A 57,671-nucleotide genomic window follows, 5' to 3' on the forward strand; every position below is an offset into this window, starting at 1 on the left:
GCCCGTGGAGGGAGCCGGGCCGGGGGCGCCGGTGGGGTCGAGCAGGAGCGCGCCCTCGGCGGTGAGCGAGCCGGCGTCGGCGCCCGCGGGGAGCACGGCGGGCAGCAGCTCGCGCAGGGGCTTCACGGCGCCGGCCGCGCGCTCGTCGTAGAGGTCGACGACGCGCTGGTCGTAGTCGCGGGTCGCCGGGTCGGTCGGGACCATGCCGGAGGCGTCGCCGACTCCGAGGACCTTCTCGCCGGTGAGGCGCCAGTGCACGTAGCCGGCGAGGGTGGTGAGGAAATCGATCCGCTCGACGTGCGGCTCGGAGTCGAGGACCGCCTGGTGCAGATGCGCGAGCGACCAGCGCAGCGGGATGTTCGCGCCGAACAGCTCGGTGAGCTCGGCCGACGCGGGCCCGGTGCTGGTGTTGCGCCAGGTGCGGAAGGGGACGAGCAGCCCGCCGGCCGCATCGAAGGGGAGGTAGCCGTGCATCATCGCCGAGACGCCGAGCGCCCCGACGGAGGAGAGCTGCACGCCGTGGCGCGACGAGGCGTCGGCGACGAGGTCCGCGTAGGCGGCCTGGAGGCCCGCGTGGACGGCGTCGAGGGAGTAGGTCCAGCGGCGGTCGACGAACTGGTTCTCCCACTCGTGGCTGCCGACGGCCAGGACCACGGACGGGTCGGCCGCGTCGACCAGGCACGCCTTGATCCGGGTGGAGCCGAGCTCGATGCCGAGGGCGGTGGCGCCGCTCGTGATCACGTCGGCGGGGGTGGGCCTGCGCTGGTCCATCATGCTCCTCGCTCGGGCGATGTGACCGTTCACAAAGCCCCGGGTCAGCGTAGGCGAAACGGCTCGGGGTCGGCAAGCGAGGGGCCGCCCGACGGGGTCCGACTGCTCCTCCTCCGCCGCAAGCCCCTTCCGCCGGGGCCGCCCGCTTGGTCGCATGAGGCATGCGTGAGATCAGACTCGTCAGACTCGTCACCCGCCTCGAGAACGCCGCCGCCCTCGATCCGCTCGTCGGCCGGGTGAAGCGGGCCGTGAACGCGGTGGTCCGGCCGCAGCCGGTGCGGGACGTGCTGCACGGCGTCCCGGTCGGCCACCCCGTCCATCCGCTGCTCGTCCTCGTGCCCACCGGCGCCTGGGTGTCGGCGGCGGTGCTCGACCTGCTGCCGGGGAACCAGCGCGCGGCGAGGACCCTCGTCGGCGTCGGCGTGATCAGCGTCCTGCCGACCGCCGCCTCCGGCTTCACCGACTGGTCGGAGCTGCACGAGCAGCAGACCCGCGTCGGGCTGGTGCACTCGGCGGCCAACGTGGTCGCGACGGGCCTCTACGCCGCGTCGTGGGTGCAGCGCCGCCGCGGGCGCACCACGAGCGGGAAGGTGCTCGGGATGCTCGGGCTCGCCGTCGTCTCGGGAGGCGGCTACCTGGGCGGCCACCTCAGCTACCGGCAGGCGGCGGGGGCGAACCACGCGGAGGACGTGCCGCACCGCTTCCCCTCGGGCTGGCAGGAGCTCGGCGCCCTGGCGGACCTGCCCGAGCGCACGCCGGTGAGGAGGGAGGTCGCGGGCCTCCCCCTGCTCGCCTTCCGGCGGGGCGAGCGGATCGACGTGCTCTCGAACGTCTGCAGCCACCTCTCCGGCCCGCTCGACGAGGGCGAGGTCTCGGCGGACGGCTCGGGGGAGGCGTGCGTCGCGTGCCCGTGGCACGGCAGCGCCTTCTCGCTCGAGACCGGCGAGGTGCTGCGGGGGCCGGCCACCTCGCCGCAGCCGCGGTTCCAGACGCGGGTGCGCGAGGGGCGCGTGGAGGTGCTGCTGCCGCACGCGGGGTGAGGCGGGGGCCGGTGCTGCTCAGGCCTGAGCCGTCGACGCCCGCTCGACCAGCACCGGCGGCACCGGGCGGTCGACGGCGGGCTCCTCGCCGCGCAGCTCCGCGAGCACGACGCCGATCGTGCGGCGGCCGACCTCCGCGAAGTCCTGGCGGATGGTGGTCAGCGGCGGCTGGTAGTGCGCCGCCTCGGGGACGTCGTCGAAGCCGACGACGCTGAGGTCCTCGGGCACGCGCAGTCCCCGCTCGGTGCAGGCGTGCAGGAGTCCGAGGGCCATCTGGTCGTTGCCGGCGAACACCGCGGTCGGCCGGGGCGAGGAGTCGAGGAGGCGGAGGCCGGCGCGGTAGCCGGACTCGGCGCTCCAGTCGCCCTCCACGACGGCGACGGGGTCGAGGCCGGCCGCGCTCATCCCGGCGCCGAAGCCCTCGAGCCGCGCCTGCGCCTCCACCCAGTGCTGCGGACCGGCGAGGTGCGCGATGCGGGTGTGGCCGAGGCCGACGAGGTGCTCGGTCGCCAGTCGCGCTCCGGCCGCCTGGTCGACGAGGAGCAGGGAGTCGGCGCCGCGGTCCGTCGCGCCGAGCGTCACCGAGGGGACGCCGATCGCGAGGCTCTCGATCGCCTCCAGCGCGCGCTCCTGCGGGGCGAGGACCACGATCGCCTCCACCGACTCCCGCTGCAGGTGGGCGAGACCGTCGGCCAGCGACTCCGCGTCCGGCGCCGCGTTCACGACCGGGACCCGGTAGCCCGCGTCGCGCGCCGCCTGCTCGATCGCGGCCATCGCGGTGGCGGTGCCGTAGAAGCTGTGGCTCTCGGCGGCGAGGATCCCGATCAGGCCGGAGCGGCTCGTCGCCAGGGCGCGGGCGGCGGCGCTGGGGCGGAAGCCGAGGTCCTCGATCGCGGCGAGCACGCGCTCCCGGGTGCGCGGCCGCAGCTGGGGGCTGTCGTTGAGCACCCGCGAGACCGTCTGGTACGACACTCCGGCCCGCACCGCGACGTCGCGGATGGTCGGCGCGCGGTCGAGGGGCATGGCCACACCGTAGCGGTGCGTGCGCCCCCGCCCCCTCCTGCGAGACGCCTCCCGGGTGCGCGTTCGTCGGCGGGTCGCGTACCGGAGCGGCGTCCCGCGGGCGCGGGTCAGGGGCCGCCGAGCCAGTGGTCGATGCGGTGGTGGTCGGGGGTGAAGCCGTGGTCGACGCCCCAGAGGACGGCCTGCGTGCGGCTGGTCGCGCCGATCTTGCCGTAGACGCTGCGGATGTAGGACTTCACCGTGTTGGGGCTGAGGTAGGTGAGCGCGGCGACGTCGGCGTTGCTCTTGCCCTGCGTGATGAGCGCGAGGATCTCCGACTCCCGGTCGGTGATGCCCTCGTGGCGGCCCGGCCAGTCGAGGCCCGGTGCGCTGCCCGCCCGCCGCGGAGGATCGCTGACGACGACCTCGCCCGCGGCCACCCGCTCGAGCGCGGCCACCAGCTCCCGCGCCGGCAGGGTCTTGGAGAGGTAGCCGTGGACGCCCTGCTCGAGGGCGTCCGCGATGAGCGTCGGCGCGAAGTTCCAGGTGTAGACGACCACGTGCTCGGCCCGCTCGTTGCGCACCAGCTCCGCGATCTCGTGGTGGTCCGACTCCGGCTGGGCGAACGAGTCGTAGAGGACGACGTCGATCCGATCGGAGAGGGAGGCGTTCGCGTCGATCTCGGCGACGACCACCCGATCGCGGTAGTGGTCGAACATGTGCGCGAGGCCCGTGAGGACGACGTCGTAGTCGTCGACGAGCGCGACGGTGAGGGGCGCGCGGCGGGTCATGGTCGGACGCTACCGCACGACTCGTCGGGGCGAGCACACCCCCAGGGGTGTACCGCCGCCTCCTCCGGGGTGGTTGCGTAGCCACCGGTCCCGCAACCGCGGAACCGATCAGCGGGCCCCCGCCCGCACAACGGAAGGACGACCGCCATGCTCGGTCTCATCATCAGCCTCATCGTCGTCGGACTCATCGCAGGAGCGCTGGCCCGCCTCATCGTCCCCGGGAAGCAGAGCATCAGCATCGGCATGACCATCGTGCTCGGCATCGTCGGCTCGTTCGTCGGCGGCTTCCTCGGCTTCCTGATCTTCCAGCACGACCCGATGGACGGCTTCTTCCAGCCCGCCGGCATCATCGGCTCGATCATCGGAGCGATCATCGTCCTGCTCGTCTACACCCGCTTCGCCGGCCGCTCCGCCGCGCGCCGCTGACCCGCAGCGCACGGCGACAGCGAGGTGGCTGCCGACCCGCGCTCCGCGGGCATGCAGGCACCACGCTGACCGGCGGCCCCGGCCCGGCTCCCTCCACGGGCCGGGCCGTCGTGCTGTCCGCGGGGTGCCCGGGCGACGACCGCGGTCTCCGACGCTGCGTCCGCGGGTTCCGACGCTCCGTCCGCGGAGCCCGCGCCGCGTCCTCCGACCTCCGTGGATCGGCGGCCGAGTCCGTCGACGCCGCGTCGGTGGCGGCCGAGTCCGTCGCCCCAGAGTCGGCAGCCGCGCAGCCCGTCGCCGCCCAGCCGCCGCGCACCGGGGTGCGCGATGCTCGGGCGATGCCGCTCGTCGTCCCCGATGCCCTCGTCCCGCTCGCGCTCCGGCTCGCCCGTGCGAACCGCACCTTCGTCAGCGCGGAGGGAGCCCGTCGCCGCATCCGGGAGCGCGCGCTCCGTCCCGCCTCCTACGGCCCGCCGCCCCGCCTCCGGCCCGGCGTGCGCGTCGACGTGGAGCAGGTCGGCTCCTGGCCGGTCTACACGATCCGCCCGCGGGTGATCCGCGGCGGCGTCGTCTACGTCCACGGCGGCGGCTGGGTGAACGAGATCGCGCCCCAGCACTGGTGGCTCGCCGCCCGCATCGCCGACGAGGCCTCCGTCGCGGTGACCCTCCCGATCTACCCGCTCGTGCCCTTCGGCACGGCGCTCGAGGCGCGCGACGGCGTCCGAGGCCTGGTGCTGCGAAGTCTGGAGCGGCACGGCGCGACCTGCCTCGCCGGCGACTCGGCGGGCGGCCAGATCGCCCTCTCGACGGCTCTCGCCCTGCGCGACGACGGGGTGGTCCTGCCGCGCACCACCCTCGTCTCGCCCGCGCTCGACCTCTCCTGGAGCAATCCGCGCATCCAAGAGGTGCAGCCGACCGATCCCTGGCTCGGCACCCCGGGCGGTCGCGTCCTCGCCGAGAGCTGGCGCGGCGCCCTCGACCTGCTCGATCCCGCGGTCAGCCCGCTGTTCGGCGACCTGGCGGGTCTCGGTCCGCTCACCGTCTTCAGCGGCACGCGTGACGTCCTCAATCCGGACGCCCACGTGCTGGCCGAGCGGGCGGCGGCCGCCGGGGTCCCGTTCGAGCTCCACGAGGCCGTCGGGCAGGTCCACGTGTACCCGCTCGTGCCCACGCGGGCCGGCCGCGAGGCGCAGCACGACCTGGTCGAGGGGCTCCGCGCGGCGGTCTGACCACCGGCCGGCCCAGGCGTCCGGCAGGCTCCTCTCAGTCCGTCTTCCGTATGGCGGACGGCGCCTCCGCCCGCTCGTCCACGACGTCGAGGCGAGCCAGCGCGTTCGCCGTCCCCCGGCGGCCCCGTGTCGCGACCAGGCCGATCATCGCGGCCGCCGCGAGGACGAAGGCGAGCAGCGACCAGAAGCCGCCCTCGACGGCGAGCAGGGTCGACCAGCCGCCCGATCCCGCCGCCCAGCGCACGAGCCGCTGCCAGAGGAGCGGTCGCGGCTCGGGACGCAGGCGCACCACCGTCTCGCCGAGGGTCCGTCCGGACCGCAGCACGATCACGAGCTGGAGCAGCGGAGCGACGAACGGCAGGGCTCCGAGAACCACGTCCCCGGGGCTCGAGCGCGTGTCCACCCCCGCGAGCACGAGGCCGACCCCGGTGATCGAGACGAGCGCGCCCGTGATGAGGCTCAGCGCGAGAACGTCGCAGAACATGCCGAACGCGCGGCGGCGGATCGTGACCGGGCGCGCCAGCTCCGGCACCGCGCCCTCGGTCCGGCGGGTGAAGAGGAGGAGGACGGGGGAGAGGAGGGTGCCGAGCAGGGCGCCGGCCGTGTTGGCCAGCAGGTCGTCGACGTCGAAGAGCCGGTAGGCGCACGGGTAGAGGAACCAGTCGCCCGTGAGCTGCGTGACCTCGATGAGGAGCGAGACGGCGAAGCCGACGACGGTGCCGCCGATCAGCCCGGCGACGAGGCGCCCGCGCAGAGCGAGGTGTCGGACGAGCATCCCGAGGGGGACGAAGAAGACCACGTTCAGGAGCACCTGCGCGGACGCGGGGTTCGTCAGCAGCGCGCGGGGCCCGTCGATCCCGCCCTCCTTCGCGATGTCGCCGACGAAGGCGAACAGGCGCAGCTGCGGACCCGATCCGGTGCGGCAGGCGGCGGCGACCGTCGCCTCGTCGGGCAGGGGGAGGAGCGTGTAGGTGACGAGGGCGAGCGCGTAGACCACGGCGGCGAAGGCCAGCACCGCGTTGCCGATCCCGAGGACGCCGCGCCGCCGGTACTGCAGGGCGGCCCAGGGCACGAGGCCCACGAGGGCGACGGCGGAGCCGAACAGGAGGGCGAGCACGGCGGAGGTCATGCGTCGACAGTAGGAGAGCGGAGGCCCTTCTCGACCGCCTGGCGCATCAGGGGCCTCTGACAGCGCGGTTCGTCCCTCCCCAGCGCGGGATCCGGGCGCTCCTCCACGGATCCGAGCGATCCCCGTCCGCCGCCTCCACGCCCTGCTAGCGTTTCCTGGGTCGCGTCCAAGAAATGCGTGCACCCCCAACCCCTCCACGAAAGACGTCATGCCGCTGCGCTCCCGCCTCCTCGCCCTCCCCGCCGCCGTCGCGGCCGCCGCGCTCCTGCTCAGCGGCTGCACCGCCGAGACGCCCGACGCCTCCAGCGCCCCCGTCGACGGCGGGACCCTCACCTACGCGTCCGGCGACGCCGAGCCCACCTGCCTCGACCCGCACGTCGGCGGCAACTACCCGCAGGCGCTCCTCGCGACACAGGTGCTCGAGTCGCTCGTCTCGCGCGACGCCGACGGCACCATCACGCCGTGGCTGGCCGAGTCGTGGACCGTCTCGGACGACGCGCTCAGCTACGACTTCACCCTGCGCGAGGGCGCGACCTTCACCGACGGCAGCGCCCTCGACGCGGAGGCGGTCGCCGCGAACATCGCGCACCTGCAGGACCCGGCGACCAAGTCCTCCACCGGCTACCTCGCCGTGGCGAAGGTCGCCTCCGTCACCGCGGTCTCGCCGACCGTCGCCCGCTTCACCCTGACCGCGCCGGACAGTGCGCTGCTCGAGTCGCTCGCGCAGCCGTGGACCGCGATCGAGTCGCCCGCCGGCATCGCCCGCGGCGAGGAGGCGAACTGCGAGGCGCCCGTCGGCACCGGCCCCTTCACCGTCTCGGAGTGGGTCAGGCAGGACCACGTGACCCTCACCCGCAACGAGGCCTACGACGCGTCGACCGGCCCGACCGGGGACGGCCACGAGGGCCCCGCGCACCTGGCGAGCATCACCTGGCGCTTCATCCCCGACTCCGCCACCCGCTACGCGGCGCTGCAGTCGGGCGAGGTCGACGTGCTCGACAACGCCCAGCCCGACACTCTGAAGGCCGCGACCGGAGCCACGGACCTCGTCGAGCTCGACGCGCCCCGGCCCGGCGCGGTCAACCGCCTCGAGCTCAACTCCGGCCAGGCGCCGTTCGACGACGAGTCCGTCCGCGAGGCGTTCGTCCGCGGCGTCGGCGTGAACGACGCGATCGACTCGCTCTTCTTCGGCACCGCCGAGCGCTCCTACTCCCCGCTGTCCAGCCGCGAGGCGACCGCGTACTCCGACCCGTCGCTCTTCGAGGACGCCGGGTCCGACTCCGAGACGGCCGCCGCCGAGGACCTGCTCGAGAAGGCCGGCTGGGTGGACTCGGACGGCGACGGCATCCGCGAGAAGGACGGCACGCCGCTGACGCTGCGCTTCCCCGTCAGCACCAACCAGTCGATCCCGGCCGAGCAGTCGCTGTTCGAGCAGATCCAGGCCTCGGCGAAGACCCTCGGCTTCGACGTGCGGATCAGCCTGCTCGACCTGTCGAGCTGGTACACCGCGCTCGCGTCGAACGAGTACGAGCTGGTGAGCGCCCCGTACACGAAGGTCGGACCCGACGTTCTGCGGATCCTCTACTCCTCCTCGGGCATCACCCCCGCGCCGAGCGGCTACTTCGCCAACCACGCGCAGATCGCCGACCCCGCGCTCGACTCGCTGCTCGAGCAGGCGAGCGCCACGACCGACGAGGACGCCCGCGCCGACCTGTACGAGCAGGCGCAGCGGATCGTCCTCGAGGGCTACTGGATCCTGCCGCTCTACGACCAGCAGAACCACTACCTGCACCGGTCGGCCGTCCAGGGTCTCGTCGCCCTCGACACCGTGTCGACCCCCTGGTTCGCCGACGCCTGGGTCTGACCCGGCCCCGGAGAGCCGCCTGCACCGATCGATGAGCGGACGCATGCCGGTCGAGTAGTCGCCGCGGCGGCGCATCGAGACCCCGGGATCGGGACGGGCGGAGCTCGAGACGCCCGCTCCGCGGGCTGCTCGATCAGCAGGGGTCCGTCCTCCATGCTGGTCGAGTAGCCGCCGACGGTCGCGCATCGCGTGCTCCGGAGGGAGCGGACCTCGACGACGCCCCCCTCCACCGCCCCGACCAGAGAGGACGCCCGCCCGCATGATCCGTCGCGTGCTCCTCCGCCTCGGTGGCGCCCTCGTGGTGCTGTGGGCCGTCGCGACCGCCGTCTTCGTCCTCATCCGCCTCGTCCCCGGCGATCCGGCGCAGGCGATCCTCGGCGGTCCGGGCTCGCAGGCGTCGCCCGAGGCGCTCGCCGCGGTGCGGGAGCAGTACGGCCTCGACCAGCCGCTCCTCGTGCAGTACCTGGTGCAGCTCGGCAGGCTCGCGCGCGGCGACCTCGGCACCTCCTACTCCCTGCGCACTCCCGTCGCGCAGATCCTCGGCGAGCAGCTGCCCGGCACCCTCCTGCTCGCCGTGCTCGCGCTCACCGCCGCATGGATCCTGGCGCTCGCGACCGCCCTCTGGTCGACCCGGGGCGGCCGCCTCGCCGCCGCGGTCGGGTCCGGCCTCGAGCTCACGGCAGCCGCACTCCCGCACTTCTGGCTGGCGACCGTGCTGATCGCCGTCTTCGCGACCGCGCTGCGCTGGCTGCCCCCGGTCAGCACAGGGTCGCCCGCCGGGCTGGTGCTGCCGACGCTCACCCTCGCGATCCCGCTGGCGGGCTTCCTCGGCCAGGTGATGCGCCGCTCCCTCCTCGACGCGCTGGAGTCGCCGTTCGTGCTCGCCGCTCGGGCGCGCGGCGAGGGCGAGCTCGGCGTCCGCGCCCGCCATGCGCTGCGCCACGCGGTGCTGCCAGGGGTCTCGCTCTCGGGCTGGGCGTTCGGCTACCTGATCGGCGGGGCCGTGGTGGTCGAGACGATCTTCGCGAGGCCGGGGCTCGGCCGGACTCTGCTCGCGGCGGTGACCGTCCGTGACGTGCCGGTGGTGACGGGTGTCGTGCTGGTCACGGCGCTGGCGTACATCGTCGTGACCGTCGCCACCGATCTGCTGACGCGCGTGATCGACCCGCGGCTGGCCCGGCGGGAGGCGGTCGCGTGAGCGAGCTCGAGCTGCGCGCCGCCCGCCCGCTCCGCCGGGGTCCCTCCCGCCTCCGCGCCGGCGAGGTGCTGGCCGCGGTCTTCGTGGTGCTGCTCCTGCTCGCCGCCGTCGCGCCCGGGCTGCTCGCCCCCTCCGATCCGCTCGCCGTCGCCCCGCGCGACGCCTTCACCCCACCGGGTGCCGCGCACCTGCTCGGCACCGACGAGTCCGGTCGCGACGTCCTCAGCCGCCTCATCGCGGGGGCCGGCGCATCCCTCCTGATCGGCGCCAGCGCCACCGCGATCGGCCTCGTCCTCGGCGCGGTGCTCGGGGTGGTCGCGGCGTTCGGCGGCCGCGTCGTCGACGGCGTGATCGGCCGCGTACTCGAGGTGCTCTTCGCCTTCCCCGCGCTCCTGCTCGCGCTGCTCGTGATCGTGGTCACGGGTCCCGGAGTCGTCCCCGCCACCATCGCGGTCGGCCTCTCGACCGCGCCGGGGTACGCCCGCATCCTGCGCACGCAGCTGCTCGGCATCCGCGACTCCGGCTACGTCGAGGCGGCGCGCGTGCTGGGCCACGGACCCGTCCGCATCCTCGTCCGGCACGTCCTCCCCAACACCTTCGGGCCGCTCGCCGTGCTGGCGACCCTCGGCGTCGGCCAGGCGATCGTCTGGGCCTCGGCCCTCAGCTACCTGGGCCTGGGCGCCGAGCCGCCCGCGCCGGAGTGGGGCGCGATGCTCTCGGCGGGCCGCACCTACCTCGCGAGCGCGTGGTGGCTGACCGTGTTCCCGGGGCTGGCGATCGTGCTGACCACGATCGCGACGACGGTCCTCGGCGGGCGTCTGCGGGGTGCGCGGTGAGCGCGGTCGTCGTCGAGGGGCTCCGGGTCGCCTTCGACGGAGTCGAGGTGGTGCACGGGGTCTCGTTCCGCGTGGAGCCGGGGGAGTGCGTCGCGATCGTCGGCGAGTCCGGGTCGGGCAAGAGCGTCACCGCGCGAGCGCTGCTGGGGCTGAGCGGAGGCGCCGTGACCGGGAGCGTCCGCGTCGGCGGGACCGAGGTGGTCGGAGCGGGCGAGCGGGAGCTGCGGCGGCTGCGCGGCGGATCCGTCGGCTTCGTCCCGCAGGACGCGCTGCTCTCGCTCGACCCGCTGCGCCCGATCGGCCGCGAGATCGGCGACGTGCTCCGCCTCCACGGCCGCCTCCCCGCGGCCGAGCGCGCGCAGCGGACGGTCGAGGCCCTGGCGAGCGTCGGCATGCCGGAGCCGGCCGAGCGGATGCGGGAGCGCTCCGGCGACCTCTCCGGCGGGCTCCGCCAGCGCGCCCTCCTCGCGGCGGCCGTGGCGCTCGATCCGCCGCTGCTCGTCGCCGACGAGCCGACCACCGCGCTCGACGTCACCGTCCAGGCCCGCGTGCTCGAGCTCTTCGCCGAGCAGAAGGCGCGCGGCCGGGCGCTCGTCCTGGTCTCGCACGACCTCGCGGTGGTGGCGGGCCTCGCGGACCGCATCCTCGTGCTCGCCGACGGCCGCGTGGTGGAGGAGGGGACCGCGGCCGAGGTGCTGCGCGCGCCCTGCAGCCCCGAGGCCCGCGCGCTCGTGGCCGCTGTCCCCGCCGGGCGCCCGCGCGGCTCCCGGCTCACCGACCCGACCGCACCGGCGACGCCGCCCGAGACCCCCGGCGAGGTCGTGGTCGCGGCCCGCGGACTCGCCGCCCGCTTCCCGCTGCCCGGCGGAGGAGTGCGGGTCGCGGTCGACGACGTCGACCTCCGGCTGCGGCGCGGCGAGACCGTGGGGCTCGTCGGCGAGTCCGGGTCGGGCAAGAGCACGGTGGCCCGGCTCGTGCTGGCGCTGCGGCGTCCGGACGCGGGCGCCGTCGAGCTGTTCGGCGAGCCGTGGTCGGCAGCGACCGAGCGCTCCCGCCGTCCCCGCCGCCCGCGGATCGGCGCCGTCTACCAGGACAGTCTCTCCTCGTTCGACCCGCGCTGGAGCGTCGGCCGCCTCCTCCGCGACGCCGGCGCAGCCTCCGTGCCCGCGCTGCTCGAGAGCGTGGGGCTCGACCCCGCCCTGGAGCGGCGCTCGCCGCGGACCCTCTCCGGCGGTCAGCGCCAGCGCGTCTCGATCGCCCGGGCGCTGGCGACGCGCCCCGACGTGCTGATCTGCGACGAGCCCGTCTCGGCCCTCGACGTGTCGGTGCAGGCGCAGATCCTCGACCTGCTCGACGACCTGCAGCGCCGTCACGGCCTCGCCCTCCTTCTCATCTCGCACGACCTCGGCGTGATCGCCCACATGAGCGATCGCATCGCCGTGATGCGCGAGGGTCGGATCGTCGAGGCGGGGCCGGCCGCGTCGCTCCTCGCCGCGCCGCAGGAGGAGTACACGCGCCGCCTGCTCGCCGCCGCCCCTCGCCTCGAGCGCTGAGCCGTCCGCGGCGCGGCGCCCGCGCAAGCCCGCGCCGCGAATCCGCCGCACCTCCACCACGTGTCGGACCTGCGGCGTAGCGTTGCCGAGGTGATGCGCCCGACGACCCAGACCCTCGGCCAGCTCCGTGCCTCCGGGCACGTGCAGAAGAGCCTCCGCACCGAGATCCGCGACAACCTGCTCGACGCCCTGCGCGAGGGCCGCGATCCCTGGCCGGGCCTGCACGGCTTCGCCGAGACGGTCATCCCGCAGGTCGAGCGCGCCGTCATCGCCGGCCACGACATCGTCCTGCTGGGCGAGCGCGGCCAGGGCAAGACCCGCCTCCTGCGCACCCTCGTCGGCCTGCTCGACGAGTGGACGCCCGTCATCGAGGGGTCCGAGCTCGGTGAGCACCCCTACGAGCCGATCACCACGGAGAGCCGCCGCCGCGCGGAGGAGCTGGGCGAGGACCTGCCCGTCGGGTGGAAGCCCCGCGAGGAGCGCTACGTCGAGAAGCTGGCCACCCCCGACACCAGCGTCGCCGACCTCATCGGCGACGTCGACCCGATGAAGGTGGCCGAGGGCCGCAGCCTGGGCGACCCGGAGACCATCCACTTCGGCCTCATCCCGCGCAGCCACCGCGGCATCGTCGCGATCAACGAGCTGCCGGACCTGGCCGAGCGGATCCAGGTCGCCATGCTCAACGTGATGGAGGAGCGCGACATCCAGATCCGCGGCTACGTCCTCCGCCTCCCCCTCGACGTCCTCGTCGTCGCGAGCGCGAACCCGGAGGACTACACGAACCGCGGCCGGATCATCACGCCGCTGAAGGACCGCTTCGGCGCCGAGATCCGCACCCACTACCCGACGGCTCTCGTCGACGAGGTCGCCGTCATCCGGCAGGAGGCGGACCTCGTCGCGACCGTGCCCGATGCGCTCATCGAGATCCTCGCCCGCTTCACGCGGGCCCTGCGCGAGTCGAGCTCCGTCGACCAGCGCAGCGGCGTCAGCGCCCGCTTCGCCATCGCCGGCGCCGAGACGATCGCCGCCGCCGCCCTGCACCGCGCCACCCGCCGCGGCGAGGAGGAGGCGGTCGCCCGCCCCATCGACCTCGAGACCGCCGTCGACGTGCTCGGCGGCAAGATCGAGTTCGAGGCGGGGGAGGAGGGCCGCGAGGACGAGATCCTCGACCACCTGCTCCGTCAGGCCACCGCCGAGACCGTCCGCGCCCACCTGCGCGGCGTCGACCTCGGGCCGCTCGTCGAGGCCGTCGAGAACGGCGCGATGATCACGACGGGCGAGCAGGTGACCGCCCGCGAGTTCCTGGCCGGCCTGCCGCTGCTGGGCGAGGCCCGCGTGTACGACGAGGTCGCCGAGCGCCTCGACGCCGTGGGGGAGGGGCGCCGCGCCGGAGCGGTCGAGCTCGCCCTCGAGGGCCTCTACCTCTCGCGCAAGCTGAGCAAGGAGACGGGCGGGGGCGAGGCCGTCTATGGCTGATGCTCCGCGCGGCAACCGGCGGCTGAAGCGCGACGCGCGCTACGCGAAGTACGACGGGGGACCCGATCCGCTCGCTCCTCCGGTCGACCTGAAGGAGGCCCTCGACGCGATCGGCGAGGACGTGATGGGCGGCACCTCGCCCGAGCGCGCCCTGCGCGAGTTCCTCCGCCGGGGCACCCGCGACCGCGAGGGCCTGGACGACCTGGCAGCCCGCGTCGCCGAGCGGCGTCGCGAGCTCACGCAGAGGAACAACCTCGACGGTACGCTCCGCGAGATCCGCGAGCTCCTCGACAAGGCCGTCCTCGCCGAGCGCAAGCAGCTCGCCCGCGACACGCAGATGGACGACGGCGACCGCGCGCTCGCCGAGATCCAGCTCGACAGCCTCCCGCCCTCGCCGGCCGCGGCCGTCTCGGAGCTCCGCGACTACCGCTGGCAGAGCCCCGAGGCGCGCGCCGACTTCGAGCGGATCCGCGAGCTCCTGGGCCGCGAGATGCTCGATCAGCGCTTCGAGGGGATGAAGCAGGCCCTCGAGAACGCGAGCGACGAGGACCGGGCCGCGATCGACGCGATGCTCCGCGACCTGAACGAGCTGCTCGAGGCGCACGCGCGCGGGGAGGACACCCCCGAGCAGTTCGACGCCTTCATGGGGCAGCACGGCGAGTACTTCCCCGAGGGCCCGGAGTCGGTGGACGAGCTGATCGACGCGCTCGCCGCCCGCGCGGCGGCGGCCCAGCGGATGCGCAACTCGATGACCGCCGAGCAGCGCGCCGAGCTCGACGCCCTCGCCCAGGAGGCCTTCGGCACGCCGGAGCTCATGCAGTCCCTCGGCCGCCTCGACGAGACCCTGCGGGGGCTCCGTCCCGGCGAGGACTGGGGCGGCTCCGAGCGGATGGACGGCGAGCAGGGGCTCGGCCTCGGCGACGGGACGGGCGTGTTCCAGGAGCTGGCCGACCTCGACGCCCTCGCCGACCAGCTCGCGCAGACGGACCGCTCCTCCCTCGACGACCTCGACCTCGACCTGCTGGCGAAGCGCCTCGGCGAGGACGCCTCCGTCGACGCGCAGACGCTGAAGCGCCTGGAGCGGGCCCTGCGCGACTCCGGGACTTTGCGCCGCGGCTCCGACGGCCGCCTCGCCCTCAGCCCGAAGGCCATGCGCCAGCTCGGGAAGGCGCTCCTGCGCGACATCGCCGAGACCGTCTCCGGCCGTCAGGGCGCCCGCGACGTCCGGCGTGCGGGCGCGGCGGGCGAGCGCTCCGGAGCGACGCGCTCGTGGGAGTTCGGCGACACCGAGGCCTGGGACATCCCCCGCACGGTGACCAACGCCCTCACCCGCACCGCCGGCGAGGGCCGACCTGTCGGCTCGGGGGTGCGCATCCTGATCGACGACGTCGAGGTGCAGGAGACGGAGGCGCGCACGCAGGCCTGTGTCGCGCTCCTCGTCGACACCTCGTTCTCGATGGCGATGGACGGCCGCTGGGTGCCGATGAAGCGCACCGCGCTCGCCCTGCACACCCTGATCAGCAGCCGATTCCGCGGAGACGCGCTGCAGCTCGTCGCCTTCGGCCGACGCGCCGAGGTGATGGACGTCGAGCAGCTGGTGGGCCTGGACGCGGAGTGGGACAAGGGCACGAACCTGCACCACGCGCTGCTGCTGGCCAACCGGCACTTCCGCAAGCACCCGAACGCGCAGCCGGTGCTGCTCATCGTCACCGACGGCGAGCCGACCGCGCACCTCGAGCCCGACGGCGGCGTCTTCTTCGACTACCCGCCGGACCCGCTGACGGTCGCCGTCTCGGTCCGCGAGCTCGACGCGTCGCTCCGCCTCGGCGCGCACACCACGTTCTTCCGCCTGGGCGACGACCCGGGCCTCGCCCGCTTCATCGACTCGCTCGCCCGTCGGGTCGGCGGCTCGGTGGTGAACCCGGAGGCGGAGGACCTGGGAGCGGCCGTCGTCTCCTCCTACCTCGGCGCTCGCGGCGCGGGTCCGGGAGGCGGCGGAGCGCCGGGCGAGGAGCTGTTCGGCCGCGGCTGGAGCTTCTGAGCCGTTCAGGATGCAGGAGGGATCCGCTCCCGCGCCTGAGGATCAGCGCGTCTCCGCCGCTCCGGAGGCGTTCGTCCTGAGTTCTGACCGCGCCCGGCTCAGAACAGCGGCCAGGGCACCGCGGGCATTCCGCCCCGCGGGCCCGGGAAGCGGCCGAAGGAGCCGAGCCGCTCGCAGCGCTTCGCGAACGCGGCGACCTCGTCCTCGGTGAGCAGCTCCGAGAGCGCCTCGCCGAGCGGTCCGTCGATCTGCGCGCGCAGGAGCGCCAGCGCCGTCAGCTCCTCCTCGAGCAGCGGTTCGCCGATCCAGCCCCAGAGGACCGTGCGCAGCTTGTGCTCGGAGTGGAAGGTGAGGCCGTGGTCGACCCCGTAGCGGTGGCCGTCGGGCAGCGCGAGCACGTGCCCGCCCTTCCTGTCCGCGTTGTTGGCGACCACGTCGAACACGGCCATCCGGCGCAGCGCCGTCGAGTCCTCGTGCACGAGGGAGATGTCGCGGTCCTCCTCGTCGCTGCCGTCGAGGACGTGCCGCCATCCGTCGGGCACGGCGTCGGCGGGCACCAGGTCGACCGCGTCCTGGTCCGGATCGATGTCCTGCCAGAGCTGGACCATGCCCGGCCCGAGCGGACCGTCGCGGAGCCACGTGCGCGGCACCACGTTCCAGCCGAGCGCCTCCGAGACGAGGTAGGCGGCGACCTCGCGGCCCGCGAGCACGCCGTCCGGGAAGTCCCACAGCGGCTTCTCGCCCGAGATCGGCTTGTAGACGACGGACGTCTCGCCGAGCTGCGCGAGGAACGTCGCGTTCGAGGCGATCGTGATCCGGCCGGCCAGCTCCAGCTCGCCGTCGAGCCCGCCCGGGTCGCTCATGCGAGCGGGCAGTCGTGCCCGTCGGGATCCATCGGCTCGCCGCAGCGGGGGCAGAGCGGACGTCCGGCGCCGACGACCTCGAGGGTGCGCTTCGCGAAGGCGCGCGCCGTCCCGACCGGGATCTTCACCTGCAGCATCTCGGTGGGCTCGGGCTCCTCCTCGGAGTCGTCCTCCGCCTCGGTCAGCGGGTAGGCCTCGATCACGATCTGCGCGGTGGACGGGTCCCAGCCGAGGCTGAGCCCGCCGACGCGGAACTCGGGGTCCACGGGCTGGTCGAGCGGGTCGTTGTCGACGAGCTCCGGGGGAGTGCCGGCGGGGACGCTGACCGGGTTGCCCTGGGCGGTCATCAGCTGGTCGAGGATCTCGTCGATCTTCTCGGCGAGGAGGGCCGACTGCTGCTTCTCGAGGCCGACGCTGACCACGCGGGGCCCGGTCTTGGCCTGGAGGTAGAAGGAGCGCGAGCCGGGTGAGCCGACGGTCCCCACGACGACGCGATCGGGCCAGTCGAATCCGTGCACGATCGGAGGCATGCCCCCAGTCTACGAGCGCCCGCCTCCGCAGTGGCTGCGCGCGTCGGCCTCGGGCGGTCTGCCGATCGAGCGGCCCGCCCCTCCTGCTGACCGAGCCCCCCGCGGAGCGGGCGCATCGAGATCCACCGCCGCCGAGCACCCGCATCCCTGCCGCTCGATCGAGCCCTGAAGCGGCCCTCCCGAACCCGCGCCTACTCGTGCCCCGCCCCGCCACCCACGGCGGCGTCCGCCACGGGGGCCGCCTTCCGCAGCCAGCCCAGGTCCCCGGCGTCCGTGTTCATCGCGACGACCTCGGGCCGCCCCGCGCCGTAGCGGATGATCGACACCGACGCCGGTCCGACGCTGAGCCTCTGGAACAGGTCGAGGTGCATGCCGAGCGCGTCCGCGAGGATCGCCTTGATCGTGTCTCCGTGGCTGACCGCCGCCCACACCGCGCCGGCCCCGTGCTCCTCCGTGACCGCCGCGTCGTGCCGGCGGATCGCGGACACGGCCCGGGCCTGCATCGCGAGCATCCCCTCGCCGCCGGGGAACACCACCGCGGAGGGCTGGTTCTGCACCGTCGCCCAGAGCGGCTCCGTCGCGAGATCCCGCAGCGAGCGCCCCGACCAGTCGCCGTAGTCGCACTCGGTGATGCCCTTGTCGATCACCGTCGCCGGCGATCCCGTCTGCCGCTCGAGGACGAAGCGCGTGGTCTGCCGGCACCGCTCGAGCGGGCTCGACACCACGGTCGCGAGCTCGACCGCCGCCAGCCGCTTCCCGGTGCGCGCCGCCTGCGTGCGTCCGACGTCGTCGAGCCGCACTCCGGCGGTGCGTCCGGCGAGGATCCCCGCGGTGTTCGCGGTGGTGCGTCCGTGCCGGACGAGGAGGAGCGTGGGCATGGGGCCAGCGTAGGCGGCCGTGCTCCCGCCCCGCCCCGTCGAGCCGCCGGGGCCGCGCCGGCGCGTTCAGCTTGACTCCATCGCGGGACGGATGCCCCGACCGCAGCGCCTGCCTAGGGTGGAGGAGCGGCCGCCCACCGCGGCCCGGAAGGGACACACATGGACGGGACGACGCCCCCCGGCATTCCCCAGGACGGCACGGATACCGAGACCGCCGCCGCGCGCACCGCCGCCGACGGCACCGCTGCCGAGCACACCGACTCCGCGCGCACCGACCCCGCGCTCACCGACTCCGCGACCCCCGCGTGGGCCGCCCCCGAGGCCTCCGGCCGCCACGGCGAGGTCGCTCTGCGGATCCGCGGCCTCCGCAAGCGCTTCGGCGACAAGGAGGCCGTGAAGGACATCGACCTCGACGTCCCCGCCGGCTCCTTCTTCGGGCTCGTCGGCCCCAACGGCGCGGGCAAGACGACGACCCTCTCGATGGCCACGGCCCTGCTCCGCCCCGACAGTGGCGTCGTCACGATCCACGAGGTCGACGTCTGGAAGGACACCCTCGAGGCGAAGCGGCTGATCGGCGTCCTCGCCGACGGCGTCAAGCTGTTCGACCGCCTCACCGGTCTGCAGCTCGTCACCTACTACGGTCTGCTCTGCGGGCTCGAGCGATCCGTCGTCGTCGAGCGGACCGACGACCTCCTCGCCCTGCTCGGCCTCGATCCGGCCGACCGCACGCTCGTCGTGGACTACTCCGCGGGCATGACCAAGAAGATCGCGCTCGCCTGCGCGCTCGTGCGCGCCCCGCGCCTCCTGGTGCTCGACGAGCCGTTCGAGTCGGTCGATCCGGTCTCGGCGGCGAACATCCGCGACATCCTCACCGGCTTCGTCGCGTCGGGCGGCACGGTCATCGTCTCGTCCCACTCCATGGACCTCGTCGAGCGGATGTGCGACCGGGTCGCCGTCATCGCCGACGGCCGCGTGCTCGCCTCCGGCACCCTCGAGGAGGTCCGCGCCGGCTCCAGCCTCGAGGAGCGCTTCGTCGAGCTGGTCGGCGGCCGCACCCACCAGGAGGGACCGGCATGGTTGCGCATCTCCTGAGGCTGCGGCTGCTCCTGCTCCGCAACTCGCTGACGCGGAACGTGTGGCAGCTGATCGGCGTGATCCTCGGCGGTCTCTACGCGATCGCGGTGCTCGGCCTGGTCGCGGCCGGCCTGGTCGCGCTCGGAGGCACGGACCCGGCGTTCGCGAACGTCGCGATCGTCCTCGGCGGCTCCGCTCTGATCCTCGGCTGGGTGCTCGGGCCGATCTTCCTGTCCGGCTCCGACCAGAGCCTCGACCTGCCCACCCTCGCGACCTTCCCGATCCCGCTGCGGACCCTCCTCCTCGGGCTCGCCGCCGCGGGCCTCGCGGGCATCCCCGGCGTGGTGACCACGCTCGGGGCGCTCGCCTCCGCCGCCGCCTGGTGGAGCCGTCCGATCGGCATCCTGCCCGGCCTCGTCGCCGCGGTGATCGGCGTCGCGACCTGCGTGGTCGCGTCCCGCCTGATCGGCGCGCTCACCACGGGCCTGGGCTCGAGCCGCCGCTACCGCGAGGTGATCGGCGGCGTCGTGCTCGTCGTCGTCATCCTGCTCGGACCGCTCTTCTTCGGCCTGACCAACGTGATCCGCGACGGCCTGGACGTCCTGCCCGTGATCGCGGGCGCCCTCGGCTGGTCGCCGCTCGGCGCGATCTGGGCCGTCCCCGGATCCGTCGTCGCGGGCGACTGGGTCGCGGCGATCGCGCGCCTGCTGATCGGGCTCGCGACGCTGGCCGTCCTCGTCTGGGCGTGGGCCCGGGCGCTGCGGCACGCGCTCGCGGAGCCCGCCGCGTCCGGCGCGCACTCCGCCTCCGGATCCGCGGGCCTCGGCCTGTTCGGGCGCTTCCCCGGCACCCCGACCGGCGCCGTCGCCGCGCGTGCCCTCGGCTACTGGTGGCGCGACCCGCGCTACAGCCGCGGGCTCCTCGTCATCCCCGCCGTCGTCGTCCTCGCGGTCTTCTACTCCGCGATCGGCAGCGGGGGCGACACCTTCGTGCTGCTCTCGGCCGTGCTCGTCGGCCTGATCTTCGGCGTGACCCTCTGCGCCGACGTGTCGTACGACGGCACCGCCTGGGCGGCGCACGTCAGCTCCGGAGTGACGGGGTCGGCCGACCGCGCCGGTCGCGTCGTCGCCGCCGCGATCATCGGCGTCCCTGCGGTGGTCGCCGTGGCGGTGGGCACCGCGCTGTACGCGGGACGCGCCGACGCGATCCCGGCCGTGCTGGGCATGGCGCTGGCCCTCGTTCTCAGCGGGTTCGGAGTGTCGAGCGTCGCCTCGTCGCTCGTCGTCTACCCCGTGCCCGGGCCGGGGGACAGCCCGCTGAAGACGCCGCCGGGCTCCGGGATGATCTCGAGCGTCGTGATGCTGGGGAGCATGGCCGCGACCGGCCTGCTGGCGCTCCCGTCGATCGTCCTCGGCGCGATCTCGCTCATCGGCGGCGACCCGGCCTTCGGCCTGATCGGACTGGCGGCCGCCCTCGTGCTGGGCACCGTCTTCGCGCTGGTGGGCATCCGCGTCGGCGGTCGGATCGTCGACCGCCGAGCGCCGGAGCTGTTCGCCGCCCTCGTGACGATCGGCTGACGCGGGTGGCGGGGCGCGGGTGGGCGGTGCCCGCCCGCTCCCCGTCTCCGCCCCGCTCCCCGCCCCCGCGAGTGCGCGAAAGTCGTCGCACTCGAGCTCGAGTGCGACAACTCCTGCGTGCTTGCGAGTGCGACGACTCCTGCACACTCGCGGGAGCCGACGAGGACCGCGCGCACCCGCGAGTGGCCGCGCGCCCGCGAAGGCCCGCACACGGGAGCCGCGGCAGAATGTGGACATGCGCAGCCTCGAAGTCCTCCTCGATCCGGAGTCGGAGGCTCGCGTCCGCGGCCAGTGGGAGGCGCTCGAGGCGGCCGGCATCCCGAGCCTCGCGCTGCACACGTCCGCCAGCAACCGCCCGCACCTCACCCTGGTCGCCGGGCCCGAGCTGACCGCCCCGGAGCCGGGCGCGCTCGGTCCGCTGCCGGCGACGGTCGCCCTGGGCGCCGTCCTCCTCTTCCCGCACGCCGGGCGCTTCGTCCTCGCCTGGGGAGTGGTCCGCTCGCCCGCCCTCGACGCGCTGCACGGCCGTGCCACGCGCCTCGTGCCGGGCGGCGTCGACACCTCGCTGCCGGACGCCTGGATGCCGCACATCAGCGTCTCGCGCCGCCTCCGCGCCGAGCAGCTCGGCGACGCCGTCCCCCTCCTCGGCGAGCCGTTCACCGTCGCCCTCGCGGGCGTCCGCTTCTGGGACGGCGACACCCGCACCCTCACCGACCTCTGATCCGGGCGCCGCAGAAGCCCCCCCGACGCTCCTTGCAGCCGCCTCCCCAGGTCCCTCTCTGCGGCCCTTCTCCACAGTTCCCCGGACCCCCGGGGCGGCGTCGGAGGCGGCGGGTAGAGTTCCCCGGGTGACAGAGCCCACCGCGACAGCCCTCCCCGCCCCGCCGCTCGCCGACCCCTCGGCGGAGTCCCGCGGCGGCGTCCGGAGCGACGCGGCGAGCGGCGCCCCGGGATCCGGATCCTCCGAGGCGCAGGCGATCCTCGAGAAGGTCTTCGGCTACGGCTCCTTCCGCGGCGAGCAGCAGGCCATCGTCGAGCAGGTCATCGGAGGCGGCGACGCCGTCGTCCTGATGCCCACCGGCGGCGGCAAGTCGCTCTGCTACCAGATCCCCGCCATCGTGCGCCTCGGCACCGGCGTGGTCGTGTCCCCGCTCATCGCGCTGATGCAGGACCAGGTCGACGCCCTCCGCGCGAACGGCGTCCGCGCCGAGTTCCTCAACTCCACCCAGGACGCGGGCGAGCGCAGCCGCGTCGAGCGCGCCTACCTCGACGGCGAGCTCGACCTGCTCTACGTCGCCCCGGAGCGCCTGGGCAACGAGGGCATGAAGCAGTTCCTCGCCCGCGGCCGGATCGCCCTCTTCGCGATCGACGAGGCCCACTGCGTCAGCCAGTGGGGCCACGACTTCCGCCCCGACTACCTCGCACTGGGCGAGCTCGCCGAGCGCTGGCCCGACGTCCCGCGCATCGCCCTCACCGCGACCGCCACCGAGGCGACGCATCGCGAGATCACCTCGCGCCTGCACCTCGGCGCCGCCCGCCACTTCGTCTCGAGCTTCGACCGCCCGAACATCCAGTACCGGATCGTCAACAAGGTCGAGCCGCGCAAGCAGCTGATCGACTTCCTGCGGCGCGAGCACGCGCACGACGCGGGCATCGTCTACGCCCTCTCCCGCAAGAGCGTCGAGGCGACGGCCGAGGCGCTGCGCTCGGCGGGCTTCGACGCCGTCGCGTACCACGCGGGCCTCGACTCGCGGGTGCGCGCCGCCGCCCAGTCGCGGTTCCTCCGCGAGGAGGGCGTCATCGTCTGCGCGACCATCGCCTTCGGCATGGGGATCGACAAGCCGGACGTGCGGTTCGTCGCGCACATCGACCTGCCCAAGTCGGTCGAGGGCTACTACCAGGAGACGGGTCGCGCCGGCCGCGACGGACTGCCGTCCACCGCCTGGCTCGCCTACGGCCTGCAGGACGTGGTGCAGCAGCGCCGGATGATCGACGAGTCGCCGGGAGACCTGGCGCACCGTCGGCGGATGTCCGCGCACCTGGACGCGATGCTCGCGCTCTCCGAGACGGTCCAGTGCCGCCGCGTGAACCTGCTCGCCTACTTCGGCCAGGAGAGCACCGCCTGCGGCAACTGCGACACCTGCCTCGAGCCGCCCGCCTCCTGGGACGGCACGGTCGCGGCGCAGAAGTTCCTGTCGACGGTCGTCCGCCTCAAGCGGGAGCGCAACCAGCAGTTCGGCGCCGGTCACATCATCGACGTCCTCCGCGGCAAGACCACGCCGCGCACCACCCAGCACCAGCACGACGGCCTCGCCACCTGGGGCATCGGCGCCGAGCTCAGCGACACCCAGTGGCGCGGAGTCGCTCGCCAGCTCCTCGCGCAGGGCCTTCTCGGCGTGAACGACGACGGCTTCGGCACGCTCGTGCTCACGCCCGCGTCCGGCTCCGTCCTCAGCGGCGAGCGGAAGGTCGAGCTGCGGCAGGAGCCGGAGAAGCCGGCCCGCTCCTGCGGATCCTCCCGCTCCGGGCGGTCCACCGTCGCCGAGCTGTCGGGCGAGGCTCAGCCGCTGTTCGAGCGGCTCCGGGAGTGGCGCGCCGCGCAGGCCCGCGCGCAGGCGGTCCCGGCCTACATCGTCTTCAACGACGCGACCCTCCGCGAGATCGCGACCGCCGAGCCGGCGACGATGGACGCGCTCAGCATCATCGGCGGCGTCGGCCAGAAGAAGCTGCTCACCTACGGCGAGGCCGTTCTCGCCGTCGTCGCGGGGGAGAGCCCCGAGATCGCCGTCCCGGAACCCGGTGAGGAGGCTCCCGCTCCCCGCCGCGCGCCGGCCGCCCGTGGCGGGTCGTCCCGCTCGCAAGGGGCGAAGCCCTCGTTCGGCCGCGAGTCGTCCGGTCCGCCGGTGTCCGCCGCTCAGCCGCCGGAGGACGACTGGGTGCCGCCGGACGAGCCCGACTGGGAGCCCGGCTGGGACAGCTACTGATCCGTCGCTGAGGCGCGCGGTTCACCACCCGCGACGGAGGCGGGCGCCGGCGCGGGCGACCGTGTTCCGGGCTCCGCGTCGGCGATCGTGCCCATCTCGTCACCGACGCGAGCATCCTCGGTCCGAGGCGTCGGCGAGCGCCCTCAGCCGCCCGCGCCCGTCGACGCCATCCACCCGCCGAGCAGCGTGCAGCAGAACGACACCGCGAGGCCCGCCACCGGCACCCAGAACGCGATGCGCCGCCGCACCAGCAGCACGATCGAGACGACCAGCGCCGCGAGGAACGGCACCCACACTCCTCCTGCGGCGAGGACCACCCCGCCCTCGATCAGGCCGATGTCGCAGGCGTTCGATCCGCCGCACGAGTCGCTGGCCATCGCGAAGAACAGCCCGAAGAACGACAGCAGCAGCGTCACCGCGGAGGCCACGAGGATCAGCACGATCGTCAGCACCAGGTCCCAGACGCGGACCGGGCGCCCATGCGGAACCCCGGATCCCAGCGCGGCCGGAGGCGCGGGAGGCGCGGCCGCGACGTCCACGGGCGGCGCACCCGGAGTCCGGGGAGGCGCTGCCGCGACGTCCGCGGGCGGCCCGGCCGCCGGGTGTCGGGCGGGCGGAGGGGGAGGCAGCGGCGGCTCGCTCATGCCGAGAGACTAGCGAGGCGGCCTCCGGTGCGGCGTCCCTCCTCCGCAGAAGCAGCCCGTAGGGACATCCCGTTCAGCACACGGACGAGCCGCCCCCTTCTCCGCTCCCGTCGCAGGGACAGCCCGTCCTGCGCACGAGCCGCGCGCCCCACCCCCGCCTGGTCGGTTCCGACAACGCGCTTCCTCCTCCGCCCGGCGCCGTTTGTGCCCGGGCGACGGAACGTTTCCGCCGCGCCGCCGCGCGACCTACCGTGCGAGGACCGCCTCCGCTGCCGCGCCCGTCGGCGCACGACGCACCGGGAGCGGCCCGAACCGCAGACGGCCGAAGGGACACGAACACCATGGTCAGCACCGCTCCCCACCCCCGCTCCGCCGCCGACGCCGCCGACCGGGCGGCCACCGGGCGCACGCGGGCCCGGCGCTCCCGCTCGGGCTCCATCGCGCCCACGCCGCCGGTGGACTCCCTCGGCTCCGAGGTCGACGCGCGCCTGGACGAGGACGGCGCCCCCTCCGTCGACGTCGCCGCCCTCGGCGAGACCCTGCTCGGCGCCTGGCGCGAGCAGCGCCTCGCCAGCCGCGCCCTGACCGCCCGCCCCGAGCTGCACCGCACCGACGGCCTCCCGATGAAGGAGCACCGCCTCCGCGTCTCGGAGCAGATGCGCGTGCTCGCGGCCGAGGGCGGCGTGCACCGCGCCTTCCCGGTCGACCTCGGCGGCGAGGCCGACCACGGCGGCAACATCGCCGGCTTCGAGGAGCTGGTCACCGCCGACCCCTCGCTGCAGATCAAGTCCGGCGTGCAGTGGGGACTCTTCGGCGCCGCGGTCCTGCACCTGGGCACCCGCCCGCACCACGAGAAGTGGCTGCCGGGGATCATGAGCCTCGAGATCCCGGGCGCCTTCGCGATGACCGAGACCGGGCACGGCTCCGACGTCGCGTCGATCGCCACGACCGCCACCTACGAGGACGGCGAGTTCGTGCTGCGGACGCCGTTCCGCGCGGCCTGGAAGGACTACCTCGGCAACGCGGCGGTGGACGGGCGTGCGGCGGTCGTCTTCGCGCAGCTGGTCACCCGCGGCGTGAACCACGGCGTTCACGCCTTCTTCGTCCCGATCCGCGACGAGCAGGGCGCGTTCCTGCCCGGCGTCGGCGGGGAGGACGACGGCCTCAAGGGCGGTCTGAACGGGATCGACAACGGCCGCCTCCACTTCGACGGCGTCCGCGTCCCGCGCGAGAACCTGCTGAACCGCTACGGCGACGTCGCCGCCGACGGCACCTACTCCTCGCCGATCGCGAGCCCGGGCCGCCGCTTCTTCACCATGCTCGGCACGCTGGTGCAGGGCCGCGTCTCGCTCGACGGAGCCTCGGTCGCCGCGGCGAAGATCGCGCTGACGGTCGCCGTCACCTACGGCGACCAGCGCCGCCAGTTCACCGGCGGCGGCGAGCGGGAGGAGGTGCTGCTCGACTACCAGCGGCACCAGCGCCGCCTCCTGCCGCGCCTGGCCACCACCTACGCCGCCGCCTTCGCGCACGAGAAGCTGCTGACGGCGTTCGACGAGGTCTTCTCCGGCGCGAACGACACCGAGCAGTCGCGGCAGGACCTCGAGACCCTCGCCGCGGGGCTGAAGGCGCTCTCGACCTGGCACGCTCTCGACACGCTGCAGGAGGCGCGCGAGGCCTGCGGAGGCGCGGGCTTCCTCGCCGAGAACCGGCTCACGCAGCTGCGCGCCGATCTCGACGTCTACGCGACCTTCGAGGGCGACAACACCGTGCTCCTCCAGCTGGTCGCCAAGCGCCTGCTGACCGACGTCGGACGCCGCTTCAAGGGCGCCCAGCCCGCGGAGCTGGCGCGGTACGCCGCCTCGCAGGTCGCGGGGGCGACCGTCGACAACTCCGGTCTGCGCCGTCTGGCCCAGGTCGTCGCCGATCGCGGATCGACGGCCCGCTCGGTCGGCCAGCTGCGGGAAGACCAGCGCGAGCTGCTCACCGGCCGCGTCGAGAGCATGGTCGCGGGGATCGCCTCACGGCTGCGCCCGGCGTCGAAGCTGCCCTCCGACGAGGCGGCACGCCTGTTCAACGCGCACCAGAGCGAGCTCATCGAGGCGGCGCGCGCGCACGCCGAGCTGCTGCAGTGGGAGGCGTTCACGGAGGCGCTCGCCGGCGTCGAGGACGCGGGCACGCGCACCGTCCTCACCTGGCTCCGCGACCTGTTCGGCCTGGGCCTGATCGAGAAGCACCTCGACTGGTACCTCATCCACGGGCGCCTGTCGTCGCAGCGAGCGGTCGCGGTGACGTTCTACATCGACCGCCTGCTCGCGCGCATCCGCCCGCACGCCGCCGACCTGGTCGCGTCGTTCGGCTACGGGCCCGAGCACGTGCGCGCGGCGATCGCGACCGGCGCCGAGGCGGAGCGCCAGGAGGAGGCGCACGCCTGGTACGAGGCCGCCCGCGCCTCCGGCACCCTCCCCACTCCGGAGAAGCGCCGCTGACCCCTCCGCGAGATGCCGCTCCGGTACGCGACACGCCGCGCGAGGCGCACCGGAGTAGCATCCCGCGGAGACAGGACGGGCAGGGGCGCGTCAGGACGCGAGGAACGCCAGTGCCTGGTCGCGCTCGGCGCGCAGCTCGAGCACGGACTCGTCGATGCGCGCGCGGGAGTGCGCGTCGATCTCGAGCCCCTCGATGATCCGCCACTCGCCGTCGACGGAGCGGACCGGGAACGAGGAGATCAGCCCCTCCTCCACCCCGTAGGAGCCGTCCGACTCGACGGCGGCCGAGGTCCACGACGTGCCGTCGACCCAGTCGCGCACGTGGTCGATCGCGGCGGAGGCGGCGGACGCGGCCGAGGAGGCTCCGCGGACCTCGATGATCTCGGCGCCGCGCTTGGCGACCCGCGGCTCGAACTCCGTGTGCAGCCACTCCGCGTCGACCAGCTCGGGCACCGGCCGTCCGCCGACGGTGGCGTGCGTCGCGTCGGGGTACTGCGAGGCGGAGTGGTTGCCCCAGATCGCGACGCCCTCGATCGCGTCGACGGGGGCGTGGAGCTTCGCGGCGAGCTGCGCGACCGCCCGGTTGTGGTCGAGTCGCGTCATCGCGGTGAAGCGGCCGGCGGGGATGTCCGGGGCGCTGCGCCGCGCGATCCAGGCGTTGGTGTTGGCCGGGTTGCCGACGACCAGCACGCGGATGTCGGAGGCGGCGTGCGCGTTCAACGCGGCGCCCTGGGGCCCGAAGATGCCCGCGTTCGCGGCGAGCAGGTCGGCGCGCTCCATGCCCGCGCTGCGCGGCCGGGCGCCCACGAGGAGGGCGACGCTCGCGCCGTCGAACGCCGCGGCCGGGTCGTCCGTCGCCTCGATCCCGCGGAGGAGGGGGAAGGCGCCGTCCTGCAGCTCGAGCGCCGTGCCCGCGGCCGCGCGGAGGCCGGAGGGGATCTCGAGCAGGTTCAGGCGGACGGGGACGTCCGGCCCGAGGAGCTGACCCGAGGCGATGCGGAAAAGGAGCGCGTAGCCGATGGCGCCTCCCGCTCCCGTGACCGTGACCGTGACCGGAGTGCGCTGCTGGTTCATGCGCCGAGCGTATTCCCGCCGGCTGGGGGAGGGGGAGGAGTCAGCCGGACGGCGGGCCCTCGGCGGGAGGCGCCGTCGACCCGCGGAGCACGAGCTTGTTGCGCAGCCGCACGTGCTGCTCGGCCACGCTCCCGCCGTCGATCAGCGTCAGGAGCGCCCGGGCGGCCGCGCGCCCCACGCGGTGCAGCGGCTGCCTCACCGTCGTGAGCGCCGGGACCACCCGGGAGGCGTCGGGCACGTCGTCGTAGCCCACGACCGACAGCTGCCCGGGCACCGAGAGGCCCAGCGCCCGGGCCGCCTCGATCACGGCGATGGCGGAGGCGTCGTTCGCGGCGAGGACCGCCGTCGGGCGGTCGGGCAGCAGCAGCAGCTCGTGGGCGGCGGCGAGGGAGGGGTCGTGCCGGTAGTAGCCGACCCGTACGAGCGCGGGGTCGTAGGGGAGGCCGGCGTCCGCGAGCGCCCGCTGGTAGCCGGCGCCGCGCCGGTGCGACGACTCCAGGTCGGGGCGGCCCGCGACGAAGCCGATGCGGCGATGGCCGAGCCCGATCAGGTGGCTCGTCGCCAGCTGCGCTCCGCCGAAGTCGTCGGTCGCCACCGAATGCAGCTCGGTCTGCGCGGTCAGCGGATCCACGACGACGAGCGGCAGGTCCGACGAGGGGATCACGCCGGAGGGAGTCACCAGGATCGCTCCCGCTACGTGCGCCTCGGTGAGGCGCCGCAGGGACTCCTGCTCCCAGCCCGCCCGGCCCCGGCGGCTCGCCCCGCTGCCGGCGAGGAGGTCGAACCGGGTCCCCCGGAGCGCCGTCGCCACTCCCTGCAGCACCTCCGTGCCGAACGGCTCGAAGTCGCCCAGGAGCACGCCGATGACGCCCGAGCGCTCCGCGCACTCCGTCGTCACGACCTCCTGCTCGGCCTCCGCCGTCGCCGCCCCTGCGGACATCCTCGTCCCCTCCCGCCGTCCCCGCCCGGCCGCGGCGGAACGCGGTGATCGCCTCGCTGCGCTGCTCCGGACGGTTGAGAACACGTCCTTGCAATCGGGAATGTTCCCGGTAACATTGCCCGCAAGACTAGCTGAGGGAAAGCTCAGCAGTCGAGAGAGACGAGTGTCGGGCAGCCTTTCTCCCCTCAGTGCTGAGGGGGTCGAGAGCTGGAGCTCGCGTGGCCACGCTGTGGAAGCCGCCGCGCACGAGCCGTCCGCCGCTCTCCGCGCGTCCTGCGCTCCAGGCGCGGCCGAACGCCCCTCGGGCTGCGCCGCGCTCCGTCCTCTCGCGGCCTCGGGCCGCGCCACCACTCCGCGCCGTCCGGCGCTCGACCTGATCGGCGACGATGCCGATCGAGTGAGGAACACCATGTCCACGCGACGCACCCCCCGACCCCTCTGGCTCGTCCGCTCGGGCGCCGCTCTCGCCGGCTGCCTGCTCCTGTCCGGCGTCGCCGCCGCGGCCGCGGCCGCCGACACCGAGTACGGCTCCGACGACGTCGACGTGAACGTCAGCATCGAGGAGCTGGAGCAGCCCGGCGCCCTCTCGATGTCGATCGACGGCACCTCCGCCACGCTCGCCGAGGAGGGCTCCACCCCGACCGTGCGCGCCTTCACGGGGCAGCTGCCCGACGTGACCGTGACGGACACCCGGACCGTCGACGAGATCCCGGCCGGAGCCGGCTGGTACGTCCTCGGCTCGGCGAGCGCCTTCACCGGCGACGCGGACCAGGAGGACATCTCCTCCGACCACCTCGGCTGGACGCCGGTCCTCGTGGACGGCGGCGAGTCGGGCCTCGTGTCCGAGGGCGACCCGGTCGACACGATCCTCGACGAGGGTGCCGACGCCGTGGGCCTGTTCGACCAGGAGCTGCTCGCGCTGTCGCTCGACTCGCAGGAGACCGCGACGGACGGGTCCTGGACCGTGTCCGCGGGCCTCACCCTGAAGACCGAGGCCGACGTCGCCCCCGGCGACTACTCCTCCGTCCTGACGCTGTCGCTGTTCGAATGACCCCGATGCGCGCAGTCGCCTCCACGGCGATCGGCGCCCTCCTCGCGGCGGGCCTGCTCGCCTCCGGCGCGGCTCCGGCGACCGCGGCCGGCGCCTGGTCGCCGAAGGCCTCCTACACGTCGACGGACCGCGGCGACGGCACCTACTCCGTGCCGCTGCTGAACGCCGACGTGCCCGACGTCAGCGTCGAGCGCGTGCCCGCGTCCGAGAACGACGAGGGCCGCGACATCTACTACATGATCAGCACCACGATGCACCTCAGCCCGGGCGCCCCGATCATGAAGTCCTACGACCTCGTCAACTGGGAGATCGTCAACTACGTCTTCGACCGGCTCGAGATCGGCGACCGCTTCTCGCTCCGGAACGGGCAGAACTCCTACGGCAACGGCCAGTGGGCCTCGTCGCTCCGGTACCACGACGGCCGCTACTACGCGGTCTTCAACACCAACAACCTCGGCGGCTCCTACCTCTACTCGACCGACGACATCGAGGACGGAGCCTGGACCCGCACAGCCCTCGGCCGCGCCTTCCACGACCCGTCGCTGTTCTTCGACGACGCGGACGGCGGCACGCCGTACATCTTCTACGGCTCCGGATCCACCAGCGCCGTGAAGCTGAGCGAGGACCTGACGACCGTCGTCGCCGAGTACCCGAACATCCTCCGCACCTCGGACTACCCGGGAGCCGGCTACCTCGGCGGCCTGTTCGAGGGCGCGCAGGTGCAGTACATCGACGGGCAGTACTACATCGTCATCATCACCTGGCCCTCGGGCCAGGGCCGCCAGGTGGCGCTGTTCCGCTCGTCCGAGCTGCTGGGCCGCTACGCGACCGCCGACGGCAGCAACCCCTACGAGGGCAGGGGCGTGCTGAACTCCAGCGGGTTCGCCCAGGGGAGCCTCGTGCCGATCGCGAAGGAGGACGGCTCGACCGCCTGGCACGGCATGTTCTTCCGCGACAGCTTCCCGACCGGCCGCATCCCCGGGCTCATCCCGGCGACGTGGAAGGACGGCTGGCCGACGTTCGGGACGAACGGCTCGGTGCCGGTGGGCGGGAGCTTCCCGAAGCCGATCCGCCTCAGCCCCGAGGAGGAGCTGTTCGAGCGGCAGAAGAGCATCGTCGTCTCGGACGACTTCGACAACGACGCCCCGGCGAAGGCCTACCAGGACGAGTCGTGGACGATCCCGCCCGCGCCCGCCTACGACGCGTCGCTGCTCGGCGTGCAGCTGCTCCAGAACCCGGGAGCGGAGTCGGGGACGGCGCCGTGGGCAGGCCAGTTCGGCGCGACGCTGTCGGCCGACACGACCGACCCGGCGTCCGGCACCGCCGCGCTCCGCGTGGGCACCCGCACGCTCAACGGCTCCGGCCCGAGCCAGGTGCTGGCGAACAAGCTGCAGCGCGGCGTGACCTACACCGTGTCCGCGAAGGTGAAGTACACGACCGGCCCCGCGTCGGTCCGCTTCAACCTCTGCGCCGACTTCGGCGCGGGACCCGTGACGATGGCCTCCGCCGCCGTCACGCAGGGGCAGTGGACGACGATCACGGGGACCTACACGGTGCCCGAGACCGCGAACGTCGGCAGCGTGAAGTTCGCCGTCGAGACGCCGTGGGGCAATCCGCAGCCGGCGTCCTCGAGCACCGAGTACCTGCTCGACGACGTCTCGCTCGTCGGCGCCGCTCCCACCCTCGAGCGCCCGACGGCCGCCGAGATCGAGCCGAACGGCTCGACCCTCGCCCTCCCCTGGCAGTGGAACCACGCCCCCGACAACCGCTACTGGTCGCTGACCGAGCGCGAGGGCTGGCTCCGCCTCACCAACGGGAAGGTGCTCAGCGGAACGGCCGCGCACACGCGTCTCTCGGGCTCGCCCGAGATGACGTACCTGGAGGAGGCGCGCAACACGCTCTCCCAGCGCATCGTGGCTCCGAAGCAGTCGGCGGAGGCGGCGTTCGACGTCTCCGAGATGAAGGACGGCGACGTCGCCGGGCTCGCGGCCTACAACCGCGGCTTCTCCTACGTCGCGGTCAAGCGCGTGGACGGCGTCACCACCGTCGGCGTCGTGAACCGCAGTCAGCCGTTCGCGACCACGTTCGACCAGGCGGCCGTGGAGTCCTTCCTCCCCGGCACCACCGCCGCCCTCGGCGACGCCTCGCAGGTGCGCCTGAAGGCCGATCTCGAGCTCTCGGCTCCGGCCGGACAGCTCTGGACGACCTTCTCGTACAGCCTCGACGGGACGAGCTGGACGAAGCTCGGCAGTCGCGTCGGCCCGCAGACCCTCGACGGTCAGCTCACGCACTTCATGGGCCACCGCCTCGGGCTGTTCAGCTACGCGACGAAGACCGCCGGCGGCCACGTCGACGTCGACGAGTTCCTCCTGAGCGACACCCTCTCCTCGGAGGGGAAGGCGCTCGACCGCTCGCAGCTCGACGCGGCCGTCGCCCACGCGGCGACGCTCCGCTCCGACGACTACCCGGCGGACGCCTGGTCCGACCTCCAGTCGGTCCTCGCGAAGGCGCAGTCGGTCGGCACCGCGGGAACGCAGAACCAGATCGACGCCCCGGAGCGCGCACTCAGCTACCAGCTGGCCCGCCTCGGGACGCTGAAGGAGGCGTCGCTCGATGTGACCGCCGCCGCCGCGACCCGCTGCATCGCGGGGAAGGTCGTCGTGACCGTGCGGGCGACCAACGCCGACGACGTGCCCGTCGCCCTCCGGATGGAGAGCGCGTCCGGCACGAAGACGGTCGCCGCGCTCGCACCCGGCGCCACGACGAGCCACGCCTTCACCACGCGGGCGGCCTCGGTCCCCGCCGCCGAGGTGGTCGTGACCGCGACCGCCACCCTCGACGGCGAGCCGGTGACGACCACGGTGAGAGCGCCCCACCCGGCCGCGTCCTGCGGCTGAGCACTCCGGGGGCGGCCCGCGCGGCCGCCCCCGCCCCCGAACGCGTCAGCGGCACCCGTCGCCGACGATCTCCTGCACGACACGATCAAGGAGGATCCGTGAGATCACCACAACGAGAAGGCGCTCCGAAGGGGCGGTTGCGGCTGAGGCTGCTGGCCACGGCCGCGCTGACCGCGCTCCTGGTGGCCCCCTTCGCCGCCCAGACCTCGTCCGCCGCTGAGGCGGAGCTCATCGTCAACGGCGGCTTCGAGAGCGGCATCAGCAGCTGGTTCGTCAACAACGGCAACGCCGCCGACGCCGGCACCATCGCGACGACCACGGATGCGCGCACCGGCACCGCCGCAGCGCTCGTCACCGGCCGCACGACCACCGGCGCGGGCGCCATGCAGGACCTCAGCGGCAAGGTCGTCGCCGGCCAGACCTACCAGGTCAAGGCGCAGATCAAGTACGAGAACGCCGCGAGCCCCGCGACCAAGCAGTTCTTCGCCACCATGCACTACGGCGGAGGCACCTACACGAACCTCGCGAGCGTCACCGCCACGAAGGGGCAGTGGGCGACGATCAACGGATCGTTCACCATCCCCGCCGGGCAGAGCGTCGCGACCGCGCGCCTCTTCTTCGAGACGCCGTGGACCGCGACTCCCTCGGCCGCGCCCGAGACGCACCTCATGGACTACAAGCTCGACGACGTCTCGCTGGTCGGAGCGGCGCCGCCCGCGCCCGCCTCGCGCACCATCGAGGTCGTGGGCAAGATCCCGGGCGACCACAACCCGCTCATGGGCTGGAAGTTCGGCGCCGACGGCTTCGGCTTCGTCGAGAACGGCCGCGTGTACATGTACATGACGAACGACACCCAGGGCTACGCTCCGAACCCCGCCACGGGCGTCTCGGCGGGCATCGACTACGGCAAGATCAACCAGATCACCGTGATCTCCTCGGACGACCTCGTCAACTGGACCGACCACGGCGAGATCCAGGTCGCCGGCTCCACCGGAGTCGCGCCCTACACCGGCAACTCGTGGGCTCCCGGCATGGCGAAGAAGACCGTGAACGGCGTCGACAAGTACTTCCTCTACTACGCCAACGGCGGCGGCTCCAGCAACGTGATCACCGGCGACTCGCCGGTGGGTCCGTGGACCAGCCAGCGCACCTCCACGCTCATCAACGCGTCCACCCCGGGCGCCGAGGCGGTCGCGTGGAAGTTCGACCCGGCACCGCTCGTCGACGACGACGGCCAGGGCTACCTGTTCTTCGGAGGCGGACCCGCCTCGACCGCGCTCCCCGCGGCCGAGCGCTTCAACAACCCGAAGAACATCCGCGTGATCGAGCTCGGCGACGACATGATCTCGACCCAGGGCACTTCCGCCGTCGTGGACGCGCCCGTCGCGTTCGAGGCGGCCCAGGTGTTCAAGCGCCAGGACAAGTACTACCTCTCGTACTCGTCCCACTTCGGCGGCAACGACTTCGGCGGCAACCAGACCCGCGAGCCCGGCTACCCGGGCGGCGGCGAGATCGGCTACATGATCTCGGACGACCCGATGTCCTGGCCCAAGGAGAACTACGCCGGCGTGATGTTCCCGAACCAGAGCCGCTTCTTCGGAGCCGGCACCGGCGGCAACAACCACCAGTCGGTCTTCGAGCTGGGCGGCAAGTACTACTTCACCTACCACGCGCCGACGCTCAACAAGCGGATCAACGGCGACACCACCCAGGGGTACCGCAGCCCGCACATCCAGGAGCTGCAGTTCAACGCCGACGGCACGGTGCAGCAGGTGGTCGGCGACTACAAGGGCGTCGACCAGGTGAAGGACTTCGATCCGTACCGCACCTTCCCGGCCGAGACCATCGGCTGGAGCAAGGGCATCGCGACGGCGCCGCTCGGCACCCCCGCCGCGGGCGCGACGCAGAACCTCGTGCTGAAGGACCTCGACAACGGCGACTGGACCGCGCTGTCGGCCGTCGACTTCGGGGACACCGGAGCCGCGACGTTCACCGCGAAGGCCAAGGCGCTGCAGGCCGGCGGCACCGTCACCGTCCGCCTCGACTCCGAGACCGGGCCCGTCGCGGGCACCGTCGCGGTGAACGGGACGACCGGTGAGTGGACCGACGTCAGCGCCGCGCTGACCGGAGCGACCGGAGTGCACGACGTGTTCTTCAGCTACTCCGGACCCTCCGGCGACCTGTTCGAGCTCGACACCTTCGCCTTCACCGAGGGCGAGGCGGCTCCGGCGCTCGACATCACGGCGAGCGCGGCGACCCGCTGCATCGCGGGCAAGGCGATCGTCACCGTCCAGGCGAGCAACGGCTCCGACGTCCCCGTCGGCGTGACCTTCACGTCGACGTCCGGCACGAAGTCGTTCACCTCGGTGGCGCCCGGCAAGACCGTGTCGCACGCCTTCACCACCCGTCAGGCGAACCTGCCCGCCGGTGCGGTGACCGTCGAGGCCACGGCCACGATGAACGGCGCCCCCGTCGAGACGGAGGTGAGCGCTCCGTACGCGGCGCGCCCGTGCTCGTAGCGCACGGCTGAACCACCGGGGAGCGCCCCCGGCCCTGCGGGGCCGGGGGCGCTCCTGCGCGTGCGGGGGGATCTCGATGCGCCCTCCGGGGCTGCTCGATCAGCATGTGCCGGCCGCGCAGCGGGGTGATGAGACCCCGCTGGGTCAGCGGGTGTCGGCCAGGCGCATCGTGCCGCCGGCCTGGGCGGCGAAGGCGCGGGCGGTCGCCGCGATGGTGCGCTGCATGACCCGCGCCGCGGCGGTCGGCGCGAGGTCCGCCGGGCGCGCGAGGCTGATCGTCCGGGTCAGGGTGGGCTTCTCGAGCGTCGGCTCCTCGAGGCGGATCGAGCGCAGCCCCGGGCGCCCCTGCAGCACCATCGCCGGGACGACCGCGACCCCGAGGCCCCGCTCGGCGAAGCGCAGCACCGCGTCCATCTCGGCGCCCTCCAGCACCACGTCCGGCTCCAGGCCCGCGGCGGCGAACGCGGCGTCGGTCGTGCGGCGCAGGTCGTAGCTGGAGTTGAAGACGATCTGCGGGAGGCGGGCGACCGCCGCCAGGTCGAGCGCGCCGGTCGCGGCGAGGGGAGGCTCCGCGGCGGAGGAGACCACGACGAGCTCCTCGACGAGCAGCGGCGTCACCGTGAAGGCGCCGGGAGCGGCCGCGGTCGAGGTCGTCACCAGCGCCAGGTCGAGCTCGCCCCGGGCCAGCCGGTCGAAGAGGCTCCGCGACCCGTCCTCGGCGAGGTGCAGCTCCACGGCGGGATGCGCGGAGTGGAACGCGTGCAGCACCTCCGCGACGAGGCTGATGCAGAGCGTCGGCGTCGCGCCGAACCGCACCCGGCCGCGCTCGAGTCCGGCCAGCTCGGCCAGCTCGCGGCGCACCGATCCGGCGTCGGCGAGCATGCGCCGGGCGAGCGGCAGCAGCAGCTCCCCGGCCGGTGTGAGGGTGCTGCCGGAACGCGCCCGGTGGAAGAGCTCGGAGCCGAGGTCCTGCTCCAGCGCGGCGATCCGGCGGCTCAGCGAGGGCTGCGCGAGATGCAGCTCCTCGGCGGCGCGGGTGAAGCTGCCGAGGCGGGCGACCTCGACGAATCCGGTGAGCTGCTCGAGATCCACATGCATACCCTATGCGCATGGCTGTGCCCAGCATTATGCATTGGAGTAATCGAAGCGCCGTGCCTAGCGTGGAGGCATGACCACTTCAGAGACCACCGCACCGGAGCGTCGGATCTCCACCTCCGTCCTCGTCATCGGCACCGGCGGATCGGGCCTGCGCGCCGCGATCGAGCTCGCCGAGGCGGGCGTGGACGTCCTCGCGCTCGGCAAGCGCTCGAAGTCGGACGCGCACACCTCCCTCGCCGCCGGCGGCATCAACGCCGCCCTCGCCACGATGGACCCCGACGACAGCTGGCAGCAGCACGCGGCCGACACCATCACCGAGTCCTACCAGCTCGCCAACCCGCACACGGTCGAGATCGTCACCTCCAACGCCGCCCGCGGCATCCAGGACCTCGAGCGCTACGGCATGCCGTTCGCCCGCGAGGACGACGGCCGAATCTCGCAGCGCTTCTTCGGCGCGCACACCTACCGCCGGACCGCCTTCGCGGGCGACTACACCGGCCTCGAGATCCAGCGCACGCTCGTCAACCGGGCCGCCCAGCTCGAGATCCCGATCCTGGACACCGTGTACGTCACGCGCATCCTCGTCAACGAGGACGGAACAGTGTTCGGCGCCTACGGCTTCGACCTCGTCGACGGCACCCGCTACCTGATCCACGCGGATGCGGTGATCCTCGCCGCGGGCGGCCACAACCGCATCTGGCGCCGCACCTCCTCCCGCCGCGACGAGAACACGGGCGACTCGTTCCGCCTGGCCGTCGAGGCCGGCGGCCGCCTGCGCGACCCCGAGCTCGTCCAGTTCCACCCGTCGGGCATCATCGAGCCCGAGAACGCGGCGGGCACGCTGATCTCCGAGGCCGCGCGCGGCGAGGGCGGCATCCTCCGCAACGGCCTCGGCGAGCGCTTCATGGGCAAGTACGACGCCGAGCGCCTCGAGCTCTCGACCCGCGACCGCGTCGCCCTCGCCTGCTACACCGAGATCAAGGAGGGTCGCGGCACGCCGAACGGCGGGGTCTGGCTCGACGTCTCGCACCTGCCGCGCGAGACGATCATGACCCGGCTGCCGCGGGTGTACCAGACGATGCTCGAGCTGCAGATGCTCGACATCACGAAGGACCCGATCGAGATCGCGCCCACGGCGCACTACTCGATGGGCGGGGTCTGGGTGCGCTCGGACGACCACAGCACCGACGTCCCCGGGCTCTACGCGATCGGAGAGGCCTCGAGTGGACTGCACGGCGCCAACCGCCTCGGCGGCAACTCGCTGATCGAGCTGCTGGTGTTCGGCCGCATCGTCGGGCAGGCGGCGGCGGAGTACTCCGCCTCACTGACCGCCCAGACGCGCTCGGCCGCGTCCGTCCAGGTCGCCCGCGACGAGATCGCCGGCCTGCTCGCGGCCGACGGCACCGAGAACGTCCGCGCCCTGCAGCGCGCGATCCGCAACACGATGACCGAGCACGCCGGAGTCGTCCGCGACGAGGAGGGCCTGCTCGCCGGGCTCGCCGAGCTGGACGCGATCGAGGCGCGCATCGCCGACATCGGCGTGCACCCGGACATCGCCGGCTTCCAGGACCTCGCCCACGCCTTCGACCTCAAGTCGGCCGCGATGGCCGCGCGGGCCACCCTCGAGGCCGCCCTCGAGCGCCGGGAGAGCCGCGGCTGCCACAACCGCAGCGACTACCCGGACATCGACCCGGCCCTCCAGGTGAACCTCGTCTGGTCGCCCTCCACGGGGATCACCCGCGAGGAGATCCCCGCGGTGCCGGAGGAGATCCAGGCGCTGATCAGCGGCGAGGTCGCCACCGCGGGCAAGCTGCTCGAGTAGCAGGAACCGCGACGGCACGACGCCGGTCGCCCTCACCGCCTGCTCGCCGGGCACCACCGGAGCCCAGGCGCCCCCCGGGATCCTCCTGGGGACCACGGACAAGGTCACCGCCCTGGATCCCGCCGGCTCCTGGGACCTCGGCTCGGCGACGCTGCAGAACCAGGTCTTCTCCTGGCTGCTGACCTCCGCCCCCGGATCGACGGATCCCGTGCCGGACCTCGCGGCCTCGGCCGAGTTCACCGACCCCACCCACTACCGCGTCGCCCTGCGCGAGGACGCCGCCTTCGCCAACGGCAATCCGCTCACCGCCTCGGACGTGGTTTTCACCTTCGAGCGCCAGGTGGCGATCGCCGCTCCGAACGGCCCCTCGTCGCTGCTCTCGGACATGGTCTCGGTCGAGGCGGAGGACGACTCCACCGTCGTCTTCACGCTGGCCACCCCGGACAACGCCCTCTGGCCCCAGATCCTCACCAGCCCCGCCGCCGCGATCGTCGACGAGGACGTCTTCTCGGCCGACTCCCTCACCACCGACGACGACATCGTCGCCGGCGACGCCTTCAGCGGGCAGTACTCCATCACGAGCTACACGCTGAACTCGCTCGTGCAGCTCACCCGCAACGACTCCTATGACGGCCTCCTCGGCGCCGCCGCCAACGAGTCCGTGATCGTCCGCTACTACGCGGACGAGAGCAACCTCAAGCTCGACATCCAGCGCGGCGAGATCGCGGTCGCCTACCGCACGCTGAACGCGACCGACACCGAGGACCTCCGCGGCGAGGAGGGCCTGACGGTGCACTCCGGTCCCGGCGCCGAGATGCGCTTCCTCGTCTTCAACCCCGAGACCATGCCCTACGGCTCCGCGACCCCCGAGGCCGACGCCGACAAGGCGCTCGCCGTCCGCACCGCCGTCGCCGACCTGATCGACCGCGACGAGCTGTCGGACCAGGTCTACAAGGGCACCTACGCGCCGGTCTACTCGATCGTCCCCAGCGCCCTGACCGGATCGACGCCGGCGTACGAGCAGGCCTTCGGCGACGGGAGCGGCGGTCCCAGCGCGGACGAGGCCGCCGCCGCGCTCCAGGCCGCCGGGATCACCTGTCCCGTCGATCTCAAGCTGCAGTACAACACCGACCACTACGGCTCCAGCACCTCGGACGAGTACGCGCTCATCAAGAACCAGCTCGAGCGCAGCGGGCTGTTCACGGTCGACCTGCAGTCGACGGAGTGGACGCAGTACGTGAAGGAGAAGTCGACGTCCTACCCGCTCTACCAGCAGGGCTGGTTCGCGGACTACCCGGACTCGGACAACTACCTGAACCTGCTCTACGGCACCGACGAGGCCCCCTCCATCCTCGGCGCCGCCGTGAAGGACGACGCCTACAACGAGGTCGTGCTGCGCGAGCGGAGCCTGGCGCCCGGCGACGAGCGCACCGCGGCGATCGAGGAGGCGCAGCGCCTCGCGGCGGAGAAGGCGATCACCGTGCCGCTCCTCGAGGGCACGGAGACCGTCATCGCCTCCTCCACGATCTCGGGCATCGACGACACGCCGACGGCTCCGGCCGATTCCGCTTCGGGCTGCTCCGGAGCGAGTGATCGGGGCGCGCTGATCGGCCGGACGGGCCGCGGCGCCGCAGGAGGGGGAGACCCTCGGCGGCCGCCGCGGCCCGTCCGTGCGTCCGGGGGCGGCACTGCGAGGGCGGCTCTGCCAGGACGGGGCACCCGGATCGATCAGCGCGCCAGCGCCGCCAGCTCCGCCCGGGTGCGGGCGCCGGCCTTGCGCAGCAGGTTCGACACGTGGAACTTCACGGTGTTGCCGCTGATGCCGAGGTCGTCCGCGATCCGCTGGTTCGAGGCGCCGAGCGTGATCAGGTTCAGCACCTCCCGCTCGCGGGCGCTGAGCTCGGCGAGGTCGAGCCCGTCGGGCTGCGCCGGCGGATCGAGGGGGAGGCGGATCGACAGGGTCGACCCCCAGCCCGCGGTCGACGCGACCGAGAGCTCCCCGTCGAGCCCGCGCACGCGCTCGGCGATCGGGCGCAGGGCGTCGTCGCGGGTCGTCAGCTCGCCCCGGCCGTCGTCGCGGATCTCGATGAGCAGGTTGAGCCCGTCGCAGTCCCACTGGATCCGCACCCGGCGCGTCTGCTCCGACTCCACGAACGCCAGCACGGCGCTCCGCACGATCGCGCGGGCCCCGTGCGCCACTTCGCCGGGGAGGGCGCGCCCGGTGGCGGGCGGCTCGACGAACTGCACGTCGAGGTCGCCGAAGCGGACGAGCGGGCGCAGGTCGCTCCGGAGCCGCGCGAACGCGCCCACGACGGGCTCCAGCATCGCGCTGCGCTGCTCGTCCGAGGCGGTGCGCAGCTCGACCAGGGCGTTCGCGGCGATGTCGATCGCGACGGTGCGGGCCGCACGGTCGTCGAGGCGCTCGGCGCGCAGGGCGGCGAGCACCGACTCCAGCGCCACCGCGTGCCGGTCGGCCTGCTCGGCCACCGTGCGGGCGTGCTGCTGCAGCAGGGTGCGGGAGGCGGGGGACTCGGCGGGATCCATCCTCCGAACCTACCCGTCCTACCCGCGAGCGGCATCGCCCACCCGATCGGGTAGGCGGACCTCCTCGATCAGGTGGCGCGCGGGCCGGTCGCCGGGCGCACTGTGGATCCATGCCCGCTGACGACCGCACCACCGACCCCGCAGAGGCGCTCGCCGTGATCGCCGCCGAGGTGTCCGCCGCGACCGCCTCGCTGACGACCGACCGCCTCGAGCCCGTCCTCGAGCTGCTCGCCGGCGCCGATCGCGTCTTCATCCACGGCGCCGGCCGCTCCGGCCTCGCCCTGCGGATGACCGCCATGCGCCTCATGCACCTCGGACTCGTCGTGCACGTGGTCGGCGACGTGACGACCCCGGCGATCCGCGGCGGCGACGTGCTGCTCACCGCGAGCGGCTCCGGCACCACCGGGGGCATCGTCCGCGCCGCGCAGGCCGCCGTCGACGCCGGAGCGCGGGTCGCGGCGATCACGACCGCCGCCGACTCCCCGCTGGCCGGGCTCGCCTCCGCCGTGGTGGTCGTGCCCGCCGCCGACAAGCTCGACCGCTCCGGCGCCGCCTCGGCGCAGTACTCCGGCGGGCTCTTCGAGCAGGTCGTCGTGCTCACCGGCGACGCCCTGTTCCACGCGCTCTGGCAGCGCCGCGGCGACAGCGCCGACGAGCTCTGGCCGCGCCACGCGAACCTCGAATGACCCGACTCCCCACCTCGACAGGAAGAAGAACCCCGTGAAGCTCCAGTTCGCCATGGACACCCTCAGCACCGACGCCGCCCTCGAGCTCGCCGCTGCCGCCGCCCCGCACGTCGACATCCTCGAGCTGGGCACCCCGCTCATCAAGAGCGCCGGCCTCTCCGCCATCACCGCCATCAAGGAGGCGCACCCCGACAAGACGGTCTTCGCCGACCTCAAGACGATGGACGCGGGCGAGCTCGAGGCCGACATGGCCTTCGCGGCCGGCGCCGACCTCGTGACGGTCCTCGGCGTCGCCGGCGACAGCACCATCGCCGGCGCGATCGCCGCCGGGAGGAAGCACGGCAAGGGCGTCGTCGTCGACCTCATCGGCGTGCCCGACAAGGCCGCCCGCGCCCGCGAGGTCGTCGCCCTCGGCGCCGAGTTCGTCGAGATGCACGCCGGTCTGGACGAGCAGGCGGAGGAGGGCTTCACCTTCGAGACCCTGCTGCGCGACGGCGAGTCCTCCGGCGTGCCGTTCTCGGTCGCGGGCGGCGTGAGCACCGCCACCATCGAGTCGGTGCAGCGCGCCGGCGCCCTCGTGGCCGTCGCGGGCGGGGCCATCTATGGCGCCCCGGACGTCGGCGAGGCCGCCGCGGCCCTCCGCGCCGCCATCGTCTGACCCGTCGGCGCCGCCGCCCCCGAGGCCCGCTGATCCGGGTCGCGAGGGCGGCGGCGCCCGCGTCCGCGCGGGAGGCGGCAGCGCATCCCCGCCGGACGCCCGGCCCCTCTCGACTCGCCGACGGCGCGGTCCTACAGTGGCTGCGACGACCCTCGACTCCCGCCGCGGGACCGACGGCGCCGTCGCGAGCGGAGGGAAGCCGTGTCCTCGACCGCCCCCGTGCCCGGAGCCGCCGTCGACGCCTCGACGAGGCTCCGCGACTTCCACCAGATCCTCCTCAACACCGCCGTCGCGAACGTGACGACGAGCTTCCTCTGGTTCGCGCTCACGTTCTGGGTGTACCTCGAGACGCGCTCCGTCCTGGCGACCGGGATCATCGGCGGCGCCTACATGCTGCTCGTCGCGGTCTTCGCGATGGCCTTCGGCACGATCGTGGACCGGCACCGCAAGTTCCGCGTCATGGTGTTCGCCGGCGCGGTCACGCTGGTGTCCTTCGGCGTCGCGGGCGGTCTCTTCCTCGCGCTGCCCGAGGCGGCGCTCCTGGACTTCCGCGCCCCCTGGTTCTGGGTGTTCTCGGGCACGATCCTCTTCGGCGCCGTCATCGAGAACATGCGCAACATCGCCCTGTCCACGACGGTGACCCTGCTGGTCCCGGTGGAGGGGCACGCCCGCGCGAACGGCCTCGTCGGCACGGTCCAGGGCCTCGCCTTCGTGGTGACGAGCGTCTTCAGCGGGCTCGCCATCGGCCTGCTCGGCATGGGGTGGACGCTGGTGATCGCGATCGGCCTCTCCGCCGCCGCGCTCCTGCACCTCCTCTTCCTGCGCATCCCGGAGGACCGGCCCGCGCCGACGGGGGAGAGGGCGCCGCTGATCGATCTCCGCGGCAGCATCACCGCGGTGCGGGCGGCGACCGGGCTGTTCGCGCTCATCGTCTTCTCGACGTTCAACAACCTGATCGGCGGCGTCTACATGGCGCTGATGGACCCGTACGGCCTCGAGCTGTTCCCGGTCGAGCTGTGGGGCGTGGTGCTCGGAGTGACGGCGACCGGTTTCGTCATCGGCGGTCTGCTCGTCGCGAGGTTCGGTCTCGGGAGGAACCCGATCCGGACGATGCTGCTGCTCGTGATGGCGATGGGCCTGATCGGCGCGGTCTTCACCCTCCGCGACTGGTGGTGGCTCTACGCCGGCGGCATCTGGATCTACATGACCCTGATCCCGGCGGTCGAGGCCGCCGAGCAGACGGTGATCCAGAAGGTCGTCCCCTTCGAGACCCAGGGGCGCGTCTTCGGCTTCGCGGCGGCGTTCGAGTCGGCCGCCGCTCCGATCACGTCGTTCCTCATCGCCCCGATCGCCGAGTTCGCGCTCATCCCGTACATGGAGTCGCCGGCCGGGCGCTCGGCGTTCGGCGGGCTGCTCGGCGACGGCATCGGCCGGGGGATCGCGCTGGTGTTCCTGGTCGGCGGAGTCGTCATGATCATCGCGGCCGGCGCGGCGATGCTCACCCGCTCCTACCGCGTCATGTCGGCGCACTACCTGCGGGAGGCCGCGGCGAGCGGGGAGGCGGAGCCCGTCGGCACGGAGGCGCCGGAGACGCACCGGACCGCGCCGAGCACCGTCGAGCAGAACCGCTAGCGCCCGCAGACGCCGCCCGTCATGCGCCTCCGGGGGGTCCGGCGGACCGGACGGCGCCGACACGAGGAAGACGTGCCGGACGCCCCCTCCCCAGGGTGCGGCGTCCGGCACGTCGGCTGCGACCACCCGGTCGAGGGGCCCTCCTCGACTCCCGAGCGCTCCGCTGCCCCGCGCCTCCGGAGGGAGACATCGGGGCATGCGGCGCCGGCGGGGGGAGGGCTCTGGTTCCCCGCCCCGCCGGCGCCGGCCGCCCGCGAGGGGCGGCGAGGATGCTCGTTCGGGCGTGCCTCGAGTGACGGCTACATGCCGTCACTGAGCATGGACTGCACCAGCTTCACGTGGCGCTCGAGGTTCAGCTGGCTGAACTCGCTGTTGTAGTTGAGGCCGTAGTTCAAGATGTGACCCGGGGTGCACTGGATTGTCGCGTCCGGTCCGTCCCAGGTGCGCAGCAGTGCCAGGGCCGAGTCCCAGCTGCTGTTCTCGCAGTTCGTGTTGAAGGTGGTCGACGTGCCCAAGCCCACGGTGTGCGAGATCTCGTGCATGGCGGTGCCCTCCACCATGTAGACGCGCTCCTTGCCGAAGCGGATCTGGCCGTAGATGTTCGCATCGGCCGTCGGGGTTCCGGGGCTGTACGAGACGGTCAGGGAGCGGGAGATGTTGCTGAGGCGGTTGTAGCGCGCCACGGCGCGGTCCATCGCGTCGGTGATGCGGGCGTAGGCGTCGGCCTCGTCCGCGGTCGGGCTCGCGACGCGGTTCAGCGTCCAGGTGATCTTCTGCACGGTCGGATCGGTCAGTGCCCAGCGCTGGGCCTTGGAGCCGGTGCAGGTCCACTGCTGAATGGGGGAGCCGTCGATCTGGCGGAAGTCCTTGTTGTCGAGGCAGAGGTCGCTGTGCCGATTGGCGATCTCGGCGTAGCCTCCGCCGACGGAGGTGATCCGCCACTGCTGGGCGGTGCTTCCGTTGCAGCTCCACTGCCGCACCTCCGAGCCCGGAGTGGTGCCGAAGTCGAAGTTGTCGAGGCAGAGGTTGCTGAAGGTGTTCTTGATCTCGGCGTAGCCGGTGCCGAGGTCGGTGACCTGCCAGCGCTGGTTGCTCCCCTCGGTGCAGCTCCACTGCCGCACCTCGGCTCCGGGCTGAGTGCCGAAGTCGAAGTCGTCGAGACACATGCTGCTGTGCTGGTTGCGGATCTCCTGCGCCGATCCGAGGCCGACCGGGGCGGTGGCTGCAGAGGCGGGCGAGCTGATGCCGAAGGTCGTGATGCCGACGACGGCCGCGATCAGGGCGCCGATCAGGCGCTTGGAGGGGTGGGACTTCGTTGTCCGGGACATGGGTGCCTTTCACAGACATCCGGCGTCCCCGAAGGGACGCGGATGAGGGTCGCAGGAAGGAGCCGTGTCCGAAGGGATCGGAGCACGGCAGAGGATGCGCCGGAGCGACCGGGATGGTGATCCGGTCGTCCCGCCGCGGGACGCGTCAGCGCCGACGCTCCGAGTGGGATGGGAAGCTGATCACGACCTGCATGTTGACGTGGACAACCATCGACCGGTCGCGGAGCCGGTGTCAAGTGCCGGTCTCGAGCGGATCCGGTCCGAGCCCCGCCGGGCGAGCGTGATCCGTCCACGCGGATCCCCGTGCTCGCAGGGAGAGAGCGCTCACACCCGCCGTCGCTGCGGCATCGCCCGGGAATCCGCCATTGTTACCGTTAACAAAAGTCGGTACGGTGTCACCTGAAGTGGGCAAGCGCGTCCTCGCGCCTCGCGTCCCACTCCGACCGGTTCGAAGGCGAACCTGAGAGGAACGTCGATGATGACGACAGCACCACCCTCCCGCCGCACCCTCCCGCCGCAGGCCCACGCCCGGCCCCGATGACTGTCGGCCCGGCCGACAGCTTCCACGCGGTGACCGCGGTCGGCGCCCGCAGCGCGCGACGTCTCGTCCTCGCACCCACGTCGACCTCCGCCTCCCGATCACGGGTCGCCAGGCCCGCGTCCCGGGCCGCCTTCCGGCGATTCCCTCCCCGCCAGACGGACGCCGGACTCACCACTCCGCCGGCCGATCGCGCGGGCTCCGTCCTCCCCCTCCGACCCCTCACCTGAAGGACCCCCCATGTCACGAACCCCCCGGCAGGAGCGCACCCGGCGCTCACGCCTCCCCCGAGCGGGCGCCGCGCTGACGCTCGCCATCGCCTGCCTCGGCGGCGTACTCGGACCGATCGGCGCCGCCGGCGCCGCAGAGACCGTCCCCGCTCCCGCGCTGCAGTACTCGTTCGACGGCATCGGCGCGACGCTCGCCAATGGAGCCGTCGTCGCAGACTCCGCTCCGGGCAACCACCCCGGCACCCTGATCAACTCCGGCGCGACCAGCGTCGCGGGTCCCTCCGGCGCCTCCACCGACCGCGCTCTCTCGCTCCCGGGCGGATCGAGCACGTCGGCCGCGCCGCACGTCCGGATCGCCCCGGGCCTGATCCCCGCCGGCACGCAGGACGTCACGATGTCCGCCTGGCTGCGCTGGAGCGGTGCTCCGGACTGCACCTGGCCCTTCACGCTCGGCTCCAGCGTCGACTCCCACGTCCTCTCCACCACGAAGTGCGGACCGGCCGGCTTCGGCGCGATCAAGAGCGGCTCCGAGGTGCGGGCCGCAGGCAACACTCCGGTCGCCGCGAACCGCTGGGTGCACATGGCGGTCGTCGTCAAGGGCGGCCAGTCGGTCTCGACCTACTTCGACGGAGCTCTCGTCGGCCAGGGCAGCACGACCTTCACCGCCGCGTCCGCGATCGGCACGTCCACGTTCTCCGGCTTCCTCGGCAAATCGTTCTACGGCGCGGACGCCTACTGGGCCGGTGCCATCGACGACATGCAGGTCTGGACCTCCGCGCTCACCGCCGGCCAGGTGCAGCAGAGCGCCGCATCCGTGCACTCGGTTCTCGCGAACCAGGACGCCGCCGTCTCGCTCGGCGACACCTCGAACGTGACCTCGAACCTCGCCCTCCCCACGACCGGCGCCAACGGCTCCACTATCACCTGGACGTCGAGCGCCCCCGGCGTCGTCAGCACCAGCGGCGTCGTCACCCGGCCCGCCGCGGGCAGCCCGGACGCCACCGTCACGCTGACCCCGACCGCCGTCCACGGCGGCATCACCGTCGTCGGCCGTGCCACCACCGTGTTCGTCCCGGCGTACGCCGCCGGTGACAGCGCCGAGGCCGAGCTCGCCCGGGCCGTCGCCGACGGCATCAGCAACGATCCCGCTCTCGCCGGACCGGTGCGCGGCAGCCTGAACCTGCCCTCGACCGGAGCCGACGTCGCCGCCACCGCCGCGCGCGCGAACAGCTCCAGCGCCGTGGTCAGCTGGACCTCGTCGAACGAGGCCGTCATCACCTCCGCCGACAAGGGCACCGCGCCGAACGTCGTCGCGAAGGGCTCGCTCACGCGCCCGTCCGCCGACACCACCGTCACCCTCACCGCGACGGTCACGGTGCCCGGCACCACGCCCCTCGTGCGGACGCTCACGCGCACCGTTCCGGCCGCGGCTCCCGTGGCCGCGAGCGACCTCGACGCGTACCTGTTCGCGTACTTCACCGGCGACAGCATCGAAGGCGAGAAGATCCGCTTCGCGACCTCCGACGGCAACGACTCGCTCACGTGGAAGACCCTGAACGACGCCCAGCCGATCCTCACCTCCACCATGGGCACGAAGGGGCTGCGCGACCCGTTCGTCTTCCGCTCGAAGGAGGGCGACCGCTTCTTCCTGATGGCCACCGACCTCTCCGTCGGCACCACCGGCTTCGGCGGATCGACCAACCGCGGCAGCCGCTACCTCGAGATCTGGGAGTCCACGGACCTCGTCAACTGGGGCCAGCAGCGCCACGTCGAGGTCAACCTGCCCAACGCGGGCATGACCTGGGCACCGGAGGCCACCTACGACCCCACCATCGACGCCTACGTCGTCTACTGGACCTCGGCCCTCTTCACCGACAGCACGCGCAACGTCGAGGACGGCAACGGACCGCAGATCCTCACGTCCACCACCCGCGACTTCCGCGACTTCACCACCCCCGAGGTCTGGTTCAAGGCCGCTGACGTCCCCTCGCTCAACAAGAGCAACGGACTGATCGACGCCACGATGCTCAAGGACGGCGACACCTACTACCGCTTCACGAAGGCGACCCAGACCAGCGGCTGCCCCTCGCCCGACATCATCGGACAGAAGTCGACGAACCTCCGCGCCACCACCGCCTCCGGTGCGTGGAGCCTCATCGACACCTGCATCGGCCGCACCGCCGGAACGCCGGAGGTCGAGGGTCCCGAGATCTTCAAGACCAACGAGGGCGACCGGGCGGGGTACAAGTACTTCCTCTGGACCGACAACTACGGCGGACGCGGCTACATCCCGCTCGGCACGAACTCGCTCGAGGGCGACATCCAGTGGACGATCCCCAGCAGCTTCTCGCTGCCGACGTCGCCCCGCCACGGATCCGTCGTCTCCATCACTGCGAAGGAGCGCGACGGGCTCGCCGCGAAGTGGAACCCGTCGCTCCTGGTGACCTCGATCGACGCCGTGGCGCGGACCGTTCAGGCCGGATCGACCACCGTCGACCTGCCCGCCACGGTGGGCGCGACGTTCAAGGACGGCCACCGTGAGACGGTCGCCGTGACGTGGGCGACCGCCGATCTCAGCTCGCTGAAGAAGGCGGGCGACACCGTGCAGGTGCGCGGACAGCTCGCCAACTCGGCAGCGACGCCGGCCATCGCCACCATCACCGCCACGGCTCCTCCCGGACCGTCGCTGACGGCCTCGGCCGCGAGCCGCTGCGTCGCCGGCAAGGTGACGGTCACCGCGACCGGCACCAACACGAGCGGCTCCACGGTCGAGATGACCGTCGGCTCGCAGTGGGGGAGCAGGACCTTCGCCGGGGTCGCTCCCGGCAAGTCCGTGTCCGCCGCCTTCACCACCCGGGCGACCTCGGTCACCGCGGGCGAGGTGAGCGTCGCCTCGAAGGACGCGAACGGCACCAGGACGGCCACCGCGCCGTACTCGGCACTCACCTGCCGCTAGGCCGGTGACAGGGGAGGGGCGGCGTCCAGCCGCCCCTCCCCTGACCTCCTCCGTTCCGGGGCCTCCGGCCACCGGAGCAGGGGAGCATGGACCCCGCGTCCGTGCTCCCCGCATCCACCTCTCCCACGGAAGTAGACGAACAATGCGGTTCCGACGCACGACGGCCCTCCTGGTCGCCGCGAGCCTGACAGCGGGAGGGGCTGCGCTCGGCGCGGCACCCGCACAGGCCGCGGTGCCCAGCCCGGTCCTCTCCTACGACTTCTCCTCGTCCGCCGCCGTCGGCTCCGCCGTGGGCGCGGGCACGACCCTGACCGACTCCGCTGCCGGCCGCTCCGCCACCGTGCGCGGGACCGGAGCGACGACCGTCGCCGGTCCGCGCGGCGGCACCGACCGCGCACTCCGCCTCCCCGGCGGCGCCGCAGGCAGCTCCGCCGCCTACGCCGAGATCGCGCCGGGACTGACCACGGCGGCCACCACCGACGTGACCATGTCTGCCTGGCTGCGCTGGGAGGGGAACCAGAACTGCAGCTGGGCGTACGCGCTCGGGCAGTCGACCGAGCGGTACCTCTTCACCACGCCCCAGTGCGGAAGCAGCCTGATCGGTGCCGTGAAGAACGGCTCGGAGCAGCGCGCGGCCGACTCCGGTCCCGCCGCCACCGGCCGCTGGAGCCACGTCGCCGTGGTCCTGCGCAGCGGCGTCAGCGTCTCGACCTACGTCGACGGCCGGCTCGCCCAGACCACCCCGACCTCCGCGACCGGAGCGGCGACTGTCGGCACCTCCGCCTTCTCCGGCCTCCTCGGCAAGTCGTTCTACGGCCCCGACCCTCTCTTCGCCGGGGCGATGGACGACGTGCACGTCTACTCCTCCGCACTGACCCAGGACCAGGTGCGCGAGGACGCGGCTCCGGCCGCTGCCGCGATCGCTGCATCGGACGCCGCCGCGGCGACCATCGCCGTGACCGGACCCGTCACCAGCGACCTCTCCCTCCCGACCCGCGGCGCGGGCGGCTCCGTCCTCACCTGGGCGAGCAGCGACCCCGCGGTGATCGGCACCGACGGCTCCGTGCGCCGCCCGGCACCCGGCTCGGCGAACGCCACCGTGACCCTGACCCCGACCGCGACGTTCGCCGGATCCGCCGCCACCGGCACCGCGCGAACCGTCACCGTCGCCGCCGACACCGAGGCCGACGCCACGGCGCGCCTGCGCACCGCCCTCGTCGTCCCGCCGACCGTCGCCTCCGGAACCGCTCTTCCCACGGTCGCCGGCTACACCGTGTCGTGGAGCGCGGACGGTGCCGGCCTGTCCGGCAGCCGCCTCGTGAACGACTCGGCGACCGACCGGGCACTCGCGCTCACCGCCTCCGTGAAGGTCGGCGCCACCACGCTGACGAAGACCTTCCGCACCATCGTCCTCAGCGCCTCCACGGCGAAGACCGTGGTGTCGTACACCCGGACGCCGACCGGCGAGGACAAGGCGAACCAGGACACGATCGCCCGCGGCCTCCACCTGGCACTCGGCTCGTCCGTCGCCGACGCAGCACCGCTCTCGGGCAACTCGGGAGTCCTCTTCGCCGACGGGGTCTTCCTCGGAACCGACAAGGCCGACAACCGCGGCCTCGCGAACCCCTCGCTGTTCACCTTCGCCGACGGCACCGTCGGCGTGATCGCCACGCGCGTCCTGCAGTCGGGCGCGTCCGACGGCACCGGGGCCTCGAGCGCTCTGATCTTCAAGGCCACGGACGCCACCGCGTCCGACTTCACCGAGCTCGGCCTCATCGACCTCGGCACCACCGGCGGCGTCGTCGCGCCGAAGGCCGTCTTCGACACGGACCAGAACCGCTACCTCGTCTCCTGGACCGATTCCTCCGGGGCGGCGAAGTACACGACCGTCACTGACCTCGCCCGCACCGAGCTCCGCGCGCAGGCGTTCTGGCCGAAGGACGGCGGCCGTCGCAGCGTCGTCGTGACCGACGGGAACCGCGGTGCGGTCCTCGGTGGAAGCCCCGCCACCGTCGCCGCTCCCGACCTCTCCGGAGTCCCGGGCCGCGTCGCCGACGCTCTGCCGGGCGGCGCGCTGACCGTCTCCGGCTCCGTCGCCGACTCGCTCGTGAAGAGGTTCGGCCGCACGGTCAACACCGGATCCTCGGTCGCACCGCAGACGATCGATCAGGGCGACACCTCCGCCCTGTCCGGAGTGAAGGCGCAGCTCTCCTACAACGACGGCTCGACCGGCAGCCTCGGCATCGACTGGAACCAGCAACAGCTCGCCGACCTCGCCGCGAAGGGCCCGGGAACGTACGACCTCTCCGGGACCGTCCGCCAGCGGCAGTACAACGAGCCGTTCGCCTACAACCGCGCGGATCCGACGATCTACCGCTACGAGCGCAACGGGAAGACGCAGTACCTCTTCACCGCCACGGACGACACGAACAACAACAACGTCGCCTCGCAGCACCTGCCGATCCGAGTCGCCGACAGCATCGACCAGCTCAGCGACGACAACGGCGGACGGGCCCGTGAGGTGGACCTCCTCAACCGCACCACGCGGATGGACCGCACCGCCGAGGGCAAGGTGATCGCGGGCTGCTACTGGGCCCCCGAGATCCACGAGATCGGCGGCAAGCTCTCCATCCTGTTCGCCCCGTGCTTCAACCCGGACAACGACCAGTCGAACCAGAACGGTCAGTGGTTCACGGTGCAGGCGCACATCATGCAGCTGCGCGACGGCGGAGACCCCGCGAACCCCTCCGACTGGAGCGCGCCGCGCGCCGTCGTGAAGAGCGACGGGAGCGCCCTCGGACGCCCCGGCACGGGACGCAACATCAGCCTCGACATGACCTACTTCGAGTCCGGTGGAACTGCGTACTACGCCTGGTCCCAGCGCTACGTCGACAACGGAGTGAGCGACCCGGCGACCTGGATCGCCAAGGTCGATCCCGCGAACCCCACCCGCGTCATCGGCGAGCCGACCCCGATCATCGTGCCCTCGCTGACGTTCGAGGACCACCTGTCCGAGGGAGCGTTCGCGATCCAGCGCGACGGGAGGATCACGCTCGTCTACTCCAGCAGCGGCGTCAGCCCGAAGTACATCGTGGGCGGCGCCTGGGCGAAGGAGGGCAGTGACCTGACCGACATCGCGAGCTGGACCAAGTACGACGCCCCGCTCCTGCAGAGCGTTCCCATGCCCGACGGCGTCCTCGACTACCGCACCTACGAGCAGGGTCCCGGCCACGGAGCCGTCACCCAGGACGAGGACGGCAACGACGTGTACGTCTACCACACCTGGGGCAACGGAGTCGGGGGTGACGGCCGCGACACCCGTCTCGCCCGCATCCACTACGCCGCCGACGGCCGGCCGGTGTTCGACCTGACGCCGACGGAGGAGGTCGCACCCGCGAACCGGACTGTGACCGCCAAGGTCACCGTCACGTCGCCCCTGACCGTGACCGCCACGGCGTCGACCCGCTGCGTCAGCGGGAAGGTCGTCCTGACCACTGTGGTCAAGAACGACAGCCGCTCGATCATGGACATCACGACGGTCACCGCCTTCGGCTCGAAGACCGTGACCGGAGTCGCTCCGGGATCGTCCGCGTCGAGCGCCGTCACCACCCGAGCGGTCTCGATCCCCGCGGGGTCGGTGGCCGCGACAGGAAAGGCCGTCGTCGACGGGAAGACGGTCAGCACGCAGACGAGCGTCGACTACCTGGCGCGCAGCTGCCGTTGAGAAGGCGGGGGAGCGGGCGCCACGATCGCCCGCTCCTCCGCTGTCCCGCCCCGACCGGCACTGCGCCCGACCTGCAGCGCCGCCACCTCTGGAGGACGACCGACGAGATGCACCACAGAGTGAGAACCAGGACCGTCCCGACCACCGGGCTCGTGCTGACGAAGGTCGTGCAGTCGCACCCCCTCACCGAGGAGAAGGACGACGGAGCGGCCGGGAGCGCAGCTGCCGTCGGAGGACACGACCTCCTGCTGATCAACGGCAACGCCCTCCCTCTCTCCTGAGCCCCCCTGCGCCGTACGGACGGGTCCTCGACCCTGATCGCCCGACGATCCCGCCGCGGCGGCATCACCACCGGCTGCGGACCGGGGCGGCGATCGGGCCGTATCCTGCTGTCCGGACCGATCGCTGATGTGCGAACCTCTCCTGAGCGGACTCCCGGATGTGGGCCGACCGTGACCGGTCCGGCCCGTTCCTCTCGTTGCAGCAGGAGACCGCCGTTCCCCAGGAGATACCCGTGATGCGCCTCGATCGATTCCTCGTGTCCCTGGCACGCTCTGCGCGGTGCACGAACCGCTGCGGAGCCTGCGGGCTCGACTGCAGCATCGACGTCTTCATCCTGATCGCGCTCGCGACCGGAGAGAACCGCGACGAGACCCGCCTGCGAGCAGTCCTCGACCTCCGCTCCGGCGACCGTGTCGAGGTCCTCGAGGTGCGCAAGCGGCTCCTCCGGCTCTCCCGCCGGGGCCTGGTGCTCCTGGAGAGAGGCAGGAGGACCGCACTGCAGCGCATCGAGCGCTTCTCGATCACGCGCGACGGCCGGGCCTTCCTGGCGTCCCACGCGAGAGCGCTGGACCTCCTCGCCGAGGAGATCCACGTCGCGCTGCTGTCCCGCTGACGAGCGGAGTGCCTGTGCGGGCGCACGCGGGACGTCTCCTGGTCGGCCGTCGTCGGACCGGTCGTGTCGGTGACGCTCCACGTGGCGCGACTTCGACATGGACGTCGCCTCCGGCTGCGTCCTGAGCGCTCCGGGGCAGCACGAGGCGTCGCCGACCATCCTGGGCGCCGCGCTCGCGACCGTGCTGCCGCGGCGCGAGGCGGTGGCGGCGCTCCTCGAGGAGGCCGTCCCTGCTGCATCCTCAGCAGTGCGAGGCCGGCCTGGGGCTCGCCTCGACCCAGGAGCCGGGTCCGGGGACAGGCCTGTCCTGATCCTCGACCGCAGAAGGAAGAGTCTCGGTCCCGGTCGAGCTCCTCCGACCGGGATCCGCCTCGCGCCGGAAAGTGCCCTTCGTGCATCACCCCGTGCTGGAGAGCTGGATGATCTCGGAGATCACCGCGGCTCGAGTGTCGTCCGGTATCCGATCGCCTCCGAGGGAGTGGTGTGACCACAGGCCGTCAGCCGCAAGGCAGGCGATGAACTGGCGGAGAGTGATCGGATCTGTCGCGGTCTCCTCTGCGGAGGGCGTCCATCTTCGGCGCACCTCCGCTACCGGCGCTCGGAGAGCGGTGTCGCTGCCCGTGGCCTGGAGGAGTCCGATCTGCATGCGCGTCGACGGCGTCAGGGCGACGGCGACGTAGGCACTCACGCGCTCCGTCAAAGTGGCCTCGTCCGCCGTCTTCCCCGCGACGTCGATCAGCTGGGCTTCCCAGCCGGCCGCGACGTGCTCCTGGAGAGCATGGGCGAGATCGGCTCGATCGCGGAAGTGGTACATCATTCCGCCGCGTGTCAGCCCAGCCTCTTCGGCAGTCGCTTCGAGCGTGACGCGGACAGATCCTTCCCGCGCCGCGACGCGTACCGCGGCGTCGAGGATCCGAGTCCGGTTGTTGGGTCGCGTCGCGCGAGGAGACGTCCGAGGAGAGGGCAGGACCCCCTCACCGCTGGGCGGGTTCGGTTCCATGTCGTGATCGATTCCGCCGCTCCCTCGGTCCGAGTGAGCGGCTAGGGATGGCGGGTGCTGAGGCGCCCGGAGGGTGTCGACGCGTCACCGCACGAGCGGGTGCGACAGCGTCGGCCGCCAGTTTGCCATCCTCTCCTGCCGACGTCGGAAGGTGAGGCCCGACCCCCTCGGTGTCGAATCGTCCTGACGATGGCGCTGGTGCCTCTTCGTCAACCTCATCTTCGTCGCCTTCGGCCTCGTCGGCGGGGCTCTCGTGCTCCGCGAGAGCAAGGCGGAAGGAGACAACCGCTACGACGTCTGGGGAACCGTCACCGTGACCCTGGGACTGGGCGCGATCGTCTACGGGTTCACCCGAGCCGAGCACGGATGGGGCGCGATCGACACCGTCGCCTTCCTCGCACTCGGCATCGTCCTGCTGACCGTCTTCGTGCTCATCGAACGCAAGGTCGACCAGCCGTTGCTGCCCCTGCGCGTCATCCTGCGTCGTGTGCGAGGCGGCGCGATCCTGATCCAGGCCGCCAATGGCGCCGTGATGATCGGGGCCATCCCCTTCTCGCGTTCTACTTCCAGATCGTGCTCGGAATGGGACCGCTGATGGCAGGACTCGCGAACCTCGCCATGACCGTCGCGATCATGGCGTTCTCGCCCGTCACCACGAAGATCCTCAACACGTTCGGCCCCCGACCCCTGATGATCGTCGGGCCGCTCGTCTCGGCAGCAGGGCTCTTCCTGCTCCTCGGCATCACCCCGGACGGGAACTACTTCCTCCAGGTCCTGCCCGCCCTGGTCGTGCTCGGAATCGGACTCTCCATGCTCTTCGTGCCCGTCCAGAACCTCGCCCTTCTCGGGGTCGAGAACGAGGACGCCGGAGTGGCCTCCGCCGTCGTCAACTCCGTCTTCCACATCGGCGGGTCCATCGGTCTCGCGGTGTTCACCGTGTTCTACGCGAGCACCGCGGACTCCGCCATCGCGTCCGGAACGGCCGAGCTCACCGCATTCACCGACGGCTACAAGGCCGTGTTCCTGGCCGCAGCAGTGACCATGGTCGCCGCCTCTCTCACCGGATTCCTCCTCATCCGAGGAAAGAAGGAAGATCTGAACCCCGCCTGGGACGAGGCGGAGGCCGCCCTCGTCCACTGAGACGATGCCGAAGGGGCGGGCCGGTTCGTGCAGCAGCGGCAGACCGGCTCGCCTCTTCCCGTCCGACTCACGACACCCCGTACGTCGCCGACCGACGACCTCCCCTCGATGGGGAGTCGTTCGTGGATCGCAACGGTCCGGTCGTCCGACGCGGCCGCGTCATCCGGTGGGTCCTCTCCCGCGATGCCGGCTGCACCGCCGAGATCATCGAGGGTCGCGACCCGGTCGCCCGGCACATCATCGCAGACCGGAACGACGACGCCCGGCCGCCCTCAGGTGAGGGGCGGCCGGGCGTCGTCGGTCGGAGGACCCGGTCAGGTCAGCCGCAGCGGAGCGCCGGGTAGGCGGCGCTCACGGGAGCGGAGGCGCTGCCGACGGTGGCGACCCCCTGGACGGTGCCGGCGGTGACCGAGGCGGCCCGCGTGGTCACGGCCAGCGAGGCGGTCCGGCCCGCGTCGATCTGCTGGGTCTTCGCGCCCCACAGGGTGTTCCAGCGGAGGTCTGCGGTCGACGCGGCCTTGTTGACGGTGGTCAGCGTGACCACCACCTTGCCCGCGACGCAGCGAGCCGCTGCAGTGGCGGTGACGGGCACAGCCGGCGCCTTCACGGTGATCGTCGCCGTGACGGTGCGGTTGGCCGAGGCCACCTCCTGCTCCTTCGAGAGCGAGAGGTCGAGCCGGCCGCTCGCGCGGATGTTCACGCCCTTGAACCAGGTGTTGCGGTCCGAGTCGAACAGGCCGCCCGCGTTCTGCGGATCGGTCGCCGTGTGCGGGTCCGGGTAGGGGCGGGCGTGGTAGGCGAGGAGCAGGTTGCCCGACTCGTCCTCGACGAACGAGTTGTGCCCGGTGCCGGCCTGCTGGCGCGAGAAGTACTGCGTCTCGTCCGCGCCGAGGCGGCCCAGGTAGGTGTCCTCGGTGTCCAGCACGGGGAACGCGGTCTGCGTCCACGTCGCGGGGTTGAGGAGGTCGGCACTCGCGTCGGCCGTGAGCAGGCCGAGCGAGTAGTACTTGTCGACCGTTCCGCCCGAGTAGGTGAGGTACATGCGTCCTCCCTTGGACACGATGAACGGCGCCTCGACGACGCCCTGGTCGTTGCCCTCGGTGGTGTCGGACGGGGTCGGCGAGCGCTTGCCCGACTCCCACGGCTGGCTCTCGCCGTAGATGCGGGTGACCGCACCGGTGACCAGCGGGACGGTGCCCTTGGGCCCCATCGTCGCCTTGGCGAGGGAGAGCGTGTTGCCGTTGGGCAGGACCCAGTAGCCCTGGGTGGCGCCGTTCTCCTGGCGGTCGATGTAGCTGACGTCGAAGGCCGCGCCCTCGAGGACGACCGGCTCGCCCCACTTCGTCTGGTCGAGGAATCCGCCCTCGGCGATCGAGGCGTCGGTCCCGGTGTAGGGGATCAGGACGGTGTTGTCGCACCAGCCGCCCACAGGCGCGTAGCCCTTGTTCATGCCGGCGACGATCCACCAGGTGCCGTTGATCTTGTGGAACTCCTGCGCCCAGATGTATCCGCCCCAGCCGTAGAAGGTGTTCGGGTACTGGCTCTGGCGACCGGGCGTGCCGGCGTCGGGGTCGATCACGATCTGCTCGGGAGCGGAGTCGAGACCGGCGATGGTCTTCGAGCGCTTGAGGCCGATCTTGCGGTAGCTGGAGCTCTCCTCGATCGGGCCGAGCGAGTCCTGACCGTAGTGCGAGCCCGTGAGGTAGTAGTAGCCGTCGTCCTCGTTGAAGAAGACGTGCGGATCCGCGCGGGCCTCGTTGACCATCGCCTCGGGGTCCTGCTGGACGGAGCCGGTGACCCGGTAGGTCCCGGGACGCGAGGTGTCGACGGCGGTGGTCAGATCGTCCTGCCAGTCGACGTTGAGCGACTTGGTCGAGCCGTCGTTGTACTCCATCACGGCCTGCCCCGGGAGCGCTGCGGCGATCGCAGCGGATCCGGCGCCGGAGTCGACGGAGCCGCTGAGCGACTTCACACCGGTGTTCTTCAGGTCGACGTACTCGCGGTAGAACGTGCTGAACTCGGTCGAGGTCAGCGCCGTCTCGCCGGCCTGGCCCTGGGTGAACCCGGCGGGGAGACCCGAGCCCTGGACACCGGGGACGCGGGCGTCGGCGCGGGTGGTCGCTCCGGGAGCGGTGCCGGAGGCGAGGTCCGTGAACAGCGTCACGCGGCCCTCGGTGGTGAGCAGATCGGTCCAGAACAGCTTGTAGACGCCGAGGGCGGAGTCGAAGACGATCCGCGGGTCGGTCACGACCGAGCCCGGCGCGACCCGGAGGACGCGCTGGTCGCGGAACGTGCGGCCGTCGGCGGAGCTCCAGAGGTAGACGGAGTCCGTGGCGTTGTTCTGCGACGAGACCGCGCCGAGCGAGCCGTCCTTCGAGCGGAACAGCAGCGGCGAGCCCATCTGGGCGTTCGGGCGCTGCGCCTGATCGCCGTCCTTGAGGACGGAGAGGATCGACTGCGAGCGGTTCAGCGGCTCCCAGGTGGTCGCGCCGGCGGGCAGTGCGGCCGTGAAGAGCGAGTCCGCGCGACGGTCGTCGTTGTACGCCA

42 protein-coding genes and 1 pseudogene (1 of these 43 running past the window's edge) are annotated in these 57,671 nt (G+C 72.9%); 28 read left to right on the forward strand and 15 right to left on the reverse strand.

Annotated features, from left to right (window positions below; translation table 11 throughout):
* Window positions 1-774 (reverse strand): FGGY family carbohydrate kinase (locus tag C5C99_RS04965; RefSeq protein WP_374953726.1); only part of this gene is annotated, 774 nt, incomplete at its 3' end.
* Window positions 775-932: 158 nt separating this feature from the next.
* On the opposite strand from C5C99_RS04965, the gene C5C99_RS04970 reads away from it, so the two are divergent.
* Entirely contained in the window at window positions 933-1,811 is an 879-nt protein-coding gene (locus C5C99_RS04970; protein WP_104308061.1) for a Rieske 2Fe-2S domain-containing protein, read from the forward strand.
* Between the two features lie 18 nt (window positions 1,812-1,829).
* On the opposite strand, the gene C5C99_RS04975 is transcribed toward C5C99_RS04970, so the two are convergent.
* Both C5C99_RS04975 and C5C99_RS04980 read right to left on the reverse strand, forming a co-directional pair.
* Window positions 1,830-2,834 carry a LacI family DNA-binding transcriptional regulator gene (locus C5C99_RS04975; protein ID WP_104225040.1) on the reverse strand — a complete coding sequence of 335 codons (1,005 nt, stop codon included), beginning with the start codon at window positions 2,832-2,834 and terminating at the stop codon, window positions 1,830-1,832.
* 107 nt (window positions 2,835-2,941) lie between these two features.
* Window positions 2,942-3,604, reverse strand: a complete 663-nt coding sequence (locus tag C5C99_RS04980; protein WP_104225041.1) for a response regulator transcription factor — start codon at window positions 3,602-3,604, stop codon at window positions 2,942-2,944.
* A 147-nt stretch (window positions 3,605-3,751) separates the two neighbouring features.
* Between C5C99_RS04980 and C5C99_RS04985 the strand changes: the two genes are divergently transcribed.
* Together C5C99_RS04985 and C5C99_RS04990 are read left to right on the forward strand one after the other, a co-directional pair.
* Window positions 3,752-4,030, forward strand: a complete 279-nt coding sequence (locus C5C99_RS04985) for a GlsB/YeaQ/YmgE family stress response membrane protein (protein WP_104225042.1) — start codon at window positions 3,752-3,754, stop codon at window positions 4,028-4,030.
* A gap of 338 nt (window positions 4,031-4,368) precedes the next feature.
* Window positions 4,369-5,259, forward strand: coding sequence for an alpha/beta hydrolase fold domain-containing protein (locus tag C5C99_RS04990; protein WP_104269145.1), 891 nt, complete (start codon window positions 4,369-4,371; stop codon window positions 5,257-5,259).
* Window positions 5,260-5,293: 34 nt separating this feature from the next.
* Here the strand turns inward: C5C99_RS04990 and C5C99_RS04995 are convergent, their stop codons facing one another.
* On the reverse strand, window positions 5,294-6,388 hold the full coding sequence (locus C5C99_RS04995; RefSeq protein WP_181027251.1) for a VanZ family protein: 1,095 nt from the start codon (window positions 6,386-6,388) through the stop codon (window positions 5,294-5,296).
* A gap of 208 nt (window positions 6,389-6,596) precedes the next feature.
* Between C5C99_RS04995 and C5C99_RS05000 the strand changes: the two genes are divergently transcribed.
* The 6 genes from C5C99_RS05000 to C5C99_RS05025 all read left to right on the forward strand — a co-directional run bounded on the left by C5C99_RS05000 (window position 6,597) and on the right by C5C99_RS05025 (window position 15,356).
* On the forward strand, window positions 6,597-8,252 hold the full coding sequence (locus tag C5C99_RS05000) for an ABC transporter substrate-binding protein (RefSeq protein ID WP_104339695.1): 1,656 nt from the start codon (window positions 6,597-6,599) through the stop codon (window positions 8,250-8,252).
* A gap of 259 nt (window positions 8,253-8,511) precedes the next feature.
* Window positions 8,512-9,450 (forward strand): ABC transporter permease, encoded by a 939-nt coding sequence (locus C5C99_RS05005; RefSeq protein WP_104339696.1) that lies wholly within the window; start codon window positions 8,512-8,514, stop codon window positions 9,448-9,450.
* Entirely contained in the window at window positions 9,447-10,286 is an 840-nt protein-coding gene (locus C5C99_RS05010) for an ABC transporter permease (protein WP_104225046.1), read from the forward strand. Before C5C99_RS05005 ends, C5C99_RS05010 begins: the two co-directional genes overlap by 4 nt.
* Entirely contained in the window at window positions 10,283-11,839 is a 1,557-nt protein-coding gene (locus C5C99_RS05015) for an ABC transporter ATP-binding protein (protein ID WP_104339697.1), read from the forward strand. Before C5C99_RS05010 ends, C5C99_RS05015 begins: the two co-directional genes overlap by 4 nt.
* Before the next feature lie 93 nt (window positions 11,840-11,932).
* Entirely contained in the window at window positions 11,933-13,315 is a 1,383-nt protein-coding gene (locus C5C99_RS05020; RefSeq protein WP_104339698.1) for a magnesium chelatase, read from the forward strand.
* On the forward strand, window positions 13,308-15,356 hold the full coding sequence (locus C5C99_RS05025; RefSeq protein WP_104339699.1) for a VWA domain-containing protein: 2,049 nt from the start codon (window positions 13,308-13,310) through the stop codon (window positions 15,354-15,356). The genes C5C99_RS05020 and C5C99_RS05025 overlap by 8 nt, the downstream gene beginning before the upstream one ends.
* Window positions 15,357-15,454: 98 nt before the next feature.
* Here the strand turns inward: C5C99_RS05025 and C5C99_RS05030 are convergent, their stop codons facing one another.
* The 3 genes from C5C99_RS05030 to C5C99_RS05040 all read right to left on the reverse strand — a co-directional run bounded on the left by C5C99_RS05030 (window position 15,455) and on the right by C5C99_RS05040 (window position 17,627).
* Window positions 15,455-16,219: an SCO1664 family protein gene (locus C5C99_RS05030; RefSeq protein ID WP_104226043.1), complete on the reverse strand. Its 765-nt coding sequence runs from the start codon at window positions 16,217-16,219 to the stop codon at window positions 15,455-15,457.
* Window positions 16,216-16,749: a DUF3090 domain-containing protein gene (locus C5C99_RS05035; RefSeq protein WP_104339700.1), complete on the reverse strand. Its 534-nt coding sequence runs from the start codon at window positions 16,747-16,749 to the stop codon at window positions 16,216-16,218. The genes C5C99_RS05030 and C5C99_RS05035 overlap by 4 nt, the downstream gene beginning before the upstream one ends.
* Before the next feature lie 191 nt (window positions 16,750-16,940).
* The gene (locus C5C99_RS05040) at window positions 16,941-17,627 is read right to left on the reverse strand and encodes a histidine phosphatase family protein (protein ID WP_104339701.1); all 687 of its coding nucleotides are present in this window, start codon (window positions 17,625-17,627) and stop codon (window positions 16,941-16,943) included.
* Window positions 17,628-17,786: 159 nt separating this feature from the next.
* Here C5C99_RS05040 and C5C99_RS05045 point away from each other — a divergent pair, with 159 nt between their 5' ends.
* The 4 genes from C5C99_RS05045 to recQ all read left to right on the forward strand — a co-directional run bounded on the left by C5C99_RS05045 (window position 17,787) and on the right by recQ (window position 23,262).
* Entirely contained in the window at window positions 17,787-18,719 is a 933-nt protein-coding gene (locus C5C99_RS05045) for an ABC transporter ATP-binding protein (protein WP_104339702.1), read from the forward strand.
* Entirely contained in the window at window positions 18,701-20,278 is a 1,578-nt protein-coding gene (locus C5C99_RS05050; protein WP_104262323.1) for a transporter, read from the forward strand. The genes C5C99_RS05045 and C5C99_RS05050 overlap by 19 nt, the downstream gene beginning before the upstream one ends.
* A gap of 235 nt (window positions 20,279-20,513) precedes the next feature.
* Window positions 20,514-20,999: a hypothetical protein gene (locus tag C5C99_RS05055; RefSeq protein ID WP_104339703.1), complete on the forward strand. Its 486-nt coding sequence runs from the start codon at window positions 20,514-20,516 to the stop codon at window positions 20,997-20,999.
* 127 nt (window positions 21,000-21,126) lie between these two features.
* Window positions 21,127-23,262, forward strand: coding sequence for a DNA helicase RecQ (gene recQ / locus C5C99_RS05060; RefSeq protein WP_181074544.1), 2,136 nt, complete (start codon window positions 21,127-21,129; stop codon window positions 23,260-23,262).
* Between the two features lie 143 nt (window positions 23,263-23,405).
* Here recQ and C5C99_RS17310 read toward each other — a convergent pair whose 3' ends face one another.
* The gene (locus C5C99_RS17310) at window positions 23,406-23,906 is read right to left on the reverse strand and encodes a DUF6264 family protein (protein WP_219813604.1); all 501 of its coding nucleotides are present in this window, start codon (window positions 23,904-23,906) and stop codon (window positions 23,406-23,408) included.
* Between the two features lie 341 nt (window positions 23,907-24,247).
* Between C5C99_RS17310 and C5C99_RS05070 the strand changes: the two genes are divergently transcribed.
* Window positions 24,248-26,392: an acyl-CoA dehydrogenase gene (locus tag C5C99_RS05070; protein ID WP_104339705.1), complete on the forward strand. Its 2,145-nt coding sequence runs from the start codon at window positions 24,248-24,250 to the stop codon at window positions 26,390-26,392.
* A gap of 90 nt (window positions 26,393-26,482) precedes the next feature.
* Here C5C99_RS05070 and C5C99_RS05075 read toward each other — a convergent pair whose 3' ends face one another.
* Window positions 26,483-27,466, reverse strand: a complete 984-nt coding sequence (locus C5C99_RS05075) for a malate dehydrogenase (RefSeq protein ID WP_104339706.1) — start codon at window positions 27,464-27,466, stop codon at window positions 26,483-26,485.
* A 40-nt stretch (window positions 27,467-27,506) separates the two neighbouring features.
* Window positions 27,507-28,406 carry a LacI family DNA-binding transcriptional regulator gene (locus C5C99_RS05080; protein ID WP_104226034.1) on the reverse strand — a complete coding sequence of 300 codons (900 nt, stop codon included), beginning with the start codon at window positions 28,404-28,406 and terminating at the stop codon, window positions 27,507-27,509.
* Window positions 28,407-28,815: 409 nt separating this feature from the next.
* Between C5C99_RS05080 and C5C99_RS05085 the strand changes: the two genes are divergently transcribed.
* The 3 genes from C5C99_RS05085 (at window position 28,816) to C5C99_RS05095 (ending at window position 34,873) form a co-directional block, all read left to right on the forward strand.
* The gene (locus tag C5C99_RS05085; RefSeq protein WP_104233676.1) at window positions 28,816-29,457 is read left to right on the forward strand and encodes a hypothetical protein; all 642 of its coding nucleotides are present in this window, start codon (window positions 28,816-28,818) and stop codon (window positions 29,455-29,457) included.
* Window positions 29,458-29,462: 5 nt separating this feature from the next.
* Window positions 29,463-32,354, forward strand: coding sequence for a family 43 glycosylhydrolase (locus C5C99_RS05090; protein ID WP_258063636.1), 2,892 nt, complete (start codon window positions 29,463-29,465; stop codon window positions 32,352-32,354).
* A 98-nt stretch (window positions 32,355-32,452) separates the two neighbouring features.
* The gene (locus tag C5C99_RS05095) at window positions 32,453-34,873 is read left to right on the forward strand and encodes a family 43 glycosylhydrolase (RefSeq protein ID WP_219813605.1); all 2,421 of its coding nucleotides are present in this window, start codon (window positions 32,453-32,455) and stop codon (window positions 34,871-34,873) included.
* Window positions 34,874-35,017: 144 nt separating this feature from the next.
* Here the strand turns inward: C5C99_RS05095 and C5C99_RS05100 are convergent, their stop codons facing one another.
* Window positions 35,018-35,971, reverse strand: coding sequence for a LysR family transcriptional regulator (locus C5C99_RS05100; RefSeq protein ID WP_104226031.1), 954 nt, complete (start codon window positions 35,969-35,971; stop codon window positions 35,018-35,020).
* Window positions 35,972-36,041: 70 nt separating this feature from the next.
* Between C5C99_RS05100 and C5C99_RS05105 the strand changes: the two genes are divergently transcribed.
* The gene (locus tag C5C99_RS05105; RefSeq protein ID WP_104247858.1) at window positions 36,042-37,793 is read left to right on the forward strand and encodes an L-aspartate oxidase; all 1,752 of its coding nucleotides are present in this window, start codon (window positions 36,042-36,044) and stop codon (window positions 37,791-37,793) included.
* Between the two features lie 208 nt (window positions 37,794-38,001).
* A pseudogene (locus C5C99_RS17450) lies at window positions 38,002-39,072 on the forward strand (ABC transporter substrate-binding protein); the annotation flags it as partial.
* A gap of 449 nt (window positions 39,073-39,521) precedes the next feature.
* Here C5C99_RS17450 and C5C99_RS16730 read toward each other — a convergent pair.
* Complete coding sequence (locus tag C5C99_RS16730; RefSeq protein WP_104262329.1) at window positions 39,522-40,337, reverse strand: response regulator transcription factor family protein; 816 nt, start codon at window positions 40,335-40,337, stop codon at window positions 39,522-39,524.
* Between the two features lie 110 nt (window positions 40,338-40,447).
* Here C5C99_RS16730 and hxlB point away from each other — a divergent pair, with 110 nt between their 5' ends.
* The 3 genes from hxlB (at window position 40,448) to C5C99_RS05125 (ending at window position 43,313) form a co-directional block, all read left to right on the forward strand.
* Entirely contained in the window at window positions 40,448-41,023 is a 576-nt protein-coding gene (gene hxlB, locus C5C99_RS05115) for a 6-phospho-3-hexuloisomerase (RefSeq protein WP_104317821.1), read from the forward strand.
* A 34-nt stretch (window positions 41,024-41,057) separates the two neighbouring features.
* Window positions 41,058-41,681 (forward strand): 3-hexulose-6-phosphate synthase, encoded by a 624-nt coding sequence (gene hxlA, locus C5C99_RS05120; protein WP_104224387.1) that lies wholly within the window; start codon window positions 41,058-41,060, stop codon window positions 41,679-41,681.
* A gap of 201 nt (window positions 41,682-41,882) precedes the next feature.
* Window positions 41,883-43,313 (forward strand): MFS transporter, encoded by a 1,431-nt coding sequence (locus C5C99_RS05125; protein WP_104317822.1) that lies wholly within the window; start codon window positions 41,883-41,885, stop codon window positions 43,311-43,313.
* A gap of 299 nt (window positions 43,314-43,612) precedes the next feature.
* Here C5C99_RS05125 and C5C99_RS05130 read toward each other — a convergent pair whose 3' ends face one another.
* Entirely contained in the window at window positions 43,613-44,641 is a 1,029-nt protein-coding gene (locus C5C99_RS05130; RefSeq protein ID WP_104226029.1) for an RICIN domain-containing protein, read from the reverse strand.
* Between the two features lie 778 nt (window positions 44,642-45,419).
* Here C5C99_RS05130 and C5C99_RS05135 point away from each other — a divergent pair.
* The 4 genes from C5C99_RS05135 to C5C99_RS05145 all read left to right on the forward strand — a co-directional run bounded on the left by C5C99_RS05135 (window position 45,420) and on the right by C5C99_RS05145 (window position 52,984).
* Window positions 45,420-48,365, forward strand: coding sequence for an immunoglobulin-like domain-containing protein (locus C5C99_RS05135; protein WP_104224390.1), 2,946 nt, complete (start codon window positions 45,420-45,422; stop codon window positions 48,363-48,365).
* 142 nt (window positions 48,366-48,507) lie between these two features.
* Window positions 48,508-52,089: a family 43 glycosylhydrolase gene (locus C5C99_RS05140; RefSeq protein WP_104339708.1), complete on the forward strand. Its 3,582-nt coding sequence runs from the start codon at window positions 48,508-48,510 to the stop codon at window positions 52,087-52,089.
* Window positions 52,090-52,208: 119 nt separating this feature from the next.
* The gene (locus tag C5C99_RS17030) at window positions 52,209-52,370 is read left to right on the forward strand and encodes a hypothetical protein (protein ID WP_181027229.1); all 162 of its coding nucleotides are present in this window, start codon (window positions 52,209-52,211) and stop codon (window positions 52,368-52,370) included.
* A 233-nt stretch (window positions 52,371-52,603) separates the two neighbouring features.
* A complete protein-coding gene (locus C5C99_RS05145) occupies window positions 52,604-52,984 on the forward strand; it encodes a hypothetical protein (protein WP_104249689.1) in 381 nt (126 codons plus the stop codon).
* 397 nt (window positions 52,985-53,381) lie between these two features.
* On the opposite strand, the gene C5C99_RS05150 is transcribed toward C5C99_RS05145, so the two are convergent.
* On the reverse strand, window positions 53,382-53,984 hold the full coding sequence (locus C5C99_RS05150; protein ID WP_104339709.1) for a TetR/AcrR family transcriptional regulator: 603 nt from the start codon (window positions 53,982-53,984) through the stop codon (window positions 53,382-53,384).
* A 253-nt stretch (window positions 53,985-54,237) separates the two neighbouring features.
* Between C5C99_RS05150 and C5C99_RS17035 the strand changes: the two genes are divergently transcribed.
* Window positions 54,238-54,579, forward strand: a complete 342-nt coding sequence (locus C5C99_RS17035) for a hypothetical protein (protein ID WP_181074545.1) — start codon at window positions 54,238-54,240, stop codon at window positions 54,577-54,579.
* On the forward strand, window positions 54,579-55,124 hold the full coding sequence (locus tag C5C99_RS17040) for an MFS transporter (protein WP_181074546.1): 546 nt from the start codon (window positions 54,579-54,581) through the stop codon (window positions 55,122-55,124). Before C5C99_RS17035 ends, C5C99_RS17040 begins: the two co-directional genes overlap by 1 nt.
* Before the next feature lie 319 nt (window positions 55,125-55,443).
* Here the strand turns inward: C5C99_RS17040 and C5C99_RS05165 are convergent, their stop codons facing one another.
* Window positions 55,444-57,671: the 3' portion of a family 43 glycosylhydrolase gene (locus C5C99_RS05165; protein WP_104287746.1), read on the reverse strand. Its footprint extends 1,084 nt past the window's final position; 2,228 of the gene's 3,312 nt are visible here — the last part of the coding sequence; the start codon falls outside the window, past its right edge — the gene reads right to left on this strand; its stop codon occupies window positions 55,444-55,446.

The sequence above is a fragment of the Rathayibacter sp. AY1C4 genome, from assembly GCF_002932195.1.
In the GTDB taxonomy this organism is placed as follows: Bacteria; Actinomycetota; Actinomycetes; order Actinomycetales; family Microbacteriaceae; genus Rathayibacter.

What these genes read in the sequence shown, in the direction of transcription:
- C5C99_RS04970 (WP_104308061.1), top strand. Translation starts at nt 933, where the DNA reads ATGCGTGAGATCAGACTCGTCAGACTCGTCACCCGCCTCGAGAACGCC.
- C5C99_RS04975 (WP_104225040.1), bottom strand. Translation starts at nt 2,834, where the DNA reads ATGCCCCTCGACCGCGCGCCGACCATCCGCGACGTCGCGGTGCGGGCC.
- C5C99_RS04980 (WP_104225041.1), bottom strand. Translation starts at nt 3,604, where the DNA reads ATGACCCGCCGCGCGCCCCTCACCGTCGCGCTCGTCGACGACTACGAC.
- C5C99_RS04985 (WP_104225042.1), top strand. Translation starts at nt 3,752, where the DNA reads ATGCTCGGTCTCATCATCAGCCTCATCGTCGTCGGACTCATCGCAGGA.
- C5C99_RS04990 (WP_104269145.1), top strand. Translation starts at nt 4,369, where the DNA reads ATGCCGCTCGTCGTCCCCGATGCCCTCGTCCCGCTCGCGCTCCGGCTC.
- C5C99_RS04995 (WP_181027251.1), bottom strand. Translation starts at nt 6,388, where the DNA reads ATGACCTCCGCCGTGCTCGCCCTCCTGTTCGGCTCCGCCGTCGCCCTC.
- C5C99_RS05000 (WP_104339695.1), top strand. Translation starts at nt 6,597, where the DNA reads ATGCCGCTGCGCTCCCGCCTCCTCGCCCTCCCCGCCGCCGTCGCGGCC.
- C5C99_RS05005 (WP_104339696.1), top strand. Translation starts at nt 8,512, where the DNA reads ATGATCCGTCGCGTGCTCCTCCGCCTCGGTGGCGCCCTCGTGGTGCTG.
- C5C99_RS05020 (WP_104339698.1), top strand. Translation starts at nt 11,933, where the DNA reads ATGCGCCCGACGACCCAGACCCTCGGCCAGCTCCGTGCCTCCGGGCAC.
- C5C99_RS05025 (WP_104339699.1), top strand. Translation starts at nt 13,308, where the DNA reads ATGGCTGATGCTCCGCGCGGCAACCGGCGGCTGAAGCGCGACGCGCGC.
- C5C99_RS05030 (WP_104226043.1), bottom strand. Translation starts at nt 16,219, where the DNA reads ATGAGCGACCCGGGCGGGCTCGACGGCGAGCTGGAGCTGGCCGGCCGG.
- C5C99_RS05035 (WP_104339700.1), bottom strand. Translation starts at nt 16,749, where the DNA reads ATGCCTCCGATCGTGCACGGATTCGACTGGCCCGATCGCGTCGTCGTG.
- C5C99_RS05040 (WP_104339701.1), bottom strand. Translation starts at nt 17,627, where the DNA reads ATGCCCACGCTCCTCCTCGTCCGGCACGGACGCACCACCGCGAACACC.
- C5C99_RS05045 (WP_104339702.1), top strand. Translation starts at nt 17,787, where the DNA reads ATGGACGGGACGACGCCCCCCGGCATTCCCCAGGACGGCACGGATACC.
- C5C99_RS05050 (WP_104262323.1), top strand. Translation starts at nt 18,701, where the DNA reads ATGGTTGCGCATCTCCTGAGGCTGCGGCTGCTCCTGCTCCGCAACTCG.
- C5C99_RS05055 (WP_104339703.1), top strand. Translation starts at nt 20,514, where the DNA reads ATGCGCAGCCTCGAAGTCCTCCTCGATCCGGAGTCGGAGGCTCGCGTC.
- C5C99_RS17310 (WP_219813604.1), bottom strand. Translation starts at nt 23,906, where the DNA reads ATGAGCGAGCCGCCGCTGCCTCCCCCTCCGCCCGCCCGACACCCGGCG.
- C5C99_RS05070 (WP_104339705.1), top strand. Translation starts at nt 24,248, where the DNA reads ATGGTCAGCACCGCTCCCCACCCCCGCTCCGCCGCCGACGCCGCCGAC.
- C5C99_RS05075 (WP_104339706.1), bottom strand. Translation starts at nt 27,466, where the DNA reads ATGAACCAGCAGCGCACTCCGGTCACGGTCACGGTCACGGGAGCGGGA.
- C5C99_RS05080 (WP_104226034.1), bottom strand. Translation starts at nt 28,406, where the DNA reads ATGTCCGCAGGGGCGGCGACGGCGGAGGCCGAGCAGGAGGTCGTGACG.
- C5C99_RS05085 (WP_104233676.1), top strand. Translation starts at nt 28,816, where the DNA reads ATGTCCACGCGACGCACCCCCCGACCCCTCTGGCTCGTCCGCTCGGGC.
- C5C99_RS05090 (WP_258063636.1), top strand. Translation starts at nt 29,463, where the DNA reads ATGCGCGCAGTCGCCTCCACGGCGATCGGCGCCCTCCTCGCGGCGGGC.
- C5C99_RS05100 (WP_104226031.1), bottom strand. Translation starts at nt 35,971, where the DNA reads ATGCATGTGGATCTCGAGCAGCTCACCGGATTCGTCGAGGTCGCCCGC.
- C5C99_RS05105 (WP_104247858.1), top strand. Translation starts at nt 36,042, where the DNA reads ATGACCACTTCAGAGACCACCGCACCGGAGCGTCGGATCTCCACCTCC.
- C5C99_RS16730 (WP_104262329.1), bottom strand. Translation starts at nt 40,337, where the DNA reads ATGGATCCCGCCGAGTCCCCCGCCTCCCGCACCCTGCTGCAGCAGCAC.
- hxlB (WP_104317821.1), top strand. Translation starts at nt 40,448, where the DNA reads ATGCCCGCTGACGACCGCACCACCGACCCCGCAGAGGCGCTCGCCGTG.
- C5C99_RS05130 (WP_104226029.1), bottom strand. Translation starts at nt 44,641, where the DNA reads ATGTCCCGGACAACGAAGTCCCACCCCTCCAAGCGCCTGATCGGCGCC.
- C5C99_RS05135 (WP_104224390.1), top strand. Translation starts at nt 45,420, where the DNA reads ATGTCACGAACCCCCCGGCAGGAGCGCACCCGGCGCTCACGCCTCCCC.
- C5C99_RS05140 (WP_104339708.1), top strand. Translation starts at nt 48,508, where the DNA reads ATGCGGTTCCGACGCACGACGGCCCTCCTGGTCGCCGCGAGCCTGACA.
- C5C99_RS05150 (WP_104339709.1), bottom strand. Translation starts at nt 53,984, where the DNA reads ATGGAACCGAACCCGCCCAGCGGTGAGGGGGTCCTGCCCTCTCCTCGG.
- C5C99_RS17040 (WP_181074546.1), top strand. Translation starts at nt 54,579, where the DNA reads ATGGCAGGACTCGCGAACCTCGCCATGACCGTCGCGATCATGGCGTTC.